The following is a 56,571-nucleotide window of genomic DNA, read 5'->3' as shown; positions in this document are numbered from 1 at the left end:
GGACTGAGGCCATGACAAACCCCACCCCTGCCCTTGCCGGCAACGCCGTGACCCAGCCGGAACGCGACGCCGCCGAGACCCACATCCGCCTGGCGCAGGCGGAAGCCTCCAGGATTCCCGACATTGCGGCGGAACTGCCGCTGCGCCCGGTAGAACACGTGGCCGTGATCGGCGCCGGCACCATGGGCGGCGGCATCGCCATGGCGCTTGCCAATGCCGGCATTCCCGTGACGGTGATCGATGCCGAGCCTGCCGCGCTGGAGCGTGGCCTGCAGCGCGTGCGCGACAACTATGCGGGCAGCGTCGCGCGCGGCCGGCTGCAGCAGGCGCAGATGGACGAGCGGCTTGCGCGGATCCGCGGCTCGGTCGAGCTCGCCGACGTGGCACGAGCCGACCTGATCGTGGAAGCCGTGTTCGAAGACATGGCGCTCAAGCAGGACATCTTCCGCAAGCTCGATGCGCTGGCCAAGCCCGGTGCGATCCTGGCCACCAATACCTCGGGGCTGGATGTGGACGCCATCGCCGCGGTCACGCAGCGGCCGCAGGATGTGGTCGGCGCGCATTTCTTCAGCCCGGCCCATGTCATGCGTTTGCTTGAGGTCGTGCGCGCGCAGCAGACTGCGCCGGACGTGATCGCGACGCTGATGGAGCTGGGACGCCGCCTGGGCAAGGTCTCGGTGCTCGCCCGCGTCTATCCGGGCTTTATCGGCAACGCGCTGTTCCGCAACTACACGCGCGAGGCGCACTTCCTGCTGGAGGAAGGCGCGCTGCCGCATGAAGTCGACCAGGCGCTGACACGCTTCGGCTATGCGATGGGGATCTTCGCCGTGCATGACATGGCCGGCAACGACGTGGGCTACCAGACCCGCAAGGCGCAGCTGGCCACCCGCCCCACCGACCGGCGCTGGAACGACCTGATCCTGAAGCTGACCGAGATGGGACGCCTGGGCCAAAAGTCCGGTGCGGGCTGGTATCGCTACGAACAAGGCAGCCGCACGCCGCAACGCGACCCGGCGGTCGAGCAGTTTATCGTCGACGAATCCGCCAGGCTGGGCATCGCGCGCCAGCCGGTTGACGAGGAAGAGATCCTTAAGCGCTGCCTGTACGGCATGATCAATGAAGGCGCGAAACTGCTCGAACAGGGCGTTGCGCTGCGCGCGAGCGATATCGACATCGTGTACGTGACCGGCTACGGCTTCCCGGCGCACCGCGGCGGACCGATGTACCTGGCGGACCAGCTGGGACTGGCCAGCGTCTGCGCGGATATCGAGCGCTTCCATGCCCGCCATGGCTACTGGTGGACCCCGTCCCCGCTGCTTCAACGCCTGGCGCGCGAAGGCCGTCGCTTCGCTGACCTCGAGCCGGGCCTCGTGCCGGCCTGAGTTTTCCACCCCTCGCCACCCCGACACCGTCCGATGCGTCCGATGGATTGCAGCCCTGCCTGGGCTGCGCCTCGGGCGCGGGTCCGTGCCGCCGGAAAACGCCGTTTCCGGCCATTTTGTTCATGCCGTTGATGCAATGGCACCCCGGTGCAGCGGCGGGATCAGCCGCGCAATCCGTTCATCCTGGAGGAGAAAAGCAATGAAAAAAAGCACCATCGGCATCGCGTGCGCCCTGGCCGGCCTGGCCGGCACGGCGCAAGCTTCGGTCACGCTGTACGGCGTGGTCGATGCCAACATCGAGTACAGCAACAACAACCTCGCGACGGGGCAGCCGGACGGCAAGTCAAAGGTAGCGCTCAGCTCAGGCGGCCTGTCGCCGAGCCGCTGGGGCCTGCGCGGGGTGGAAGACCTGGGCGGCGGCAAGCAGGCGATCTACGCGATGGAAAGCGGCTTCAGCGTCGACACCGGCATTTCCACGCAGGGCGGCCGGCTGTTCGGGCGCCAGGCCTGGGTCGGACTCGCGGCCGGCGGGCACAAGCTGACCTTCGGCCGGCAATACTCGTCGCTGTTCCTGACCATGGCCAACTACTCGCCCACCGCGTATGCGACCCTGTACGAACCGGTGACCACCATCGCCGGCGTCGGGCTGCGCCAGGACAATATGGCGAAGTACCACGGCGACTTCGGCCCGCTGTCCACGGAACTGCACTGGAGTTTTGGCGAGCAGCCGGGCTCGATGACGGGATCCGCGGGCTACGGTGCCGGCGTGGACTACCGCATCGGATCGTTCGGCATTGCGGCGGCCTATGACAATGTGAACAGCGCGAAGGTGGCGGGCGACTACCAGCGGACGCAGAAGGCAGCACTGGGCCTGCGCTACCAGGTCACGCCGCAGTTGCTGGCCCAGGCCGCGTACCGCTACGGCAAGAACGATGTCGCGACGCCCGGCGCCATCGGGCGCGACGACCTCTGGTGGTTCGCCCTCAATTTCCAGGCCACTCCGGCGCTGCAGCTGACCGGCGCGGTCTACTACGACAACCTCAGGTCGGTCTATGGCGCCGCGGGCGATCCGGCCAACCCGTGGCAGGTCACGATGATCGCCGACTACAGCTTGTCCAAGCGCACCGACGTCTACCTCAGCGCAGCCTTCACCAAGAACGCGGCGCTCAACTTCGAGAACTTCAACGGGGCCACGGCGGCCTACCGGATCGCGCCCAGCGAGGACAGCCAGTTCGGCGTCGCCGCCGGCATACGGCACCGCTTCTGAGCGGCGGCGAGGCGCGTCAGTCAGGCCGTGCTGACGCGGCCCGGCATGCGCCGGGCGCGCGGCCTGGCTTCGCCCTCGTCTTCCGTCGCGGCGCGCCGGCCTCGCTTGCCGGCGGTCGCGGGCGCCATGCCGGCGGCCGGTCCGCTGTCGGTTTCGAGGTAGCTCATCGGCAGCGTCGACAGGAACTCCGAGAACCCGGTGGTGCCGACCGGCGCATGTTCCAGCATGGCCGCATGCGCCGCGGCCTCGTCGCCGCTCAGGATGGCATCGGCCAGGCGCTGGTGGTCCGCGAGCGCACGCTGGCGCTGGCCCTGGGTCAGGAAGATCTTCGGCCGGTAGCGCTGCATCAGCCGGCGGATGCCCTGGATCTGCTCGACCAGGTATTCGTTGTGGCTGCCGGCGTAGACCAGGTCATGAAAGCCGGCATTGGCCTCGGCGAATTTCTTGCCGTCTTCCTGGGAGAACGCCTCGGCGCACTGCTGCATGCTGGCCTTGAGCTGGAGGCGTTGCTCGTCGTCCATGCGGCGCGCGGCGAGCTTGGCGGCAACCGCTTCCAGCTCGCCAAGCAGTTCCAGCGTTTCCCGCAACTGTGTGATCGACATGCGCGAGACAAAGACCCCTACGCGCGGGGCGATGCGCACGAGATTCTGCACGGCGAGTTGCTGCAGCGCCTCCCGCACCGGCGTGCGCGATACGCCGAAGCGCTCTGCCAGGCTGCGCTCGTCCAGCGGCGTACCGGGAGGCAACGCACCGCTTTCGATCTCGGCCTCGATGGCCGCCCGGATCTCGGCGGCCATGCTTTGCTTCTGCGGTTGGGTCATGGCGGGTCGTTGGTATTTGTGGCCCGGCAAAGGGCCAGGAAGTTGCGTTGAAGTATACCAAATGGACCCGCTGGCATTCCAGCCACAGCACGGCGCTTTGGGCCGTGATGGCTTCCCCTCACGCCAGTCTCGACACCGGTGCGCGCGGCGCCGCACTCAGAAGTTCGTCTCGATCGCCATCCTGGCGCCGTCCGGCACCTGGTTCGGAATCACCCGGTGGGCAAGGATCGCGTAGTCGCGGGCAGCCGCCACCGACGTCGGACTCACCAGCCGCTTCGGGCCGCCCAGCCAGGCGAAGTGATCCTTGCCGTCGTCGCTGCTGAACCAGGCAAAGTCGCCGATGCGGTCGAGGCCGCGCTTCACCATCTTCAGCAGCGCCAGGGCTTCCTCTGAAACGCCGAGGTGCCGTCCTGTGTCATGGATGACCGTGGCCAGGTTGCGGAGCTTGTCGGTCGAGGTGCCGTCGCCGTTTGCCGGGTCAGGCACCAGTTCGACGACCAGAATCCCTTTGTGCGCGGTGATGCGTGCTTGATGCATGGCTTCTCCCAACGGATGGATGTCCCCTGTCGGCCAGATGCAATCAACAAGCAAGTTTGCTGCCAGGCCGTGCGGGATGTGCAGCGTACCTGCCTCGCATGACATTTCTGGGTGTGCGGCGCGGGCATCGACGCCGGCGGCTAGCCAAGCCACTCGCGGACGCCGGTGTGGCGGAATGGGTGTAGTGTTGGTACCGGCCCTGCACTTCCCGGAGACCGTTGGGCCGCAGGCAACTTTGCCTGCGTTGGATTGCCGACGTCGCCAGCCCAGGACAGGCACGGAACTGGTGCACGCGCTGTTCGGGGTGATGCCTTTCATCCGACCCGGTAGCGCCGGATCACCTCCGGATCGGGATCGATGCCCAGACCCGGCCCGTCTGGCACCCGAATCATCCCGTCCCGCGGCACCACCGCATCGCCGAGCACCCGGGCCTCCATGTCGAAGTAGCGCCATTCGATCATGGCACGCGCATCGCCCAGCGCCGCCGTGGCATGGATGCTGGCCAGCAGCCCGGGGCCGTCGTAGAAGGTGTGGACCATCACCTGCGTGTTGTGCGCCTCGGCCAGCGCGAACACCTTGCGCAGCGGGCTGATGCCGCCCATCTTGGCCGGGCTCGGCTGGATGACGTCGACCGCGCCGGCGCCGAGCATCTGGTGGAAGTCCATCAGCGTCGAGGCGTTCTCGCCCGCCGCCACGGCAATGCCGCATTGCCGGCGCAACGCGGCCAGGCCGGCGTAGTTCTCCGGTGGCCACAGCGGCTCCTCGAGCCAGCGCAGCGACAGCGGCGCCAGTGCGCGCGCCATGTCGATGGCCTCGGCCAGCGACCACGGACAGTTCACATCGAGCGTGATTTCGATATCGGGCCCGGCCGTCTCGCGCGCGGCCTGTACGACAGCGAGGTCGACCTCGTGCAGCTTGATGCTGCGGTAGCCGTCGGCGATCGCGCGCTGCGTGTTGGCCGCGATCGTCTCACGGTCGGCGTAGCGGATCAGGCTGGCATACGCCGTCAGTTGTTCCCGCCGCGTTCCGCCCAGCAGCCGGTACAGCGGCAGGCCGGCGGCCTTGCCGCAGATGTCCCACAGCGCGATATCTAGCGCCGACAGCCCGTACATGATGGCGCCGCTGCGCCCGAAGACGTGGAACCGGCGCTGCAGGTCCAGGCTTAGCGCCTCGGGCTGCGTGGCATCCATGCCGAGGCACGCGGGCGCCAGCAGTTCGTCGAGCGCCGCCTTGACCATCGGGATGCCGATAAAGCCGAAGGTTTCGCCCCAGCCCACGATGCCGTCGTCCGTGGTCACCTTGACCAGCAGCGAATCGGCGGCCTGCAAACCCGCCCCGCCCCACACGCCGGCGGCGGAGACCCCGCCGACCGTGAATGGCACGCGCAGCACGATGGTGTCGATCGACGCAATCCGCATGGCTCGCCTCCCGTGGCCGCTGCAGCCCCCGAGGACCGGCTGCTGCATGGCTGCGTTCACTATAGGCGAGCGCGTGTTCTCCAGCCGCGCCGGACTGGCTGGCTCAACCGCTCGCGCTCAGCCCTGGTCGCCGCCACCGACCGGCAAGACCGTACCGGTGATGTAGGACGCTTCGTCCGATGCCAGGAACAGGATCGCATGCACCTGTTCGTCGATCGTGCCATAGCGGTGCATCAGGCTGCTCTCGCGGGTCTGGTCGACGATGGCCTGGTACCAGCCCGCCTCCTGCTCGCTCTGCGCTTCGGTGTTGCGCGGAATCCTGCGCGGCGGCGCCTCGGTCCCGCCGGTGGCGATGGCGTTGACGCGGATGCCTTCGTGCGCGTGTTCGAAGGCCAGGCTGGCCGTCAGCGCATTGACGCCGCCCTTGGCCGCCGCATAAGGAACGCGGTGAATGCTGCGGGTGGCGATCGACGACACGTTGACGATCACGCCCTGCCGGCGCTCGACCATGCCCGGCAGCACCGCGCGGCAGCACCACAGCGTCGGAAACAGCGAGCGCCGGATCTCGGCTTCGACCTGGTCCTCTTCGTAGAACTGGTAGGGCTTGGCCCAGATCGTGCCGCCGACGTTGTTGACGAGGAAGTCGATGCGGCCGTAGGCGGCTTCGGCGGCCTGCGCCATCTGCGTGGCGCCGGCAAACGTTTCCAGGTCGGCATGCACGGCGATGGCCTTGCCGCCGGCGGCAACGATCCCGGCGGCGACTTCATCGACCAGCGCCGAGCGGTCGACCAGCGCGACCGACGCGCCCTCTGCGGCGGCGGCCAGCGCCACGCCGCGGCCGATGCCCGGCGCGGCGCCGGTGACGATCATTGCCTTCCCGGCGAATCGTGCGGAGCTTCTCATGTTGTTGCCCTCCTTCGTCACGCCGCGTTGCGGGTCGGTGACCAGCTTGCCGTCGTCGTCCCAGCACGGCATCCAGAACTTCACGTCCGGGTGGTAGCACTCGACCCAATCGTCCAAGGAATAAGGCGCCGTCTACAATCCATACTTTTGAGGTATCAAATCAGACGACAACGGTCTTGGACAGCTGAAAAATAGCCATCCATACTCCGATGCAACGTTCAACTGCATCAGGAAGGTATGAAAGTGGCGACACAATCCAGTTCCACGGCCATCGAGTCGATCGAGGCCATCCTGGTCGACCTGCCGACCATCCGCCCGCACCAGCTCGCCATGGCGACCATGCAGCGGCAGACCCTCGTGATCGTGCGCCTGCGCTGCACCGACGGCGTGGAAGGCATCGGCGAGGCCACCACCATCGGCGGCCTGTCCTACGGCGATGAAAGCCCCGAGGGCATCAAGCTGACTATCGACACTTACCTGGCGCCGGCGTTGCTGGGGCAGGATGCCACCAACGTGCACGCCGCCATGGCGCGGCTGAACAAGGTGGCGCGCGGCAACCGCTTCGCCAAGTCGGCACTGGAGACCGCGCTGCTCGACGCGCAGGGCAAGCGCCTGGGCGTGCCGCTGGCGACGCTGCTGGGCGGCGCCGTGCGTGAAACGCTGCCGGTGCTGTGGACGCTGGCCAGCGGCGATACCGCGCGCGACATCGACGAGGCCGAGCGCCTGCTGGCCGAGCGCCGCCACGACACCTTCAAGCTCAAGATCGGCCGGCGCAGCGTGCGCGAGGACGTGGCCCATGTGTCGGCGATCAAGCGCGCGCTGGGCGACCGTGCCCGGGTCACCGTCGACGTCAACCAGGCCTGGAACGAAGCGGATGCCGCCACCGGCATCGCCATGCTGGAAGCCGCCGGCATCGACCTGATCGAGCAGCCCACGCCGCGCGAGCAGCGCGCCGCGCTGGCCCGGCTGGCGGCGCGCTTTATCGTGCCCATCATGGCCGACGAAGCCGTGTGCGGTCCCGAGGACGCGATGGAACTGGCCCGCCTCGGCGCCGCCGACGTGTTCGCGCTGAAGATCGCCAAGTCCGGCGGCATCTTCGGCATGTTGCGCACCGCCGCGGTCGGCGACGCGGCCGGCATCGCGCTGTATGGCGGCACTATGCTGGAAGGCAGCGTCGGCACCATCGCCGCGGCCCACGGCTTCGCCACGTTGCCGCAACTGGCGTGGGGCACCGAGCTGTTCGGCCCGCTGCTGCTGAAGGACGATATCGTGCTGGAGCGGCCGGTGTACCGCGACTTTGCGCTGCACCTGCCGCAAGGGCCCGGGCTGGGGATCGCGCTCGACGAAGACAAGCTGGCGCACTATCGTCGCGCCTGAAATCACCATCAGACTGGAACAAGGAGAACCCGATGCTGTATCTGGTACGAATGGACGTGAACCTGCCGCACGACATGCCCGCCGCGCAGGCCGACGAAATCAAGGCGCGCGAGAAGGCCTACGCGCAGGACCTGCAGCGCCAGGGCAAATGGCTGCACCTTTACCGCGTGGTCGGCGAGTATGCCAACTACAGCGTGTTCGACGTCGAGTCGAACGAGGCGCTGCACAACCTGCTGTCGGCCCTGCCGCTGTTCCCGTACATGAAAATCGCCGTCACGCCGCTGGCGCCGCATCCGTCTTCGATTCGCTGAGAGAGGCCGCCCTAATGAGCATTGCCACCCGTGACGGGCTGCGCCTGCACTACGAACTCCAGGGCCCGGCCGGCGCGCCGGCGCTGGTCATGTCCAACTCGCTCGGCACCAGCCTGTCGATGTGGGACCCGCAGATGCCGGCGCTGCTGGAGCGCTTCCGCGTGCTGCGCTACGACACGCGCGGCCACGGCGCCTCTGCCGTGCCTGACGCGCCGTTCGGCATGGCCGAACTGGGCGCCGACGTGCTGGCCGTGATGGACCATGCCGGCGTCGAACGCGCACATTTCTGCGGCCTGTCGATGGGCGGCATGACCGGCATCTGGCTGGCACGTCATCACCCCGGACGCTTCGGCCGCTTTGTGCTGGCCAACACCGCGGCGCTGATCGGCCCGGCTTCCGGCTGGAACACGCGCATCGAGCGCGTGCGGGCCGAAGGCATGGCGGCCATCGCCGAGGGCGTGCTGGCCCGCTGGTTCACCCCGGCGGCGCTCGCCGGCGATCCGGCGCGCATGGCACCGGTGCTGTCGATGCTCGCCTCGACCGATGCCGACGGCTATGTCGCCAATTGCGCCGCGGTGCGCGATGCCGACCTGCGCGGCCTGCTGCCCGGCATCGATGCGCGGGTGCTGGTGATCGCCGGCGTCCAGGATGCCGCCACCACGCCGGAACAGGGGCGCGAGCTGGCTGAAGGCATTGCCAACGCCGATTACCTCGCGCTCAATGCGGCGCATCTGTCGAACTGGGAATTGCCGGCGGAGTTTTCCGACGCGGTGATCAACTTCGTTTCAGAGGCCTGATACCGGCGCTGCTTGCGCGAGGCTGGTTCACACCACCATCTCGACCCCAGACGCTGGCCGGCGCTCGAGCAATGCCGCCAGCTTCCTCAGAGCCAGCGACAGCTGCGCGTGATTGTCGACGCCGCCCAGCGAGATGCGGATGGCATTGGGCGCATTGGGCCCGTCCCAGAACGCGTCGGAAGGCGTGACCCGCAGGTCTTCCGCCAGCGCGGCCCGGGTGAGCTGCTGCGCCGACCACTGCGCGGGAAGGCGGTGCCAGACGTGGATGGCGCTGGGCGGCAGCTGGCCGATCCCGCTCAGCCATCGGCTTGCCAGCGCGCACCGCGCCAGCGCTTCGGTGCGGATGCCGTCGAGCAGCTGCATGGCCGAGCCGTCATGGATCCATTGCGTGGCCAGCGCCGCGGTCATCGGCGCGGCCATCAGCGCGAAGGCGCGCAGCGAAGCCAGCAGGTCGTCGCCACTCCTGCCCTCCGGCAACAGGACGTACGCGGTGCGCAGGCCCGGCGTGAGCGCCTTGGACAGCGTCGCGACGTAGCAGGTGCGCTCGGGCGCAAAGGTGGCGAGCGGCGGCGGTGCCGACGGCGTCAGCAGCCAGTACGGGTCGTCCTCCAGCAAGGCGATATCGCATCGGTGCGCGGCGCTGGCGATCTCTGCCCGGCGCGAGGCCGGCATGGTGTGCGTGGTCGGATTCTGCGCGGTCGGGTTGAGGTAGGCCAGCGTGGCGCCTGCGGCGCGGGCCGCGGCGAGCGCGTCGGGCAGCATCCCGTCCGCATCGCACGGTGCGACCACCACGCGCCGGCCCAGTTGCGCTGCCGCGGCGCGGATGCCCGGATAGGCCAGCGGCTCGGTCACGATTGCCTCGCCGGGCCGGGTCCAGCTCAGGATCACGGCGGCCAGCGCAGCCTGGGCGCCGGGGCACACCACCAGCCGCGCCGTGTCGACCTGCCCGAAGATCGGCGCAAGCCAGAGCGCCCCGGCCGCCCGGTCCGACGCACTGCCGCCGCCAAGCTGGTAGGTCATCAGCAGGTGCGGGTCGCTGCGCAGCAGGACCTGGTTCAGGCCGCGCCGCAACAGGTCCGGGAAATCCACGCCCGCCGGCGGCGGCGGCACGTTCATGCTCATGTCGACCACGCGCGCGAGTTCCGCACGCGGCGCGGCAATGAAGGTGCCGAGCGCGCCCCTCGCTTCGATCAGCTGTCTTCGCCGCGCCTCGTTATAGGCGCGCGTCACTGTCGTCAGGTCCACGCCGAGAGATTGCGCCAGGCTGCGCTGCGGCGGCACGCGGTCGCCGGCCACGAGGCGGCCCTCGCCGATTGCCCGCTCGATGAAGTCGACGATCTGCAGGTACCGGACCCCACCGGACGCAGTGATCCGCAGATCCCACTGGCCGGTGATCCGGGCAGCGCTTTCGCTATCTTGTATGGATTCTGTCCCCAAAACTTTCCTCGATGTATGGGTCTTGTCTTCGACTAGCATGCCAGACATTGTCGAGGGAATCCATACAAGCCCGCAGCCGCGGGCTGACGCAGCACTTGAATCGGAGCGCGTGGCCGGATGCCTTCGGTAATCCGTAACCAAGGTGTCCGACATGCTCAAACCTACCGCCGGGCTGGCAAACAAAGATCGACAAGGCCCGTTGCCCCACCCTTCCCCCAGCCTCAGCCCATCGCCCGCCCTGCCGCCCCGCATCGGCGCGTTGCTGCTGGCCGCCGGGCTGAGCGCCCTGCTCAGCGGCTGCAACCTCGAACTGCTCAATCCCAAGGGCAGCATCGGCGCACAGGAAAAATCGCTGATCCTGATCGCGTTGTTCGTCATGCTGATGGTCGTCATCCCGGTGATCTTCCTGACGCTGTGGTTTGCCTGGCGCTACCGCGAGAGCAACACGCGCGCGACCTACGCGCCCAAGTGGTCGCACTCGACCAAAATCGAGATCGTGGTGTGGGGCATCCCGTGCGTGATCGTGGCCTGCCTGGCCGTGCTGATCTGGGATTCGACGCACAAGCTCGACCCCTATCGGCCGCTGGAGTCCGAGGTCAGGCCGCTGCAGGTCGACGTCATCGCGCTGAACTGGAAATGGCTGTTCATCTATCCCGAATACGGCGTCGCCTCGGTGAACCAGCTTGCCATCCCGGTCGGCACGCCGGTCAACTTCCGGCTGACCGCGGAATCGATGATGAATGCGTTCTTCATTCCGCAGCTTGGCAGCATGGTCTACACCATGGCCGGCATGCAGACCCGCCTGCACCTGATCGCGGACACACCGGGCGTCTATCTCGGCCAGTCCGCGGCGTACAGTGGCGCGGGCTTCTCGGACATGCATTTCAAGACCCTGGCGACCTCGCGCGAGGACTTCGACGCGTGGATCAGCAAGGCGCGGGCCTCGGCCCGGACGCTTGACGCGAACACCTACAGCACACTGGAGCAGCCCAGCACCAGGGACCCCGTCGCGCTCTACGCATCGGTGACGCCGAAGCTGTTCGACCAGGTGGTTGACAAGTACATGCTGGCCAACGGCGCGATCTGCCGCGCGAACACCCCCGAATCACTGCAGGCCTTCCAACGCGTCCCGTCGGCGCTCCCCGGCCGCATGGAGCAATGACATGCTAGGAAAACTCAATCTCGAGGCCATCCCCTACCACGAGCCGATCATCATGGGGACGCTGGCCGTGGTGCTGGTGCTGGGCGCCGCGCTGCTCGGCGCGATCACCAGGTACGGCAAGTGGAAATACCTGTGGACCGAATGGATCTGCTCGGTCGACCACAAGAAGGTCGGCGTGATGTACATCATCCTGGCCCTTGTCATGCTGCTGCGCGGCTTCGCCGACGCGATCCTGATGCGCACGCAGCAGGCAGTCGCCTACGGCGATGCCGCCGGCTACCTGCCGCCGCACCACTACGACCAGATCTTTACCGCCCACGGCGTGATCATGATCTTCTACGTGGCCACGCCGCTGGTGGTGGGGCTGATGAACGTGATCGTGCCGCTGCAGATCGGCGCGCGCGACGTGGCCTTCCCGTTCGTCAACTCGCTGAGCTTCTGGCTGTCGGCCATGGGCGCGGTGCTGGTGATGCTGTCGATGTTCGTCGGCGACTTCGCCGCGACCGGCTGGGTGGCCTATCCGCCGTTGTCCGAGCTGGGCTACAGCCCGACCGTCGGCGTGGACTACTACATCTGGTCATTGCAGATATCCGGGCTCGGCACCACGCTGACCGGCATCAACTTCATCGTCACCATCCTGCGCATGCGCGCTCCGGGCCTGACCCTGATGAAGATGCCGGTGTTCACCTGGACCGCGCTGATCACCAACATCCTGATCGTCGCCATCTTTCCGGTGCTGACCGCCACGCTGGCCCTGCTCACCGCCGACCGCTACCTCGGCATGCACTTCTTCACCAACGAGCTGGGCGGCAACGCCATGATGTACGTGAACCTGATCTGGATCTGGGGGCACCCCGAGGTCTATGTGCTGATCCTGCCCGCGTTCGGCGCGTTCTCGGAAATCATCGCCACGTTCTCGCGCAAGCCCCTGTTCGGCTACAAGTCGATGGTCTATGCCACCTCGTCGATCGGCGTGCTGTCGTTCTTCGTCTGGCTGCACCACTTCTTCACCATGGGCTCGGGCGCCAACGTCAACGCCTTCTTCGGCATCATGACGTCGATCATCTCGATCCCCACCGGCGTGAAGCTGTTCAACTGGCTGTTCACCATGTACCGCGGCCGGATCCGCTTCCATACCTCGACCATGTGGACCATCGGCTTCATGGTGACGTTCGCGGTCGGCGGCATGACCGGCGTGCTGCTGGCGGTGCCGGGCGCCGACTTCGTGCTGCACAACAGCCTGTTCCTGGTGGCCCACTTCCATAACGTGATCATCGGCGGCGTGCTGTTCGGCTGCCTGGCGGCGATCAGCTTCTGGTTCCCGAAGGTGTTCGGCTTCAAGCTGAACGAGTTCTGGGGCAAGGTGTCGTTCTGGTGCTGGCTGACCGGCTTCTTCCTGGCCTTCATGCCGCTCTACGTGCTGGGCTTCAAGGGCATGACCCGCCGGATGAACCACTACGCCAACGTCGACTGGCATCCCTACCTGGTGGTGGCGATGATCGGCGCCTTCGTCATCGGCGCCGGCATCCTGGCGATGATCGTGCAACTGGCCGTCAGCATCCGCGACCGCAAGCAGAACCAGGACCTGACCGGCGACCCGTGGGACGGCCGCAGCCTGGAATGGTCGACCGCATCGCCGGCGCCGTTCTACAACTTCGCCCTGGTGCCGCACATCACCTCCCTGGAGCAGCACTGGGACGACAAGGAAGCCGGCCGCGCATGGCGCCAGCCGGCCCGCTACGAGGACATCCACATGCCACGCCCCACCGCGGCCGGCTTCCTCGTGTCAGTGTTCGGGCTGGTGTCCTGCTTCGCGCTGGTCTGGCACATGTGGCTGGTCGCCGTGGCCGGGCTGGTTGGCGCGATCGCAACCTTCGTGCGGCGCAGCTACGACCGCGATGTCGACTACTACGTCCCGGCCGCCGAAGTCGAGCGCATCGAGCGCGCCCGCTACGCCCAACTGCAGCAAGCTGCCTGAACCATGAACCCGACGCTATCCCCTACCCTGCACCATCCAGGCCCGCACGCCGCACATCCGGTGCCGCACGCCGCCGACCACGGCCATCACGATGCCGCCGCCCATACCACGCTGGGCTTCTGGCTCTACCTGATGAGCGACTGCCTGATCTTCGCGGTGCTGTTCGCAACCTTCGGCGTGCTGTCGGGCAACACGGCGGGCGGGCCGGGCGGGCAGCAACTGTTCGAGCTGCCGTTCGTGTTCACCGAGACCATGGTGCTGCTGCTCAGCAGCTACACCTTCGGCCTGGCCATGCTGCGGCAGGACGCGAATGCCGCGCCGCGCATGATCCGCTGGCTGGCGGCCACCTTCGTGCTGGGCGCCGTGTTCGTCGCCATGGAGGTCTACGAGTTCGCCCACCTGCTGCACCAGGGCGCCGGGCCCGGCGTAAGCGCCTACCTGTCGGCGTTTTTCACGCTGGTCGGCACCCACGGCCTGCACGTCACCGCGGGCCTGTGCTGGCTGGCGGTGATGATCCACCAGGTCCGGCGTTTCGGCCTCGATGACATCGTGCGCCGCCGGCTGGCGTGCCTGAGCCTGTTCTGGCACTTCCTGGACCTGGTCTGGATCTGCGTCTTTACCTTCGTCTACCTGCGGGAGTTCGCATGAAGCCGTCCCATCTTCACTCCGTCCATCCGGGTGAGCACCCCACCCACGGCAGCGTGCGCAGCTACACCATCGGCCTGCTGCTGTCGGTCGCGCTTACCGTGGCATCGTTTGCCTCGGTGATGACCGGCACGTTGCAAAGCCACGCCGCGATCGCGCTGGTTGTCGGCCTCTGCGTCGCGCAACTGCTGGTGCAGCTGGTGTACTTCCTGCACCTGGGCACCGGTCCCGGCCAGCGCGGCAATACCGCCATCTTCGCCTGTACCGGCTTCCTGATCGTCATCGTCGTCGCCGGCTCGCTGTGGGTGATGCACAACGCCGACCTCAACATGATGCCGACCGACATGTCCATCGAACGGGCACGGGCAAAAGACTAGCGCTACGCGCAAGGAGACCTTCATCATGTATGTCTATGACGAGATCGACCAGAGGCTGGTCGACGAGCGGGTCGTGCAGTTCACCGACCAGACCCGCCGCTTCCTGGACGGCGAGCTCGACGAGGAAGAGTTCCGCGTGCTGCGGCTGCAGAATGGCCTGTATATCCAGCGCCATGCCCCGATGCTGCGCGTGGCCATCCCCTACGGCATGCTGGCGTCAAGGCAGCTGCGCAAGCTGGCCGGGATCGCGCGCCGCTGGGACCGCGGCTACGGGCACTTCAGCACGCGGCAGAACCTGCAGTTCAACTGGCCGCGCCTGGAAGACGCGCCTGCCATCCTGGCGGAACTCGCCACGGTGCAGATGCATGCCATCCAGACCAGCGGCAACTGCATCCGCAACACCACCACCGACCACTTTGCCGGCATCGCGCCCGACGAGCTGGTGAACCCGCTGGTGTGGTGCGAGATCGTGCGGCAATGGTCGATGCTGCACCCCGAGTTCGCCTACCTGCCGCGCAAGTTCAAGATCGCGATCAGCGGCGCCACCACCGACCGGGCCGCGGTCGGCGTCCACGATATCGGACTGCAGGCGGTCGAGGAAGACGGCCAGGTCGGATTTCGCGTGTGGGTCGGGGGCGGCATGGGGCGCACGCCCATGGTCGGCAAGCTGATCAATCCCTTCGTGGCCTGGCAGGACCTGCTGACCTACCTGCAGGCCACGCTGCGCGTCTACAACCTGCATGGCAGGCGCGACAACAAGTACAAGGCGCGCATCAAGATCCTGGTGAAGGATCTCACGCCGGAAGTATTTCGCGAACAGGTCGCGGAGCAGTGGCAGCGCATCCGGGGTGGCCCGGATACCGTCACCGAAGACTTCGTCGCGTCGGTGGCCGCGCGCTTCACGGTGCCGCCTTATGACCCCGCCGCGGCGCAGGATGCCGATGAAAGCGCCGAACTCGCGCGGACCGACCGCGCATTCCGGCTCTGGCTGCGCAGCAACGTCCATCCGCACCGCGTACCGGGCTACGCCGCGGTGACCGCATCGCTCAAGGCAACCGGCCGCGCGCCCGGCGACATTACCGCCGACCAGATGGAGCTGATGGCCGACCTCGCCGAGCGCCACGGCTTTGGCGAGTTGCGGGTCTCGCACGAACAGAACCTGATCCTCGCCGACGTGCGGCGCAGCGGCCTGCCCGCGCTGTGGCGCGCGCTGGATGCGGCCGGCCTCGCCACGCCCAACGTCGGCAGGATCACTAATATCATCGCCTGCCCCGGCGGCGATTTCTGCTCGCTCGCCAACGCCGTGTCGATACCGCTGGCCCAGGCGATCCAGGAACGGTTCGAAGACCTCGACCACGTGCACGACATCGGCGAGCTAGACCTGAACATCTCGGGCTGCATCAACTCCTGCGGGCACCACCATGTCGGCCATATCGGCATCCTCGGTGTCGACAAGGCGGGTGAAGCCTGGTACCAGGTCACCATCGGCGGGCGGCAGAACGGCGCAGACAGCCAGGACAGCCACGGCGCCGGCGGCGGCGCGGCGATCGGCCGCATCATCGGCCCGTCGTTCGCGCAGGAGCAGGTGCCGGACGTGGTCGAGCGGCTGATCGGCACCTACCTCGCGCACCGCGACAGCGAAGCCGAGCGCTTCGTCGATGTGGTCGCGCGGATCGGCCTCGAGCCGTTCCAGGCGGCCGTGTACCCGGACGGCAGCAAGCGCGGCGCGGCGGTGCGTTAGCGATCATGGATCCACGTTGAGGATGACCGATGTTTGCCCGATCTTTGCCGTGCACCTGCGCCAGCCCCGACGACCTGTGGTCTGCCATCGCCGGCCTCTCCGCCGAGCAGCTGCATACGATCATCGATACCGCCAGTGCATCGCCTGAACCGACGATGGACCTCAATGCCTTCAGGCGCCGCATTCTTGGCATGTTCGGCAATGTCGCGGGCTTCGCACCGGCGCCGCCGCCGGAATCGGTTCTGCGCGAACTGTGGGAGAAATACCGGGCCTGAAAGAAGACCGCGCGCCACTCAGTGCCCGACCGCTTATCGCACACTGACTTCACGGAAAGCGCCCTACCGCAGCCTCTTGGCACGTACCCGCTTCGACCGCTCCGGCATAATCACCCGGCGGAATAGCCGCTGGAACCCGCCGCAAAGGCGGGAGGAAAATTTGCCAAAGCAGGAGACGTAGTTGAGCATTTCGAATCGCGCGGCGCGCAGCGCACGACTGGTGACGCTCGCCATCACGAGTGTCGTTTTCGGCCATGCAGCATTGGCGGCCGACGCCTGGCCGACCAGGCCGATCAAGGTCATCGTTCCCTATACCCCCGGCGGGTCCACCGACACGGTATCCCGGGTCGTGTTCGAAAAGGTCTCGCAAAGCCTCGGGCAGCCCATCATCATCGAGAACAAGCCGGGCGCGAACAGCACGCTTGGCGTTGGCGTGGCCGTGCGCTCGGCGGCGGACGGCTATACCTTTGTCTCGGTTCTCGCGGCCTACAGCGCCAACATGTCGCTGTATTCCAAGCTGAGCTACAAGCCTTCGGACCTCGTGCCGGTGGCGGAGATGGCGGAGCTGCCGCTGTTCCTGTTCGCGAGCAAGAAGGTGCCCGCGAAGACTGTTGCCGAACTGATCGACTATGGCAAGAAGCATCCCAACACGCTGACATTCGGCTCGAGCGGCGTGGGTAGCTCGGCGCACCTGACGGGCGAGCGGCTGGCGATGGAGTCCAAGGTCAAGATGACCCACGTGCCGTACAACGGCAGCGCACCGATCCTGCCGGCGCTCGTTTCCGGCGAGGTGTCGGTCGCATTCGATCCGCTGCTGGTGCCGATGCCGCACGTGAAGTCGGGCAAGATCAATGTGCTGGCCGTCGCCTCGGCCAAGCGCTGGCCGGGCGAGCCGAATATCCCGACCATGGAAGAGTCGGGCTTCCCGGGCTTCGTGATGAGTTCCTGGACCGGCCTGCTGGCGCCTGCCGGCACGCCCGCGCCTGTGGTTGACCGCATGGCAAAGGAAATCGCCGCGGCAACGCGCAGCCCCGAAGTGGCCAAGAGGCTGACCGACCTGGGCTTCGTGCCGGTAGGCGGTTCCTCCGAGGAATTCCGCAAGGTGATCGAGCGCGACATCGCTCGCTATGGCCAGATCGTCAAGGCGGGAAAGATTACCCTCGACTGAGGCCGGCGCTGCGGCCGCGACCGGCGGGCACGCCCCGCCGCCGCAGCCGCGCCTGAAACTGCAGGTACCTTTGAAAAAGCTTGCAGGGTTCGCCTGTAGCGGCTCGGTCACCCTCCAGCCGCAACCTGGTTCGACGTTGCCGCCAACACCGCACACCGCGCGCGGGCACGAAAAAAACGAGGGCCGGGCGGATGATTTCTGGTCAGGCGTGGATATTGCTGGCCTATATTTCATCCAGAGATTCTCCTGCTGGTCCGCTTCGTTGCAGCACGACGAATGTGCGTGGCGGCGGGGAATCCGTCTGCGCTGGAGAGTCAGATGAGCGTCGTGCCCGAGCCAAGGATTGCCGGCACCACTTCGGCCCGCAAGAAACGTCCGGGCGTCCCCACGCGCCACGTGTGGACCCGTTACTGGGCCATTGCCCGCCCCTACTGGTTTTCGCGTGAGCGATGGAAGGCGTCCGGCCTGCTGCTCCTGCTGATCCTGCTGCTGCTCGGCCAGACGCAGGCCGAAGTCTGGATCAACGAACAGACCGGCGAATTCACTTCGGCCCTGGCGGCGCAAGATGCCGACCGCTTCTGGGGCTCGATCCAGAAGTGCCTCTATATCCTGCTCGGCGCCGTTCCCATCTATTCCTCCTACTACTTCCTGCGCAACAAGCTGGGCCTGCTGTGGCGACGATGGCTCACCCGTCACTACCTCGACGGGTACTTCAGGGACCGGACCTATTACAAGCTCAACGCCAACGCGGCGATCGACAATCCGGACCAGCGCATCACCGAAGACATCAACACCTTTACCAAGCAATCGCTGTATTTCCTGTCGATCGGCATCGGCGCGCTGCTGCAGCTGATCGCCTTCAGCGCCGTGCTGTGGTCGATTTCCCAGATGCTGGTCTACTTCCTGGTGGTCTACGCCATCGCCGGGAGTTTCGTCTCGATGTACTTCTTCGGGCGCGTGCTGATCGGGTTGAATTTCTTCCAGCTCAAGCGCGAGGCGGATTTCCGCTTCAGCCTGATCCGTGTGCGCGAGAACGCCGAATCGATCGCCTTCTACCGCGGCGAGGCGCTGGAATCGTCGCATGTCAGCGGCCGCTTCGAGCAGGCCTTCCGCAACTTCGACAAGCTCATCAAGTGGCAGCTCAGCCTGAACACGTTCCAGTACGGCTACGGCTTCCTGACCATCCTGCTGCCCAGCGCCATCGTCGCCTCGCACGTGCTGTCCGGTGAAATGGAGGTCGGGCGCGCGATCCAGGCTGCGGGGGCGTTCGCCGCAGTGTTGAATGCGCTGACGGTGATTGTCGACAACTTCGAAGAGCTGGCCCGCTTTGTCGCCGGGCTGGACCGGCTGGATACCTTCGCCAGCACGCTGGCCGACACGCCGGCCAAACCGGACAAACTCGCCGAGCCGGCGCACAAGATCGAGTCCGTGCAGGACTCGCGCCTGTCGCTGCTGCATGTGACGCTGCACACGCCGAACCTGGAACGCACGCTGGTGCGCGACCTGACGGTGTCGGCCGATCCCGGCGAAGGGCTGCTGATCGTCGGCGCCAGCGGCGGCGGCAAGAGCTCGCTGATGCGCGCCATCGCCGGTTTGTGGACCAGCGGCACCGGCTGCATCATGCGCCCCAGGCCGCAGGACATGCTGTTCCTGCCACAGCACCCGTACATGGTGGTCGGCAGCCTGCGCGGCCAGCTGCTCTACCCCAACCACATAGGGCAGCACATCGCCGACGACGAGCTGATCCGGCTGCTCGAGCTGGTGAATCTTGGCGGCATTGTCGACCGCTTCGGCGGCCTCGATACCGAAGTGGACTGGGGCAAGGTGCTGTCGCTGGGCGAACAGCAGCGGCTGACGATCGGGCGCGTGCTGCTGTCGCGGCCCCGCTATGTGATGCTTGACGAGGCCACCAGCGCGCTCGATATCGCCAACGAGGAAGGCATGTACCGGTTGCTGGCCGGCATGGACGCGACGCTGGTCAGCGTCAGCCACCGCCCTTCGCTGCTCAAGTACCACCACCAGGTGCTGGAACTCGATGGCGCCGGCGGCTGGAAAGTGAATCCAAGCCGGGGCTACCGCTTCTGATCCGCTGGCGGATTGCGCAAGTCAGCGATAGACCAGCACGGGGATCCTGCAGTGGGTCAGCACCTTCTGCGTTTCGCTCCCGACCAGCAGCCCCTCCAGCCCGCGCCGTCCGTGCGACGCCATGAAGATCACGTCGCAGCCGTGCTTGGCGGCGGCATCGATGATGCCCTTGTACGGCACCGACGTGCTCATGTCGGTCTGGCAGGTCACGCCCGCCTCGGTGGCCGCCGCGACAACCTCGGCCAGCACCGCGCTGGCCCGCTCGGCCTCATGTTCCTCATACGCCTTTCGCCGCGGATGGCCGGCATCCCCCGAGGACAGGTAGGGATATTCCTCCATGCACGTATACGCCGTCAGCTTCGCGCCGCCCGCCTTGACGAAATTGATCGCGGCCGCCATGGCGACCTTGGAAAGCTCCGAGCCATCGGTGGCCAGCAAGATGTGCTTGAACACGATTCCCTCCATAGGCTGCTGATTTTTGATTGCCGCGGCATGGCGCCGCAACAAGTCCAGTATGGACAAGAAATCGCCTGCCGGCAGATCCCGGCGTTCAGCTCCGGCAGCCTGGACGTCTCCGGGACCGGCCTGGCAGGCTCAATTCTCGATCTTGAAGCCGATGTCCTTGATAAATTGGCCCCAGCGCGCATGATCGGTCCGGATCTGCGCGGCAAATGCTTCCGGCGTGACCGCCTGCGCCGGCAGCACGCCAACGCCGGCCAGCCGCTTCTGGTACGCGGGATCGGCCAGCACCTTGCGCACGGCCTCCGAGACGGCATCGACCGTTGCCTTGGGCATGGCCTTGGGCCCGAACAGCGCAAAATATCCGCTAAGTTGCTCCATTTCCTGGAAACCGAGCTCACGGAATGTTGGAGCGCCGGGCGCCATGTCCGACCGCTCCGGCATGGTGGTCGCCAGCACCTTGGTCTTGCCGGCCTGGTACAGCGGCACGCCGGTGGTCAGGCCGTCGATCATCAGCGGCACCACGCCGCCCACCAGGTCCTGCGTGGCGGGCGCCGAGCCCTTGTACAGCACCGGCTCCAGGTTGGTGCCTGCCAGCCGGTTGAACAGCAGCGGGCCAAAGTGCGACGACGTGCCCGGGCCATAAGAGGCGGAATGGATCGGCTTGCCCTGGTTGGCCTTGGAATAGGCGATCAGTTCCTTCAGCGTGGAATACGGGGCGTCCTTGTTGGCGGCAAGCAGCACCGGGGCGCGGCCGAGTTCGGCCAGCGCAGTCAGGTCGGTCAGCGGATCGTAGGGCACGCGGTTGATATGCGCGCCCGAGGTGGCGGACGATCCCAGCGTCACCAGCAGTGTCTGGCCGTCGTTCCTGGCGCGGATCACGTCCTGCGTGGCGGGAACGGTGGCGCCGCCCGGCTTGTTCTCCACCACCACCGACTGGCCCGTCACGCGGCCAAGATAGTCGGCAAACAGCCGCGCCACCACGTCCGTACCGCCGCCGGGCGGATACGCCACCACCAGCCGGATAGGCCGCGCGGGCCACTGCTGCGCCATGGCGTACGGCGCCACGCCGGCGGTTGCGGCAACGGCTGCGGCAACGGCGGCGGTGCCCAGGAACTGTCGACGGTCCATATCTGAAGTCTCCGCTTTGATGTTGTGGTCCGCGCTGGCGGCGGGTACTTCATATTAGAGAGTGTTGCCGCGCGGGACATGCGGGGTTTTCCAGCATGACGCGGATCCGGATTGCGGCCGGCGGCTGGTCTGTCCCGGCGACTTCTTGCTACGCTGCTAGGTAAGCCGCCGCCCCTGCATGCCCACGCTGGTATGAACATTGCGCGCTATCTGCCCGGCACGGCCAAAGGAGTGATCATGCAAGAGCTGGCCTTCCGCACCCTGCTGTACCGCTACTTTTTCTTCAACTGGCTGTTCCGCGACGCCAGCCAGGGAAGCCGGGCCGAACGGGCCCACGCCTGGCATTTCAACAAGGCGCGTGCGCACTGGCTGCCGACGTATATGCGGCGCTGGCTGTGGTGCGGGGTCTTCTTCTATGCCGCGGGCAGCGTAGTGGAAGGCGTGCTGTGCGCGCCCGTGCTGTCGGCGCTGTTTTACGTGCCGGGCGCGCTCAGCGTGCCGGTCAATGTGGTCATCATGGTGGTCTGGATCGGGCTGAAGAGGCTGCCCGGGCCGCTGTAAAACGAAGACAAAAAAACCGCAGCCATCAGGCTGCGGTTCCTGGTCATGCCGGAGCAGTGCGCCCCGCTCAGACTTCTTCGTACAGCGGCAGCGTCAGGAACTCGGCGAAATCCTCCGATGTCGACATCTGCTCGAAGATCTCGGCAGCGCGGTCATAGGTCTTGGTGTCGCCACCGACCAGTTCCTTCACCTTGGCCAGTTCTTCCGGGATCAGCTTGCGCACCAGCTCGGCCGTGACCTTGGTGCCGTCTTCCAGCTTGCCCTTCGGCGAGCGGATCCACTGCCACACCTGCGAGCGCGAGATCTCGGCGGTGGCGGCGTCTTCCATCAGGTTGTGGATCGGCACGCAGCCGTTGCCGGCCAGCCAGGCGCCCAGGTAGTGGATGCCGACGTTGATGTTCATGCGCAGGCCGTGCTCGGTGATCGGCGTTTCCGGCTTGAAGTCGAGCAGGTCGGCGCCCTTCACCTGCACGTCCGGACGCTGCTTCTCGAACTGGTTCGGCTTGTCGCCCAGCACTGCCACGAATTCCTTCATGGCCGGCTCGACCAGGCCCGGGTGTGCCACCCAGCCGCCGTCGTAGCCGTCGGTGGCATCGCGGCGCTTGTCGCTGATGATGCCTTCCATGGCGATGGCGTTCTTCTCCGGATCGTTCTTGATCGGGATCAGCGCGCTCATGCCGCCGATGGCGGGGGCGCCGCGCGAGTGGCAGGTCTTCAGCAGCAGCAGCGCGTAGGCACGCATGAACGGAGCGGTCATGGTGACCTTGGCGCGGTCGGCCAGGCAGAAGTCCTTGTCGTTCTTGAACTTCTTGATGCACGAGAAGATGTAGTCCCAGCGGCCGGCGTTCAGGCCGGCGCTGTGCTCGCGCAGCTCATACAGGATCTCTTCCATCTCGAACGCGGCGAGGATGGTCTCGATCAGCACGGTGGCCTTGATGGTGCCTTGCGGCAGGCCGATTTCGTTCTGCGCCATCACGAAGATGTCGTTCCACAGGCGCGCTTCCAGATGGCTTTCCATCTTCGGCAGGTAGAAGAACGGGCCGGCGCCGCGCGCGATCTGTTCCTTGGCGTTGTGGAACAGGAACAGCGCGAAGTCGAAGATGCCGCCCGAGACGCGCTTGCCGTCGATGGTGACGTGCTTTTCGTCCAGGTGCCAGCCGCGCGGACGCACCTGCAGCGTGGCGATCTTGTCGTTCAGCTTGTATTGCTTGCCCTTCGATTCCAGGGTCAGCGTGCGGCGCACGGCGGCCTTCAGGTTGACCTGGCCCTGCAGCTGGTTGTGCCAGTTGGGGGTGTTGGAATCCTCGAAGTCGGTCATGTAGCTGTCAGCGCCCGAGTTGAAGGCGTTGATCACCATCTTGGCTTCGACCGGGCCGGTGATTTCCACGCGGCGGCATTCCAGCGCCTTGGGCACCGGCGCAACCTTCCAGTCGCCTTCGCGGATGCTCTTGGTTTCCGGCAGGAAATCAGGGACTTCGCCGGCGTCCAGGCGCTTGGCGCGCTCCACGCGCGCGGCCAGCAGTTCCTGACGGCGCGGCTCGAAGGCGCGGTGCAGCTTGTCTACCAGGGCCAGGGCTTCCGGCGTGAGGATATCTTCGTAGGCCGGCAGGATTTCGCCGGTAATCTTCATGCCCGCGGGCAGCGTGATAGCCATCAGTGTTCTCCTGTTAAACGATAGCGATAGCTTTGGTTGTTGGGCGCCCTGCTATGCCGCCACGCCATGGGCGCGGACGAATTCGAGCAGGTCGTTCATGTCGTGCCCGGTGCCGGAGGGGGCTACGTCGAGCCGCTCCGCCGGGTGGCCGGCACGGTTGATCCAGAAGGTGGTGTAGCCAAACCAGGTGGCGCCGCAGGCGTCCCAGCCGTTGGACGAGACGAACAGCATCTCCTGCGCGTCCAGCCCGAAGGCCAGCGGCCCCAGTGCATAGGCGGCGGGCGCGGTCTTGTACTGGCGCACCGCATCGACCGACAGCACGTGGTCGAACAGGCCATGCATGCCGGCACTCTTGACCGAGATGTCGAGCATCTCGGCATTGCCGTTGGACAGGATGCCCAGCGGCAGCCCCGCCTTGCGCAGGCGCTTGAGCGCACCCAGGTTTTCCGGGAAGGCCGACAGGCAGGCGTATTCCTTGAGCAGCTGGGCTTCCGTCGCTTCATCCAGCGCCAGACCCAGGCGCTCGGCGGCATAGCGCAGCGCGTCCACGGTGATGGCCCAGAACGGCTTGTAGTGCGCGCCGTCGTGCCCGGCCATGGTGCGGATGCGGGTGTAGTCGATCTGGCGGTCGCGCCACAGCAGCGCCAGCGCCTCGCCGCGGCCCGGGAACAGCTGTTCCGCGCGCGCGGTGACGGAATACACGTCGAACAGCGTGCCGTAGGCATCGAAGACGACTGCGCGGATCTTGTTCATGTGAGCGCTGGCAACCTGACTCTGCAAAGTGTGTCGGTGCCGGACCACAACTGCGTGGCCCTGTACACCGATGAATGCATCGCATTGTAGGGAGACGCTGCACTGCGGCAAAGGTGCCCCGGGTCACTTGATCTTTTACTTTTCGGCCACTAATCTTGGCTGACTAAAACGATACTCCGCACTAAATCCTTGCGCATTGGCCGCCGGCAGCACCCTGCAACGCATTGGGCGTGACCGGGCCAGCGCGCGAGTGCGTATTACTCGGGCACTACTCGGCGAACATTTGTGGACCATTTCAAACAGCTGGAGACTTTTGTATCCGTCGCCTCGCGCGGCAGCCTGTCGGCGGCAGCAGCGGCGGAAGGCGTGGCGCCGGCCATCATCGGGCGCCGCATCGATGCGCTGGAAGAGCGGCTGGGCGTCAAGTTGCTGGTACGTACCACGCGCAAGATCAGCCTGACCTTCGAAGGCTCGGCCTTCCTGGAGGACTGCCAGCGCATCCTGAACGACCTGCACAACGCCGAGGCCAGCGTTTCGGCCGGCGGCGTCAAGGCCAGCGGCCACCTGCGCGTGACAGCGCCGGCCGGCTATGGCCGCAAGCACGTGGCGCCGCTGGTGCCGCTGTTCATTGAATCGCACCCTGACGTATCGATCACGCTGGACCTGTCCGACCGCGTGGTCGACCTGGTCAATGAAGGCTTCGACTGCGCGATCCGGCTGGGCGACCTGCCCGACTCCAGCCTCGTTTCAATCCGGCTGGCCGAGACCCGGCGCGTGGTGGTGGCCTCGCCCGACTACCTGGCCCGCGCCGGCCGGCCCGGCACGCCGGACGAACTGCAGCGGCACAACTGCCTGGCCTTCGGCGCCAGCGCCAACGTGCAGCGCGGCTGGGTCTTCACCGAAGACGGGCGCTCGGTGACGGTCAAGGTGGGCGGCACCATGGAATGCACCGACGGCGCGGTGCTGCACGAGTGGTGCCTGCAGGGCAACGGCCTGGCGTGGCGGTCGTGGTGGGAAGTCGGCAACGAAATCGCCAGCGGCCGGCTGGTCACGGTGCTGGACGAGTTCCAGGCGCCGCCGATCGGCATCCATGCGGTGTTCCCGCAGCGCAAGCACCTGCCGCTGCGGGTGCGGCTGTTTATCGATCACCTGAAGAACACCTACGGCAACCCGGCTTACTGGCGACGGGCGGAGCAGGCGGCATCCATGCCGGCGGCAGCGGCGCTGGCAGGCTGACCGGCAGCGCAAGGCTCAGGCTGAGGCGCTTTTGTTGCAATTGATTTTGCACAATGCCGTACTCGGCACCCTGACTACAATGGATTCAGACAGGCGCTTTCACTGCCCCGGCATCGCCCCCCCGGCGCCGGGCGGCCGCCCTGCCCCCTTCCCTATTCCCTAGTCAGAAAAGGAGCCCCGCATGTTCCAACACATCCTGCTACCCACCGACGGCTCGGAACTCTCCAAGAAAGCCATCAACGGCGGGCTGGAACTCGCCAAGGCCATCGGCGCGCGCGTCACGGCCTATGTCTGCCTGGAGGAGTATCCCTACACCCCGTTCAGCGAAATCGTGGTCGAGGCGCCGCAGGCCTTCAAGGACCGCATCGAGAACCAGGCCAAGCTCTACCTGAAGGAAGTCGAGAACCTGGCGAGCGCGGCCGGCGTCGTCTTCGACGCCGACATGTCGACTTTCGCGGTGCCCTACCTCGGCATCATTGACGCGGCCGAGCGCCATGGCTGCGACGTGATCTTCATGGCGTCGCATGGCCGGCGCGGGCTGTCCGGCCTGCTGCTCGGCAGCGAAACGCAGAAGGTGCTGACGCATACCGACATCCCGGTGATCGTGTATCGGTGACCCCCGGCCTGCTTCGGCAGAAGGCACAACGCCCGCACCGGGCTCCCCGGTGCGGGCGTTGTCATGGGTGCGGCCGGTAGCTTACGAAGCCTTGCGGATCCGCTCCTCCATATGCCTGGCGCGGTCATCCGAACCCGGGTGCGACGAGAACATGCTCGACTTGCCGCCATCGAGCCTGGCCAGCTTCTGGAACGCCGTCACCAGTCCGCGCGTGTTGGCCTTGTTTTTGGTCAGCAGGTCGAACGAGTAGTCATCCGCCGCGCTTTCCTGCGACTGCGAGAACTGCGCGTTGACCAGCTTCTCGCCCAGTTCGCCCAGTTGCGACGACGACAGCGCGGCCACCGCGCCGTTGCCGGCCGACGCGGCCGCGCCACGCGCGGCGGTTGCCGTGTAGGCGACCTGCATGGCCTTTTTGGTGTGGCCCAGCGCGACATGGCCCAGCTCGTGGCCCAGCACGCCCCGCACTTCATCGTCGGTCATCATGTCCATCAGGCCGCTGTAGACGCGCACGCAGCCGTTGGCCATGGCCCAGGCGTTGACGTCCTTGGTCATGTACACCTTGGCGTTGACGTTGGGCACGTTGCTGCCGTTCAGGCCGCTCATGATCTTGGCCAGGCGCTTGCCGTAGGTGGTATTGGCGCCGGCGATCCTGTTGGTCTTGTCCGATTCGGCGCAGGCCTGGTCGGACAGGCTCTTGACGTCCGCGTCGCTCAGCGTCGCGGCCTTGGCCAGCGAGGAGCCGGCGGACACCATGCCGTCGATGTTGGTGGGCATGCCGCCGGAACAGCCGGCCAGCAGTGCGGCCGCGACGGCGCAGGTAGCGAGAGAGAATGATGCTTTCATGATGTTGTTCTTGGTGGAGGCTCAGAATGTGCCGACAAAGGCCCGGGCACTTTATGGCATCCACTTGCTGACGGCATCACCCAAATGCAATAAATCGTCAGATATAACAATTTATTGCATTTGGCACTGATTTCCGCCCCGGCACTCCGCGGCGCATCGACCGACCTCGGATGGAATCTTCGCCAAGGTCACCTAAGCTTGTGGGAGGGCGATCAGCGAGTGGAAATTCGCACCAAGTCGCAACGCGTACATTTTCGGTCGGGGGCAGACGGAAGGTGTGATCATGCGACTTTCACTCATAGCCTGCGTCGGCATCCTGGCGCTTTCGGCATGTGCCTCGACCTCCGATGACAGAGGCTCTTTTACGGTGATGACGCCGGCCAGCTTCGATCGCACCTTCACCGCGGCAGCGGGGGCAATGCATGACCAGGGGCTGGCGATCAGTCTCGCGGATCCGGTCAGGGGCGTGGTGGTCGGCAGCCTGGAAAGCCGGACGGTGATGGCGGGTGTGGACCAGCTGCCAGACGGCCACGTGCGGGTGACATTCGACAGCATGGGCGAAAACGATCCAGCGCTGATGGCGCGCATTTCTAGCAGCTACGATCACCGCATGGGGCGTTAAAAAAAAGCGCGCCGTCCCTGAGAGAGAACGGCGCGTCGCCTAAAAAGGAGGACGTGATGATCGCACGCCCCCCGATCCGCCGGACCCACTAGCCGGCGGAGTGACCAGGAGAGTCAGGCCACTTTCTTGTCTTCGAAGAACTGCTCGTCTTCGGTCGAACCCTTCAGCGCGGTAGTCGACGACTGGCCGCCTTCGATGGTCTGGGTCACGGCATCGAAGTAGCCGGTGCCGACTTCGCGCTGGTGCTTGACCGCGGTGAAGCCCTTCTCGGCCGCCTTGAACTCGGCTTCCTGCAGTTCCACGAATGCGCTCATCTGGTTGCGGGCGTAGCCGTAGGCCAGGTTGAACATCGAGTAGTTCAGCGAGTGGAAGCCGGCCAGCGTGATGAACTGGAACTTGTAGCCCATCGCACCCAGTTCCTTCTGGAACTTGGCGATGGTGGCGTCGTCCAGGTTCTTCTTCCAGTTGAACGACGGCGAGCAGTTGTACGCCAGCATCTTGCCCGGGAACCTGGCGTGCACGGCTTCGGCAAACTTCTTGGCGAACTCGAGGTCCGGCTTGCCGGTTTCGCACCACACCAGGTCGGCCACTTCAGCGTACGCCAGCGCGCGCGAGATCGACTGCTCCAGGCCGTTGCGGACGCGGTAGAAGCCTTCCACGGTGCGCTCGCCGGTGCAGAACGGCTTGTCGTTGTCGTCGACGTCGGAGGTCAGCAGGTCGGCGGCTTCTGCGTCGGTACGAGCGATCACCAGGGTCGGCACGCCCGAGACGTCGGCAGCCAGGCGCGCGGCGGTCAGCTTGGCGACGGCTTCGCGGGTCGGCACCAGCACCTTGCCGCCCATGTGGCCGCACTTCTTGACCGAAGCCAGCTGGTCTTCGAAGTGAACGCCGGCGGCGCCCGCTTCGATCATGGCCTTCATCAGTTCGAACGCGTTAAGCACGCCGCCAAAGCCGGCTTCGGCGTCAGCCACGATCGGGGCGAAGAAGTCGGTGTCGCCCTTGCCTTCGCTCCACTGGATCTGGTCGGCGCGCTGGAAGGTGTTGTTGATGCGCTTGACCACCTGCGGCACCGAGTTGGCCGGGTACAGCGACTGGTCGGGGTACATTTCGCCGGCCAGGTTTGCGTCGCCGGCAACCTGCCAGCCCGACAGGTAGATGGCCTTCAGGCCGGCCTTCACTTGCTGCATGGCCTGGTTGCCGGTCAGCGCGCCCAGCGAGTTGACGAACGGCTCGGTGTGCAGCAGGTTCCACAGCTTCTCGGAACCACGGCGGGCCAGGGTATGCTCGACCTGGACCGAACCACGCAGGCGCACAACGTCTTCAGCGGTGAAGTTGCGCTTGATACCTTTCCAGCGGGGATTGGTATCCCAGTCTTTTTGCAGTGCCTGGATCTGTTCTTGGCGGTTCATGGTCACTCTCCTGAAGATGCCTGGATGGCTGAGAATCTCTTGATCACCTGCCTTGGGGCGCCGCCTGTGGGGGCGTTTTTTGCGTCTCAGGTCATGTGTCTTATATAAGAGTGTAGGGAATGCTCCCGCGTTGCAACAACCCTGAACTGAAGTTGCCGCTTAGTTTTTTTCTTCAATAAATTCATATGCTTATGAAATTTATTTCACGATGCGGGACATAATCTTCCATCATGAGAAATGGAGTTGTGCTCCGCAAACCATGTATTTTTGCGGACCGCAACAGCTTTCCACATCGTGAAAAATCGCAGGAATGGCATGCATGCGCGTGATTGGTCGCAAGCGAGCCAAAAGGAAACGGCGCCTCAAGGGCGCCGTTGACCAGATGACTTTGCCTGACCGCTTTCAGGGGCTGGCAGGATCGCGCGCGCGGCGGTAGGCCACCCAGTCGCCGCTGCCAATATGCGGCAACGCGGCCACGGCGGCTTCCGCCACCGGATACAGCAGGCAGGCAACGGGCTTGCCATCCTGCTGCACCGCGCATTCCTCGCGCACGAACAGCGTAGCCTGACCCGGGTACACCTCTTCGATCTCGTCCAGGACCGGCAGCAGTGCATCGGCAATGTCGTAGATATCCCCGACAACCGGCCCGGCCGCCGCATCCAGCACCAGCCCGGGATAGGTGCCGAAGTCATAGAGCCGGCCTGACACCGTCGCCGTGCCCAGCAGCGTGGGCGCGGCAATGCCGTGCCGCCGCGCGGCCGCATTCAGGTCGTTGACCTCGCCGGCGCGCAGCGTGCCGTAGACGAAGACGCGCGGCATGCTCAGCCCTCCAGCTTGTCGTCCGAGACCAGCACGCCGTCGGCGTCGACATAGATCCAGTTGCCCGGACGCACGACCGCACCGGGCATCTGCACCGTGACTTCGCTTTCGCCGGCGTTGCGCTTCTGGCTCTTCTGCGGATGCGCCGCGAGCGCGCGGATGCCGATGTCGCACACATCCAGCTCGGCGCTGTCGCGCACGCAGCCATTGACGACGATGCCGGCCCAGCCATTCTTCTCGGCCAGCAGGCCGAGATTGCCGCCGACCAGCGCGCAGCGCAGCGAGCCGCCGCCGTCGACCACCAGGACCCGGCCCTGGCCGGGCGCTTCCAGCACGGTGCGCACGAGTGCATTGTCTTCGAACACCTTCAGCGTCGCGGCCGGGCCGGCAAAGGCACCCTGCTTGCCCCAGGCGCGGAACACCGGCGCCATCACGCGCAGGGTGCCGGCCGCGAGGCGGTCTTCATGGGCGTCACACAGGTCGGTGGTGACAGGCTTCATCAATGGTCTCCTGATGGATGGTAAGGATCCGTTGCGGCCGCGCCGGGTTCAGTGCTGCCCGCCGGCCAGCGCCTGCGCGCGGATCGCGCTGAGCGTGGTGCGCGGCGTGATCACGTCCGGATCGACGCGGATCTCGATCAGCGTCGACACCGGCGCGTCCAGCGCGGCGCGCAGCGCCGGGGCGAAGGCCTCGGTGGAGGTCACGGTCTCGCCGCGCGCACCATAGGCGCGCGCCAGCGCGGCAAAGTCCGGGTTGTGCAATTCGGTGCCCGATACATGGGTCGGGTATTCGCGTTCCTGGTGCATCCGGATGGTGCCGTACATGCCGTTATTGACGACGATAAACACCACCGGCGCCTGGTACTGCATGGCGGTAGCAAGTTCCTGGCCATTCATCAGGAAGCAGCCGTCGCCGGCCAGCGCCACTACGGTGCGCCGCGGGAAGGCAATCTTGGCGCCGACCGCGGCGGGCACGCCATAGCCCATCGCGCCGCTGGTCGGCGCCAGCTGGCCGCGGCCGCCGTTGCGGAACGGGCGATAACGGAAGTAGCGGTGCAGCCAGCCAGCGTAGTTGCCGGCTCCGTTGGTGACCACCGCATCGTCCGGCAGCATCTGGTCGAGCGTGCGGATGACCTCGGCCATGTCGACGCCCTGCCCCGCATACGCAGGCGGCTGCAGGTAGCGCTCGTAATCGGCATGGGCCGCTTCGGTCCAGGGCTGCCAGCGCGGCGCCGCGGCGGGCTCCAGCGCGGCCAGGCGCGCGGCGATGGCCGGCATCGAGGCGTGGATCATCAGGTCGGCCTGGTAGACGCTGCCCAGTTCCTCGGCACCGGCGTGCACGTGCACCAGCGTTTGCGCGGGCCGCGGCGCGGCGATCAGCGCGTAGCCGCCGGTGGTCATCTCGCCCAGGCGCGGGCCGATGGCCAGCACCAGGTCCGATTGCCGGATGCGCTCGGCCAGCGCCGGGTTGATGCCGATGCCGACATCGCCGGCATAGTTGGGATGGCGGTTGTCGAACAGGTCCTGCCCGCGGAAGGCGCAGCCTACCGGCAGCGCGAAGCGTTCGGCAAAGGCCTGCAGGTCGGCGCAGGCCTGCGGCGTCCAGCCGCTGCCGCCGGCCAGCACGAAGGGCCGCTCGGCGGCTTCAAGCATTTGCTGGAGGCGCGCCATCCCGGGATCGCCCGGCCAGCTCAGCACGCGCTCGTAGCCGCGTAGCTGCGGCACCACGGCCGTCTGCGCCAGCATGTCCTCCGGCAGCGCCAGCACCACCGGGCCGGGCCGGCCCGAGGTGGCGGTCTGGTAGGCGCGCGCGATGTATTCGGGGATGCGCTCGACCCGGTCGATCTGCGCCACCCACTTGGCCATCTCGCCGTACATGCGGCGGTAGTCGATTTCCTGGAAGGCTTCGCGATCCATGAAATCGGTACCGACCTGTCCGATGAACAGGATCATCGGCGTCGAATCCTGGAACGCGGTATGCACGCCGATGCTGGCATTGGTGGCGCCAGGACCGCGCGTGCAGAAAGCCAGCCCGGGACGGCCAGTCAGCTTGCCGTAGGCCTCGGCCATGACCGCGGCGCCGCCTTCCTGCCGGCAGACGATAAAGCGCAGCTGGTCGCGGCGGCGATGGAAGCCGTCGAGCACCGCCAGGTAGCTTTCACCCGGCACGCCGAAGGCCAGCTCGGCGCCATGCGCCAGCAGCGCGTCGACCAGGATATGGCCGCCCAGCATCGGCACCTCGCCGGCTTCGTGCGAATGGGGAGTGTCAGGGTTCGAATGGCCCGGCGTGAAAGTCATGGAAACATCCTCGAGGCAGGCTGGAACAAGGCGAGACGCGCAGAGGGCAGGCAATGGCGGCCGGCGGCGCCGGCCCGGTTCAGGCTGCCGGCGCCGCGGCGCCGCGGCGCGAGCGGTTGCCGTTGCCCACCGTCACCGCGGTAAAGATCGAGATCAGCTGGAAGCCGCCGATCATGAAGAACACCCAGGCCGGCAGCCGCGCATCCATCAGCGCGCCAAAGAACAGCGGCCCGCAGGCCAGCCCGATGTCGAGGCCGGAATAGACCACGCCATAGACACGGCCGGTGGCGCCGGCGGGCGCGGCGGCACGCACCAGCAGGTCGCGCGACGGACCGGCGATGCCGGCGCCAAACCCGATCACCCCCATCAGCACCGGCACCAGCAGCGCGGGGAACAGGTTCAACCCGACCAGGATGGCGAACAGGCCGGAGACGGTAAAGCTGAGGGCGATGAGCCGGTCATGGTTGCTGGTGCGGCTGGCGGCAAAGCCGCCGACCACCATGCCGCCGGCGCTGCACAGCATGTAAATGGTGTATGAAGCCGTGGCCAGCGTGAACGGCATGCCGTACAGGTAGGTCAGCGCGGTCGGCGCAAAGCTCTGGATGCCCGCGGCGGAGAACGTGGTCAGCAGAAAGAACGCCCAGCACACCCATACCTGCGGCAGCCGCAGGAAGCCCAGCAGGCTGCCGCCGGCGGCCCTGGCGGCGGGACGGCCCACGGAGTCGCGCACCTCGCGCGGATCCAGCACATGGCGCAGCACCACCAGCACGGCCAGCACCGCGAAGGCCACGACCGAAGCCGCCGCCAGCGCCACGCGCCAGCTGGCCAGGTTGGCGATGGTGACCAGGAACAGCGGCGCCGCCGCCCAGCCCAGGTTGCCGGAAATGCCGTGGGCCGAGAACGCATGGCCCAGCCGCGGCTGCGATACGTGCTTGTTCAGCAGCGTGAAATCAGCCGGGTGGAACACGCCGTTGCCCAGCCCCGCCACCGCCGCGCCGGCCAGCAGCGCGGCATAGCCGTTGCTGGCCGATAGCAGCAGCGCCGCACTGCCCAGGAAGGCCAGCCCGGCAAACAGCACCGGACGCGCGCCGAAGCGGTCCACCACGAAACCCGAGGCGGTCTGCACTACCGCCGACACGGCGAAGAACACCGTCATCAGCAGGCCGAGCTCCGCATAGCTCAGGCCGAACTCGGCCTTGATCCACGGGAACAGCGGCGCCAGCAGCAAATGATAGAAATGCGAGACCCCATGCGCCAGCCCGACCAGCCCGATCACCTGGGCGTCATGGCGAAGCGGATTGCGGGCGGGATCGATGGCGGCGGTGGACATGGCGCGGGCGGAAGGTGCGGTTGCGGGCTGCGGAGTAGATGCGGCGAGCCAGCAAAAAATGCGGGCCGAAGCCCGCATCATAGAGGAAAACCGCGCCACGCTGCAGCCGGGTGGCGGTACCGCCGCTTGCTGCGATCCTTACATCTGCTTGAACAGGTGCGCGTACTGGCGCGCCACCGGCAGCAGCTCGGGCCGGTCGCGCAGCCGCAGCGACAGCCGCCCCAGCGACTGGTTGACCGCGCTGGCCACGCAGTCGATGTTGACCACCGTGCCGCGGTGGACCTGCCAGAAACGCTCCGGATCCAGTTGCTGGGTCAGTTCGCGCAGGCTGGTGCGGATCAGCGCCTCGCCGGCGCTGGAGACCACGTTGACGTACTTGTCGGTTGCCTCCAGGTAGATCACCTCGTCGACCGGGATGATGCGGACCTCCTGACCGACCAGCGCCTTGATAAAGCGCAGGTACTGGCGCTGCGACGCGCCGCCGGGCGTGGCGTGCTCCAGGGATTCGAGCCGCGCCAGCAGTTGCCCCAGGCGGTCGGTGTCGAGCATGGCGGCGCCCTCATCCGTCTCCTCGTCTGCGTCGTCCTCCGTGTCCGACATCGCCTGCAGGCGTTCCTTGAGGCGGCACACGGTCGCCTCCAACCGCTCGCGCTGCACCGGCTTGAGCACATAGTCGACCGCGGCGCGCTCGAAGGCCTCCAGTGCAAACTGGTCATAGGCGGTGACAAAGACCACCAGCGGCGGGATATCAAACTCGATCAGCTCGCGCGCCACGTCCATGCCGCTCATGCCCGGCATGCGGATGTCCAGGAACACCACGCGCGGCTGGTGCTCGCGCGCGGCGGCCAGCGCGGCCATGCCGTCGTGCACGACCGAGACGATACGGGCCTCGGGCCACAGCGACTTCAGTTCGGATTCCAGCACGCGCGCGAGCAGCGCTTCGTCGTCGGCGATCAGAAGGGTCGGAGTCATGGGGGCGAGGTTGGGGGCAGTGAAAAAATCTGGGCGATGCTGGGGGCGCCGCCCTACGCAGCGCCCCTCGTTGTCTTCGCACCGGCGATCACCAGCAGCGCGTTCAGGTCCGCTGGATCGCCGGCGACACCGGCATGCTCTCCGGCAGCGTGACCGTCTGCGTCAGGGTCGGCGCCTCGACCGGGCGCACCAGCGGCAGCGTCAGCCGCACCACCACGCCGCGCGGCGTGTTTTCTTCCATCTGCATGCTGGCGGCGGCCCCGAAGATCCGTGCCAGCCGCTCGCGCACATGGGTGATGCCCAGCCCCGAGCCCTTGCCCGAGGCCTGGCCAAAGCCCACGCCGGTATCGGCAATGATGACCTGCACCGCATCGTCGCCGGCGGCGCGCGCCGACAGGCGGATATGCCCGCCGATCATGCAAGGCTCGATACCGTGCGTCACCGCGTTTTCCACCAGCGGCTGGATCAGCATCGGCGGAATTTCGACCTTGGCCAGCTCGCGCGGCAGGTCGATGTCATACGACAGCCGCTGGCCGAAGCGCATGCCCTGGATATCCAGGTAGCTGCGCAGCAGCTCGAACTCCTGCCGCAGCGTGCATTGCTCGGCGCGGGTGTGGGCCAGCGACATGCGCAGGAATCCGATCAGGCGCTGCAGCAGCTGGCGCGCGGCGGGCGGGTCGGTGGCGATCAGGCCGTCGAGGTTGGCCAGCGAGTTGAACAGGAAGTGCGGCTCGATCTGCGCCTGCAGCGCCATCAGCTGCGCGCGCACCAGTTGCTTCTCGGCTTCCTCGCGCTGCAGCGCGTCGAGCGCGGCCTGGCGCTCCAGGTAGGCGAGCTTCTCGCGCGACCAGTAAAAATAGATCATCGACGCCGATGCCAGCATGCCCACCACCAGGCACATGCGCAGCATGTCGCCGGTTTCGGCCACCGACTTGGGCGGCAGGTCCAGCGCCACGCGCGTGGCCCAGCCGCCGATCACCACGCCGGTCGGCACCGCGGCGGCGGCCAGCAGCAGGAAAGGCCAGCGCCGCGGCCGGTCGTTCCACCAGATGCCGACGCGGGGGATATCGATCAGCAGCCAGATCGACAGGCCGATCAGCTGGCTGTAGACAAAGTTGTGCCAGAGCGTGCCGCCGGTCTGGAAGCCGTAGTTGAGGCTGACGGCGATGACCGTGTTCATGCACAGCACGAACAGCAGGTCGCGCCCGAGGATGGTAAGCCGCGACGGGGGCGCGGTGGCGACGGTGGAGATGCAGCGGTTCATGGCGGTATGTTAGCGTTGGCTGGTCTCGGCGCAATCCCCCGAGGTGACGCGCGTGCCACACTCACCGGTCAGCGCACGCCACCACTGCCCTGACAGCACATAGCGCGGGAAGGTGATCCATTGCTCGGCGAAGATGCGTCCGGCGATGTCCGCCGGTCCGGCAAACGGCTCCGGCGCGTTGGCCTCGAGCCGGTGCCCGCGCCCTTGCAGCGCCAGCGACATGCCCATGCACACCAGCCCCAGCGCCACCGCGGGCAGGCTCAGCCGCAGAATGCCATAGGCGCCCAGCACCGTGCCCGCCATGAACATCGGCACGGCCACGATATGCAGCAGCAGGTTGCGGGGATGCTGGTGGTTGCGGCCATAGCCGCGCCACTGCCAGCGCAGCAGCGGTTCTTTGCGCATGATCGTCTCTCTCCCTTGCCCTTTTTCTGCCCGCCTACATCGCCCGGCCAGGGGCCGAAGGGGCAGCCGCGCGCAATATCTGTTGCACTGCGGGAAAGCGCCGCGCAAGTTCAATCCGGATGCGGAAGGCCATGCGTGGCACGTGCACGGACTTTACCCTTCACCCGGCTGCGAAGAAAGCCTGTTGCGACGAACGGTGGAAACGGGGCGCGAACGGCACCGTGCGGGGGCGGACGGCGCGCGCGGAAGGCGGCGAGGTGCAGCCAACGCCATCCGGCGCCGGGCAAAGCCCGGCGCCGGGCCGAGATACGGGCGGCGCTCAGGCCGCCAGCGCCTGCCGCTCCTGCTCCGACAGCGCGCTGCTGACGGTGTCGCGCGACAGGTGCGGCGCGAACATATTGATGAAGGCGTGCGCATAGCCGCGCAGGTAGGAACCACGGCGCACGGCCACGCTGGTGGTGTTGGGCGCGAACAGGTGGTCGGCCTTGATGCGCACCAGGCCAGAATCCTTGCGCTCGTCGTACGCCATCGACGCGATGATGCCCACGCCCAGCTCCAGCTCGGCATAGGTCTTGATCACGTCGGCGTCGAGCGCGGTCAGCACGATCTCCGGCTGCAGCCCGGCTTCGGCGAAGGCGCTGTCGATCTTGCGGCGGCCGGTAAAGCCGGCGTCGTAAGTGATGAGCTGGAAACCGGCCACGTCCTCGAGCGTCGGCTCGGGCAGGCGCGTCAGCGGATGGTCGGGCGAAACCACCAGCACGTGCTGCCAGCTGTAAGCCTCGAACGAGGTCAGCCCGGCTTCGGTCGCCAGCGCTTCGGTGGCGATGCCGATATCGGCCTGCCCCGTCAGCAGCAGCTCAACGATATGCGTGGGCGACGCTTCCTGCAGCGCGAGGGTCACGTGCGGATACTCGCGGCGGAAGGCCTGCACCACGCGCGGCAGCGCGTAGCGGGCCTGCGTGTGGGTGGTGGCCACGGTCAGGCGCCCGGTATGGCGGCCGGCGAACTCGTCGCCGGCCTGGCGCAGGTTCTCGGCCTCAAGCAGCAGGCGCTCGACGATGCGCACGATCTCGCGGCCGGGCTCGGTCAGCCCGGTCAGGCGCTTGCCGTAGCGCTCGAAGATCTCCACGCCCAGCTCTTCTTCCAGTTCGCGGATCTGGCGCGACACGCCGGGCTGCGAGGTGTAGAGCGCGTTGGCGACCTCGGTCAGGTTGAACTGGCGGCGCACCGCCTCGCGGATCGATCGGAGTTGCTGGAAGTTCATCGTGCGGCCTCTTGTTTTTTGATGGGGGCAGTGCCGTTGGCCTGCGTAAAGACGCGCAGCTGGCGCGGCCGCACGGCGAGCAGCTCGCCCTCGCGGAAGCCCGCGCGGCGGAAGCGCTCGAGCGGCAGCGCCACCTCGATCACGTCCTGGTTGTCTTCACGCTCGAGTTCGAGCTGGGCCACCGGGCCGAGCGTCAGCGCGCGGCGCAGCGTCACGGCAATGCCGTCGGCGCCGGGCGAATAGCGCTCCAGGTCCAGGTCGTGCGGACGCACATACGCCACCGCATCACCTGCGGTCTCGTGCCCGCTGCCGACCACCGGCAGCACCGCTTCGCCGGTATGCAGCAGGCCGCCGCTCTCGCCCACTTCCAGCCGGCCGTGGAACAGGTTCACATTGCCGAGGAAGCCGAACACGAACGGCGTGGCCGGATGGTTGTAGACCGCCTCGGGCGAGCCATACTGCTCGACGTGGCCGCGGTTCATCAGCACCACCTGGTCGGCCACTTCCAGCGCTTCTTCCTGGTCGTGCGTGACGAACACGCTGGTCACATGCAGTTCATCGTGCAGGCGGCGCAGCCAGCGGCGCAGCTCCTTGCGCACCTTGGCGTCGAGCGCACCGAACGGTTCGTCGAGCAGCAGCACGCGCGGCTCCACCGCCAGCGCGCGCGCCAGCGCGATGCGCTGGCGCTGGCCACCCGACAGCTGCGACGGGTAGCGGTCGGCCAGCCAGTCCAGCTGCACCAGGTCGAGCAGCGAATGCACCTTCTCGCGGATCTGCGCTTCGCTCGGGCGCTCGGCGCGCGGCTTCACGCGCAGGCCGAAGGCCACGTTCTCGAACACGCTCATGTGCTTGAACAGCGCGTAGTGCTGGAATACGAAGCCCACCTGGCGCTGGCGCACATGCTGGTCCGAGGCGTCCCGCCCGGACAGCACGATCTTGCCCGCGTCGGCGCGCTCCAGGCCGGCGATGATGCGCAGCAGCGTGGTCTTGCCGCAACCAGACGGCCCCAGCAGCGCGGTCAGCTCGCCTTCGTCGAAATCGAGCGAGACATTGTCCAGCGCGACGAAATCGCCAAAGCGCTTCTCTACGTTCTTGACCTGGATACTCATGATGCCGTTCCTTACACGGATGCCTGCAGGGGGGTTCCTGCTGTACCAGCTGTACCAATCGGCCGCTCGATCACGGCCTCTTCCGTCTCTTTGCGCGCGCGCCATTCCACCAGCGTCTTGATGCCGAGGGTGACCAGCGCCAGCAGCGTCAGCAGCGAGGCCACCGCGAAGGCCGCCGCGAAGTTGTATTCGTTGTAGAGGATCTCTACGTGCAGCGGCATGGTGTTGGTCAGCCCGCGGATATGGCCCGACACCACCGATACCGCGCCGAACTCGCCCATCGCGCGCGCATTGCAAAGGATCACGCCGTACAGCAGGCCCCAGCGGATATTGGGCAGCGTGATATGGCGGAAGGTCTGCCAGCCCGAGGCGCCCAGCACGATCGCGGCCTCTTCCTCTTCGCTGCCCTGCGCCTGCATCAGCGGGATCAGTTCGCGCGCCACGAAGGGGAAGGTCACGAAGATCGTCGCCAGCACGATGCCGGGCACCGCGAACATGATCTTGATGTCGTGCGCTTCCAGCCACGGGCCGAACCAGCCCTGCGCGCCAAACAGCAGCACATAGACCAGGCCGGAGATCACCGGCGACACCGAGAACGGCAGGTCGATCAGCGTGATCAGCAGGTTCTTGCCGCGGAACTCGAACTTGGCGATGGCCCATGCCGCCGCCACGCCGAACACCACGTTCAGCGGCACCGCGATCGCCGCCACCGTCAGCGTGAGCTGGATCGCGGCCACGGCATCGGGTTCGACCAGCGCTTCAAAGTAGGTCTGCACGCCCTTGCGCAGCGCTTCGTAGAACACCGAAGCCAGCGGCACGAACAGGAACAGCGTGAGGAACAGCACCGCCACCGTGATCAGCGTGTAGCGCACCCATGGCGCCTCGCCGGTGGCATCGAATGCGTGGTGGGCCTTGGCCTGGCGCTGCGCGCCCAGGCGTCCCGAAACTGCGCCCGCCATGTCAGAACTCCTTGCCCGTCGCGGGCGCTTCCGGTGCCAGCGCAGCGCGCGCACCCGACTGGTGGCGGCGCGTCCAGGCCTGCAGCAGGTTGATCAACAGCAGCAGTCCGAACGAGATCACCAGCATCACCACGGCCACCGCGGTGGCGCCGGCGTAGTCGTATTGCTCCAGCTTGGAATAAATCATCAGCGGCGCGATCTCGGACACCATCGGCATGTTGCCGGAGATAAAGACCACCGAGCCGTACTCGCCGGTGGCGCGCGCGAAGGACAGCGCGAACCCGGTCAGCAGCGCCGGCAGGATCGCCGGCAGGATCACGCGCCGGAAGGTCTGCAGCCGGTTGGCGCCCAGGCTGGCGGCGGCCTCTTCCAGTTCCTGCTCCACGTCTTCCAGCACCGGCTGCACCGTGCGCACCACGAACGGCAGGCCGATAAACGTCAGCGCCACCACCACGCCCAGCGGCGTGAACGCGACCTTGATCCCGAGCGGCTCGAGGTAGCGGCCGATCCAGCCGTTGCCGGCAAACAGCGCGGTCAGCGCGATGCCGGCCACCGCGGTCGGCAGCGCAAACGGCAGGTCGACCAGCGCATCGATCAGGCGCTTGCCGAAAAAGCGGTAGCGCACCAGCACCCAGGCGACAATCAGCCCGAACACCGTATTGACAATGGCCGCCACCAGCGATGCGCCGAAGCTCAGCTGCAGCGATGCCACCACGCGCGGCGCCGTGATCGACGTCCAGAACGCGTCCCACGTCATCGTGAACGTCTTCAGGAACGTGGCCGACAGCGGAATCAGGACGATCAGCGTCAGGTAGAACAGCGTGAAGCCCAGCGACAGGCCAAAGCCGGGAAGCACCGTGAAGCGCTGCTTGGCGGGGCGGCGGGGCGCACGCGATGCCGGCGCATCGGGGGCGCCCGGCGTGGGGGCATCCGCCAGGGATAGGGATGGTGGCATGTCGGTCTCGTCTGTGGTGGCCGGCTTGTGGCGCCGGTTCCTTATGACGCCGGCGCATATTGCGCCGGCTTACGAGACAGATTCTGCAGATCCGTTCTTATAAACAGAACGAATCTTTCTGAATTTTCTTAGACGGTTTAGATATATGGAGCGCCCGGCGCCACTTCCACGCCGGCCTCCCATGGCGCAGGCGTCACTTCAATGGCTCCGGCATCACATGCGTCAGCGATACGTTGCACCAGCGTACCCAGCAACGCCAGGCCCTCGTCCCAGTCGCCCAGGCCGGAATCGGAATTGATATGCCCCAGGTTGCCGGCATCGACCAGTTCGCTGCCCCACAGCGTGCCCCAGCTGAAGGCGGTGCGCTGCGGCATCCAGGGATCGTTGCGGCTAGCGACCATGATGGTGGGGAACGGCAGGCGGTAGGTCGGCAGCAGGCTGGCGACGCCGAACTTGTCGGGATCGGCCGGCGCCACCAGCAGCGCGCCGGCGATACCGGCCGGGTCCAGCGACGCCTGCCGCAGGGCCGCCAGGCAGCCAAAGCTGTGCGCCACCAGCAGCGCCCCGCGCGAGGCCACGCCTTCCGAGACGCGCTCGGCCCACAGCGGCAGGCTCGGACGCGACCAGTCATGCTGCTCGACGCGCTGCCAGTCCGGGAAGCGCTGCTCCCAGCGGCTTTGCCAGTGCCCCGGGCCGCTGCCATGCAGGCCCGGCACGGTCAGCACCTGCAGGTGCCGCGGGATTTCCAGGCGCGTACCGTGCGCCGCCGATGATGGCCCTGCCGATGGCCCGATCGCTTGCGTCATACCGGCTCCTTGCTAAGTTGGTGTGCCGCTGCCGATGCCGCTCCTGCGCCCTGCCGCCCGCAGTCCGGCCGCGCTGACCAGCGCGCCGGCGAAAGCGCCCTGCCCCAGGTCGATGCCCGCGGCCTGCAGCCGCTCCACGCTTTCGGCGTCCTGCAGCCGCCGCCCGATCAGCGTGACGCCGGCATTGGCGGCGCTGGCGCGCAGCCCCGACAGCTGGCGGTCGGTCCAGGTGCGGCGCATATCGAGCTTGAGCCAGTCCGGCAACGCATGCGCCATCAGCGCGCCCGCCTCGGCCGGGTCCGACGCCTGCAGGCTGACCGCGAAGCCGTTGCGGCGGTAATTGCCGACCACGTGCAGCAGCAGCGGCAGGTCGTCGTTGGCGCTGGCCGGCACCTGGATCACGAAGCGCTCCAGCGGCAACCCCAGCGACTGCAACGCGCGCCGGAACGCGGCGCCATGGTCGTCGGCAACCGCCGCGAGCAGCCGGTTGTGCACGTTCAGCACCAGCTTGTGCGCGCCGTCGGCGGCAAAGTAGTTGATCGCGTGCAGCAGCCGCGACAGGCGGTCCAGCGACACCAGCGTGGTGTCGTCGGCAGCCATTGCGAACAACTTCCACGCGGCCAGGCCCACGCCATCGTCGGCGTAGGTATGGATCGAGCCTTCGTGCGCGACCACCTCGCGCTCGGCCAGGGTCACCAGCGGCTCGAAGGCGCTGGTCAGCGAGCAATTGAAGAACTGTCCCTGCACCTGCCCGCGCGCGTCGCGCCACAGTTGCCGGTCGGCCAGCGGCTGGCGCGGCAGCGATTCCAGATAGCGTTGCAGCGGATTGGCTGCGCTGGCGGGTTCATGCACGCCTGGCATGGCGATTTCCTTCGGTTGACCGGACCGCGTCGGGTCCCATGGTCGGGTTGTTGATGGCAACGGCGTGCTGCCGCAGCGCACGCCCTGCCTGCTCATGATAGGAGTTCAGCGGGCGGCAGCGAATGAAGATTCCGGGCTGTCGATGTGCGCACCGATGTCGATGCGCTGCGCACGGCGCTTCGTGCCCGCATCGAGGGGCGAAGAGGCCGCTGGCGCTTGCCGCAGCACCCGCTGCAGCACCGCGGCTTCCAGTTGCGCGAAGCCGGCGGCGCCGCGCTCGCGCGGCCGCGCCAGCGCCACGCGCTCGTCCATGGCGATGTGGCCGTCCTCGATCAGCACGATGCGGTCGGCCAGCGCCACGGCCTCGGAGACGTCATGCGTCACCAGCAGCGCCGTGAAGCCAAGCCGCCGCCACAGACCTTCGATCAATCCCTGCATTTCGATGCGCGTCAGCGCATCCAGCGCGCCCAGCGGCTCATCGAGCAGCAGCAACTGCGGGTGATGCACCAGCGCGCGCGCCAGTGCCACGCGCTGCCGTTGCCCGCCGGACAGCCGTGCAGGCCACGCCTGCGCGCGCTCGGCCAGGCCCACCTGCGCCAGCACCTCGGCCGCCTCGCCGCGCCGCGCGCGCGGCAGGCCCAGCGCCACGTTGTCCAGCACGCGCTTCCACGGCAGCAGGCGCGCATCCTGGAACATCACGCGCACGTCGGCGCCGCGCTTGCGGCTGCCCTTGCCCTGCTCCTGCGTGTCACCGTCGATGGCGATGCTGCCGCCGTCGGCGCCTTCCAGCCCCGCCAGCAGCCGCAGCAGCGTGCTCTTGCCGCAGCCGCTGCGCCCGACGATGGCGACGAACTCGCCCGGCGCCACGTCGAGCGCCACATCGTGCAGCACCTCGCGACCGTCATAGCGCTTGACTACCTGGCGCAAGCGTAGCGCGACGCCACCATGGCGGCGGCGCGGCGCCGCTGCCTCGTGCCTGACCGCCTCGCGGCGCGCGAGGCCCGCTTCAAGTTCGGCCAGCGCGGCCTGTTCCACCGGATACATCTGCATGTCGATCTCCTTGCCGAACGTGCGGCGTTGCGTGGTTCAGGCGGCTGCGTAGCCCGGGTGCCAGCGCAGCCAGTAGCGCTCCAGCCCGCGCGACAGCAGGTCGGCCAGCTTGCCCAGCAGCGCGTATAGCAGGATGCCCACCAGCACCACGTCGGTCTGCAGGAACTCGCGCGCGTTCATGGTCATGTAGCCGATGCCGGACTGCGCGGAGATGGTTTCCGCGACGATCAGGATCACCCACATCAGCCCGAGCGAAAAACGCACGCCCACCAGGATCCCGGGCAACGCGCCTGGGAGGATCACTTCACGGTACAGCTGCCAGCCCGACAGCCCGTAGCTGCGCGCCATCTCCACCAGCCCGGTGTCGACCGAGCGGATGCCGTGGTAGGTGTTCAGATACACCGGGAAGAACACGCCCAGCGACACCAGGAACAGCTTGGCGGATTCGTCGATGCCGAACCACAGGATCACCAGCGGGATCAGCGCCAGCGGCGGGATGTTGCGCACCATCTGCAGCGTGCTGTCGAGCAGCGTGGCCGCGCTGCGGAACGCGCCCGTCAGCAGACCGAGCAGCAGGCCAAGCCCGCCGCCGATGGCAAACCCGGCCAGCGCGCGCCAGGTGCTGACACCTACGTGTTTCCACAACTCGCCCGAACGGGCCAGGTCCCAGGCAGCGTGCAGCACGGCCAGCGGGGCCGGCAGCACGCGGTTCGACAGCCAGCCGTTCTGCGAGGCCGCCTGCCACACCACGATCAGCAGCATCGGCACGATCCACGGTGCCACGGCGCGCGCCAGCGCGGCGGGATGCCGGCGCGGCGGCGGAAGATGCGGAGCGCTCATGCCGCCCTCCTTCAACTCTGTGCGGCGCGCGGCACGATGCCGGTCGCCATGACTTCGCCGAACGGGCCCGATAGCACCTTGCCTGGCAACTTCTCGCGCACCGAACGCGGCAGCAGCGGGAACACGAGTTCGGCAAAGCGGTAGGCCTCTTCCAGGTGCGGGTAGCCGGACAGCACGAAAGTGTCGATGCCCAGCTCCGCGTACTCGCGCATGCGCTCGGCGACGGTGTGCGGATCGCCCACCAGCGCGGTGCCGGCGCCGCCGCGCACCAGGCCGACGCCGGCCCACAGGTTGGGGCTGATTTCCAGCGCCTCGCGCGTGCGGCTCGCACCTCCCGCATGCAGCGCGGCCATGCGGCGCTGCCCTTCCGAATCCATCCTGGCGAACACCGCCTGCGCGCGCGCCACGGTCTCGTCGTCGAGGCGGCTGATCAGGTCATCGGCGGCGGCCCACGCGGCGGCATCGGTCTCGCGCACGATCACGTGCAGGCGGATGCCGAACCTGACGGTGCGTCCATGCTTCGCCGCATGCCGGCGCACGTCTTCCAGCTTCTGCGCCACGTCGGCCGGCGGTTCGCCCCAGGTCAGGTAGGTATCGACCTGCTCGCCCGCCAGCGCATGCGCCGGCGCCGACGAACCGCCGAAGTACACCGGCGGATGCGGCCGCTGCAGCGGCGGATAGAGGACGCGCGCGCCCTTCACGCTCAGGTGCTTGCCCTGGTAGTCGATCTGGCCACTGTCATGGCTGGCCGCCAGTACGTCGCGCCAGATCCGCAGGAATTCGGCCGAGGCCTCGTAGCGCTCGCTGTGGTCGAGGAACAGGCCGTCGCCTTCTAGCTCGGCGGTGTCACCGCCGGTGACGAGATTGATCAGCAGCCGGCCGTTGGAAAGCCGGTCGAACGTCGCTGCCATGCGCGCGGCAAGCGTCGGCGCCATCAGGCCCGGCCGCACCGCGACCAGGAATTTCAGGCGCTGCGTCACGGCCGACAGCGCCGATGCTGCCACCCACGGGTCTTCGCAGGAACGCCCGGTGGGAATCAGCACCCCTTCGTAGCCGAGCGTATCGGCGGCCACGGCGACCTGCTTCATGTAGTCGAAGCTGACTTCGCGCGCGCCTTCGGAGGTGCCGAGGTAGCGGCTGTCGCCGTGGGTGGGGATAAACCAGAATACGTGCATGTCGTGCTCCTTGTTGTTATGCGATGCCGTCGCGACGCATCAGCGCTGTGCTTGCTGTTGCGGCCTCTGTTGCGCCTCCTCCCAGCGCGCGTCGGCCACCTTGACCGGCTTGGGAAGCAGCCTGAGCGCGTGAAACGCATCGGCGATGCGCTGCTGCTCGGCCAGCACGTCGGCGCTGACCGGGCGCGCGCCGTAAGAGAAGCGCGAGACCGCCAGTTCCAGCACGTCGGCAGGCAGGCCGACTTCGCCGGTCAGCACCGCGGTCGCGTCCTTCGGGTTCTTTTCTGCCCAGGTGCCCAGCGTGGCGAGTTCATCGAGGATCAGGCGCACGATTTCGGGCTTCGCCTGTGCGTAGGGACGCGACGCCAGGTAGAACTGGTGATTGCTGACCACGTTCTTGCCGTCGGCGCCACGGCCGTCGGCCAGCACGCGCGCGCCCAGCTGCTTTTCGGCGGCGGCGAGGAACGGGTCCCAGATCACCCAGGCATCGACCGAGCCGCGCTCGAAGGCAGCGCGCGCATCGGCGGGCGGCAGGTAGACCGGCTGGATATCGCTGTACTGCAGGCCAGCCTTTTCCAGCTGGCGCACCAGCAGGTAATGCACGTTCGAGCCCTTGTTGAAGGCCACACGCTTGCCGCGCAAATCGGCCACCGAGCGCAGCGTCGACAACTTCGGCACGACGACGGCCTCGGCGGTCGGCGCCGGCGGCTCGTTGCCGACATAGACCAGTTGCGCGCCCGCGGCCTGCGCGAAGATCGGCGGGGCTTCGCCCACGGTGCCGAAGTCGACCGCGCCGACATTGAGGCCTTCCAGCAGTTGCGGGCCGGCCGGGAATTCGGTCCATTTGACGGTGATGCCTTGCGGCGCCAGCCGCTTTTCCAGCGTACCGCGCGCCTTCAGCAGCGTCAGCGTGCCGTATTTCTGGTAGCCGATGCGCAGCACCTTGGCATCGATCTTCGACTGCGCTTCGGCGCGGCCGGGCAGCAGCCCGTAGGCCAGGCCGGTGGCGGCGACCAGCGCGGCAATGAACAGGCGGCGGCGCAACGAGCCGGCCGGCTTGATGGTGGTGGTCATGCGATTTCTCCGTGGCCGGCCAGGGCGCCGGCGAATGTTCTGAAGTCGGACTGCGTGCAAACGCGGGCAGCATCCCGCCCTGCCCGCCCGGGTTGCCGGTGGCATGGCTGGCGGCGTTGCTGCCGCGGCGCCGGACTGGCCGGCGCCAATGCATCAGGAATTCAGATCAGGCGGTACATCGCTCCGCCACCACGGCGGCAGCGGCGGCGCGCTGCACGAAGGCACCGGGCACAATGTCGAGCGCGTCGAGCGGGACCTCGATGCGGGCGTGCGCCAGTGCGTCGCGCACGCGCAGCAGGCCTTCGTCGAGGCGGGCGGACAGCGCGGCGTCGAAGCGCGCCTGGCGCACGCCGCCGCCATCGGAGGAGGCGGAGGAGGCGGAGGTGTCGATCTGCTGGTCCACGGCAAAGATGCCGGGCAGGATCTGGCGCGAGCCCAGCGCGGACAGCACCGGGCGCAGCGCGTAGTCGATCGCCAGCGCATGGGCGAGGCTGCCGCCGGTGGCGATCGGCAGCACGATCTTGTCGCGCAGGCCGGTTTGCGGCAGCAGGTCCAGGAAGGCCTTGAGCAGGCCGCTGTAGGCGGCCTTGTAGACCGGCGTGGCCAGCACCACCACCTGGGCCTCGGCCACCGCGCGGGTGGCGGCGGCAATGGCGTCGTCGTCCACGCGCGCCGCCAGCAGCGGGCCCGCCGGCAGGTCGCGCAGGTCCAGGTGGCGGGTGCGTTCACCGGCAGCTTCCAGCGCGGTGCGCAGGTGCGCCAGCACAAGGCCGGAGCGGGACTGGACTGACGGGCTGCCGGAGAGCGTCAGGATGGACATCGGGGCTTCCTTCTTCTGGTGGGCCGGCTCGGTGCCGGGCCGCCCCACGCGGCCCGGCCCGCCAGCCTCATGGATTATTTCTTGCCGGGTTGATAAACCTGGTCGAACGAGCCGCCGTCGGCGAAGTGGGTCTTCTGGGCCTTCTGCCAGCCGCCGAACACCTCATCGATGGTGAACAGCTTGACCTTGGGGAAGTTGGCCGCGTACTTGGCCGCCACCTTCTGCGAGATCGGGCGGTAGTAGTTCTTCGCGGCGATCTCCTGGCCTTCGTCGGTGTACAGGAACTGCAGGTAGGCCTCGGCGGCCTTGCGCGTGCCCTTCTTGTCGACCACCTTGTCGACCACGGCCACCGGCGGCTCGGCCAGGATCGAGATCGACGGCGCGACGATCTCGAACTTGTCCGGACCCAGCTCCTTGATGGCCAGGATGGCTTCGTTCTCCCAGGCCAGCAGCACGTCGCCCAGGCCGCGCTCGACGAAGGTGGTGGTGGCGCCGCGCGCGCCAGAGTCCAGCACCGGCACATGCTTGAGCAGTTCGCCGACGAACTCGCGCGCCTTGGTCTCATTGCCGCCAGGCTGGCGCAGCGCATAGCCCCACGCGGCCAGGTAGTTCCAGCGTGCGCCGCCCGAGGTCTTCGGGTTCGGCGTGATCACCTGCACGCCGGGCTTGACCAGGTCGCCCCAGTCCTTGATGCCCTTCGGGTTGCCCTTGCGCACCAGGAACACAATGGTCGAGGTGTACGGCGCGGCGTTGTGCGGCAGGCGCTTTTGCCAGTCCGGCTTGATCAGTCCCTTCTCTGCGATGGCGTCAACGTCGTAGCCCAGCGCCAGCGTCACCACGTCAGCATCCAGCCCGTCGATCACCGAACGGGCCTGCTTGCCGGATCCGCCATGCGACTGGCGCACGGTCACGGCATCGCCGCCCTGGGCCTTCCAGGCCTTGGCGAAGGCCGCGTTGACGTCGACATACAGTTCGCGGGTCGGGTCGTAGGAAACATTGAGCAGGTTGGTCGCCGAAGCGGTCTGCGCCGCGCCCAGGGCGCCCAGGACTGCCAGGCCGATGGCCAGTTTGCGGATCATTCGTGTTGCTCCCGTCTGTCGTGAATGGGCGCCAGGCGCCTCTGGTTGCTGTGCCCGCCGCCGGGGGCGGGCTTGTGTCAGGAGCAAGACTACCGACGGGGCTATCTGAACGGAACGAATGGTTTCGCCGATCCTTTACTGTTTTTTGCATAAGATCGGACGGAAATATCGGCATGCCGTCATATGGGGACGACGGGACGCAAGGTGCGCGTGAGGTGGCGTGAGGTGGCGCGAGGTTGCGCAATCCGCACACCCAAAAGAAAACGCCCGCACCGGCAAACCGGTGCGGGCGAAGTTTCCATTCCGGAAACGGGTAGACAAGTCATGAAGAGCGCCCCCGCATCTCCATGACAAGTAAATGGTATCGGCTCGCCGCCGAGTCCGATTTGATCGCGGTCAAGTCCGGGACAACCCGCAGAAATTCGCCATGCAGGCTTCAGCCGCCCTGGCGCGCCAGCAGGTCCGCCATTTCGTCGGCGTGCTCCTCTTCCACCGCCAGGATCTCTTCCATCATGCGGCGCGACGTCGGGTCACGCTCGCCCAGGAACGTGATGATCTCGCGATAGCTGTCGATGGCGATGCGCTCGGCCACCAAATCTTCCTTGATCATCTCGGTCAGGCTGTTGCCCGGGACATACTCGGCGTGCGAGCGGCTGGTCAGGCCGTCCGGCGCGAAGTCGGGCTCGCCGCCCAGCTGGACGATGCGCTCGGCGATCTGGTCGGCATGGCCCTGCTCTTCATTCGAGTGGGCCAGGAATTCTTCGGCGACGCTCTTCGAGTTCGGGCCCTGGGCCATGAAATAGTGGCGGCGATAGCGCAGCACGCAGACGATCTCGGTCGCCAGCGCGTCGTTGAGCAGCTTCAGCACGGCCTCGCGGTCGGCGGTGTAACCGGAGGTCACCGCACCCTCTTCGATATGCTGGCGGGCCCGCGCGCGCAGGGTCTTGACGTCGGTGAGGAAAGGCTTGTCGGTCATGGATTGGCTCCTGTGGGGACAGGCTGCGTGGAGGCGCAGCGCTTTGCAAGGAAACTCAACCCTTTTGCAACGCGAAAAGCATGCCACTTGGAGAATCGCATGCAGCACGGCAACTGACGGAGCGAAGCGCGGGATCGCCGTGAAAAAATTGCACGGCGCGGCACTCCCTTACATGGCAGGGCGCGGCCATGCAAAAAGGCCCTTGCGGGAATCCGCAAGGGCCTGCCTGTGACACCGAAGAGTCTCGAAACCGGGCTTACTGCACGGCCTGCCCGAAGGTGAACTCGCCATCCACATAGTCCACCGGCACCACATCCTTTGCCGCGAACTTGCCTTCCAGGATGGCGCGCGCCACGGGGTTCTCGATCTGCTGCTGGATCGCCCGCTTGAGCGGACGCGCCCCGAACACCGGGTCGTAGCCCGCGCTGGCGATCTTCTCCAGTGCATAGTCGCTGACCTCCAGCGTCATGTCCATGCGGGCCAGGCGGGCCTGCAGGCGCTGCAACTGGATGCGCGCGATCGACTCGATATTCTTCTGGTCGAGCGCGTGGAACACCACCACTTCATCGATCCGGTTCAGGAACTCCGGCCGGAAATGCGTGCGCACTTCCTGCCAGACCGCGCCCTTGATCGCTTCCTGCGGCTCGCCGGCCATCGACTGGATCATCTGCGAACCCAGGTTGGACGTCATCACGATCACCGTGTTCTTGAAGTCCACCGTGCGGCCCTGGCCATCGGTCAGGCGGCCGTCGTCCAGCACCTGCAGCAGCACGTTGAAGACGTCGGGGTGGGCCTTCTCCACTTCATCGAGCAGCACCACGCTGTACGGCTTGCGGCGCACGGCCTCGGTCAGGTAGCCACCTTCCTCGTAGCCCACGTATCCCGGCGGCGCGCCGATCAGGCGGCTGACGCTGTGCTTCTCCATGAATTCGCTCATGTCGATGCGGATCAGATGCTCTTCCGAATCGAACATGAACTCGGCCAGCGCCTTGCACAGCTCGGTCTTGCCGACACCGGTCGGTCCCAGGAACAGGAACGAGCCATAGGGCTTGTTCTCGTCCGCCAGCCCTGCGCGCGAACGGCGGATGGCATCGGACACCAGCCGCACGGCCTCGTCCTGGCCGACCACGCGGTTGTGCAGGCGGTCCTCCATCTTCAGCAGCTTCTCGCGCTCGCCCTGCATCATCTTCGACACCGGGATGCCGGTCGCGCGGCTCACCACTTCGGCGATTTCCTCGGCGCCCACCTGCGTGCGCAGCAGCTTGTTGGGCTGCTTCTGCTCGCTGGCTTCGGCATCGGTGGCGGCCTTGAGCTTGCCTTCCAGTCCCGGCAGCTTGCCGTACTGCAGCTCGGCCACCTTGTCGAGCTTGCCTTCGCGCTGCAGCTTCGCGATCTCGAGCTTGACCTTCTCGATCTCTTCCTTCAGCGCGGCCGTGCCCTGCGCGGCACCCTTCTCGGCCTTCCAGATCTCGTCGAGGTCCGCGTACTCCTTCTCCAGGCGCGCGATCTCCTGCTCGATCAGGTCCAGGCGCTTGAGCGAAGCCTCGTCGGTCTCTTTCTTGACCGCTTCGCGCTCGATCTTGAGCTGGATGGTGCGGCGCTCGAGCTTGTCCATCGCCTCCGGCTTGGAGTCGATTTCCATCTTGATACGCGCGGCGGCCTCGTCGATCAGGTCGATGGCCTTGTCGGGCAGGAAGCGGTCGGTGATATAGCGATGCGACAGCTCCGCCGCGGCGACGATGGCCGGATCGGTGATCTCGACGCCGTGGTGCAGCTCATACTTCTCCTGCAGGCCGCGCAGGATGGCGATGGTCGCTTCCACGGTCGGCTCGTCGACCAGCACTTTCTGGAAGCGGCGCTCCAGCGCGGCATCCTTCTCGATGTACTTGCGGTATTCGTCAAGCGTGGTCGCGCCGATGCAGTGCAGCTCGCCGCGCGCCAGCGCGGGCTTGAGCATGTTGCCCGCGTCGATCGCGCCCTCGGCCTTGCCCGCGCCCACCATGGTATGGATCTCGTCGATGAAGACGATGGTCTGGCCCTCGTCCTTGGCGACGTCGTTCAGCACGGCCTTCAGGCGTTCCTCGAACTCGCCGCGGTACTTGGCGCCGGCCAGCAGCCCGGCCATGTCGAGCACCAGCACGCGCTTGTTCTTCAGGCTCTCGGGCACTTCGCCGTTGACGATGCGCTGCGCCAGCCCTTCCACGATCGCGGTCTTGCCCACGCCCGGCTCGCCGATCAGCACCGGGTTGTTCTTGGTGCGGCGCTGCAGGATCTGGATTGCGCGGCGGATCTCGTCGTCGCGGCCGATCACGGGGTCGAGCTTGCCGATGCGGGCACGTTCGGTCAGGTCGATGGTGTACTTCTTCAGCGCCTCGCGCTGGCCCTCGGCCTCTGCGCTGTTGACCGATTCGCCGCCGCGCACGGCCTGGATGGCCGATTCGAGCGACTTGCGGTTCAGGCCGTTCTCGCGCGCAATGCGCCCGGCGTCACCCTTGTCGTCGGACACGGCCAGCAGGAACAGCTCGCTGGCGATGAACTGGTCGCCGCGCTTGAGCGCTTCTTTCTCGGTGGCATTGAGCAGGTTGACCAGGTCGCGGCCGATCTGGACCTCGTTGGTGCCCTGCACTTGCGGCAGGCGCTTGATGGCGGCGTCCAGCGCCGTCTGCAGGCCCTGCACGTTGACGCCGGCGCGTGCGAGCAGTGCGCGGGCGGCGCCGTCGTCCTGCGACAGCAGCGCGCGCAGCACGTGCTGCGGGTCGATGTATTGGTTGTCGTTGGCCAGGGCCAGGCTTTGCGCTTCAGCGAGCGCTTCCTGGAACCGGGTGGTTAGCTTGTCAAGACGCATAGGATTCCCTCTCTCGGATAGGTCGTGTCCTGATGCGGGGGGCGCTGGCCCCGGCTTCACCGCCGGGGTGCCTGGATGCCCTGCCGGACACTGGATATCCGAAAGATAAGGCTTTGTCGCGACATTTCAAGGACCCGCGGAGATAAGGCTTTGAGTGCAGCAAACGGTACGCGAAGCCGCCACAAACAGGCTATGCCGCCCGGCTCTCGCTGCCCTTGTCCGCCAGGTTGCGCACCAGCACCAGCGATTCGCCCTGCACGACCACCCGGCCATCCGCGCCGGTGACGACGCTCGCCAGGTTGACCAGGTCCTTGCCGGCGCGCAGCCGGACGATGCGCACCTGCGCGGTCAGCGGCTCGTCCAGCCGCGCTGCCGAGGCCAGCCGCAGCGATTGCTTCATCCACCCGGTGCCGCGCCCCGGCAGCCGTGTGCCGAGCAGGTCGGAAAACATGCCGGCCAGCAGCGGCAGCGGCACCACCGCCTCGCCGAAGCCGCGCGCGCGGGCGAAGGCGGCGTCAGCATGGTACGGATTGGCATCGCCGGTCAGGGCAACGTACTCGGCGATATCGGCCGCGGTGAAGGCGCGCGTGGCGCTGGCCGACTGCCCGGGACGCAGGCCGTACAGCGCGGGATCGCCCGCGGCCTCCGGCTGCGCGCCTGGCCATGCCGGCAGCCGGCCCGGTGCAGCCTCCGCCAGCCACGACGATTCACCGGCGGCCGCGACGCGCGGCGCCGCGCCGGGGATGCCCGCGCTGACCGTGGTGCCAAAACCCGCCGGCCGCGCCTGCGGCTGCGGCACCAGCGCAAACGCCACCGCATCGCCGGCGAAGGCCGGCGTCGGGAACATCAGCGTCTGCGCCACCGGCAGCGCAGGTGCGGCCAGCTCCCGCCACGTATGCGCGCACAGCAGCGAAAACAGGAACATGCCGTGCGCCACCGTGGCACCGAAGTGCGTGCCGCGGGCAAAGGCCGGATCGCAGTGGATCGGGTTGTCGTCGCGCGACAGCGCGGCGAAGCGGTCGAAATCGCGTTGCGTCAGCACGCGCGGCATGGCGTCGGTCATCAGTTGGGCACCTCCACGGTCAAGGCGTTGACGGTGATCGCATTGCCGGGTGCGGGCGTGGCGGCGATCGGCGGAACATTGGACGGCAGCAGCGTCGGCGCCGGCGTGTTGACAGTGCCGCCGCGCGGCGTGGTGCGCACCACCTGCGACGGCGGCAGCGGCTTGCCGGTCGTCAGGTTGTCGTACACGGCGTCGAGCGCGCGGTTCAGGTACACATGGAGCGGCACGTAGCGGTTGCTGTAGCCCGCCACCAGCCCGATGAAGGCATCGAAATGCTGGGCATTCTCCACCTCGATGTAAGCCAGCTTGCTGGCCAGCCCCTCCTTCTGCCGGTTCAGCCCCAGGTACGGGCGCGAGGTATGGTTCACCGGCAGCAGGCCGTCGCTGCGGCCGTGCACGATCACCGCCGGCTTGCCGCGCAGGTTGCCGTTGCGCAGCGTCAGCGCCTGGCCAGCCTGCAAGGCGCGCGCCGCGGCGTCGGTCCCGGCCAGCAGCTTGCGCAGGCAATCGGCGCCATCGTAGTTGAGATCGGTGCGGCCGTTCGATGCCGACACGGAGAACAGGTTCAGGTACGGGCCGTGCGTCGGGTCGAGGTCGTTGATCAGCTGCACCGAGGGCGGCTGCGGCGGGATGCCATTGCCGGTGGCGAACATCGACGCCAGCGCTGCCGGGGCGATCGCCGCCGGCTTCAGGTCGGTCAGCGTATTGGCGAAGCTGTATCCGCACAGCTTGTCGGTCACGCTGGCCTGCGCGTAGGCGTTGGCGTAGGTCACGGTGATCGCGGCAGCGGTGTCGAAGGCGGCCAGCGACGGGTGCAGGTCATCGGATTCGGACTCCCAGCCCGCTTCATGCAGCGCCTGCAGCGCGCTGGCGCTTTGCTCGCTGGTATTGGTGCCGGTGACCAGTCCCTTTTCCGCCAGCGTGGTGCAGCGCGCCGCGAAGAACGGCGCCATGGTCGGGTTGTCGTAGAACGGTGACTGCGTCAGCGCAGTGGTGCGCGCGGCGCAGTGCTGCAGCAGGTTTGCCGTGCTGGTGTAGTCATACAGCGTGCGGCCCGAAGACGGCACCTGCACGCCGCCGCGCCGCACCACCACGCCTGTATCCGGTGGCATGTTGAGGTTGGGCTCGCCCACGGCCACGCCATCGATCAGGCCATCGGTGTCCTGCTCGGCAGCGGCCACCGCGGCGCCGCCACCGTTCGACACGCTCGACGCGATCACCAGGATCTTGCCCTTGTCCATGCTGCGCTGGCGCGTGCCGTTGGCGGACACCGCGCCGAAGCGGTCATTGATCGCCCAGATCGCGAACTCCACCGCCTGCAATGTGAACTTGCCCCAGTCCTTCTCCGGATTGCGCTGCGAATGCGCGTGCTTGAACGCGAGCCGGTGCGGGCTGGCGGCGGTGAAATCCGCCAGCGACGTGGCGCCTGCGGGCGCGGCGAACTGCGCATTCTTGCCGGCGGCCGCGCGCGTGGCGCGGGTGCCGTCGATCAGCGGCACGGTATCGGTATCCAGGTCGTGCGGCGCGGCGCCGGTGCCCTTGTCGGTGTAGGCGACCGCGCAGCCGCGCTTCAGCCCCCATTCGCCGGTGGCGATGGCACCGTACACGCCGCGCGAGCCCGACGACGTGGCGGTGATCACGCACGGCCTGGCCGTATCGAAGCCGGCCGGGATCTGCACCAGCATGGTCACGTTCTGCTGGCCCGTGCCGTCGTCCGAATACGCCAGGTATTCCACGCCGGCGATCTTGCCCTCCGAGCCGGTGACATTGCCCTGCGCGTCCACGTTGGGGCCGTACAGCGAGCCATAGCCGCCAGCCGCGGTGGTGTCGACGATGGCTCGGTAGTTGGAGTAGATCGCGTAGCGCCGCAGTTCCGCCGCGGTCGGGGCGGTGGCATTGGCCGGCAGCGGCGCGGTGGCACTGGCAAGTCCGTCCTTGCCCAGCCCCGCGGTCAGCAGGTCGTCGCTGCTGCCGTTGTAGCTGATGATGTTGACCGCGCCGATATATGCGGGCTTGGTGTTGGGGTTGTTGCCGTTGCCATTGTTGTCATCGCCCGAGCCACAGGCAGCGGCCAGCATCGCTGCCGCGACGGCGAACACCGTACCGCGCAAGCTGCCTTGTTGCGGCGGCGGAAACTGCTTGGAATGCATGTCACCCTCCTTCTGTCGCCCGCGTCGGGGCGGTAGAGACGTACGTCAATGAGGAACAGCGGAGACTGCGGACAGCGGGACTGCGGGGACTGCGGGGACTGCAGGAAATGCAGGAAATTCGTATGGCGGGACGCGGCGCGTCAGCCGGCAAACCTGGCGCGCAGCTTGTGCTTCTCCACCTTGCCCGACGGCGTGCGCGGTAACGCGTCGACAAAGCGCACATGGCGCGGCACCTTGTAGCCGGCAAGCTGCGCCTTGCAATGGGCGATGACCTGCTCCGCATCGAGCGAGGCGCCAGCGCGCAGCACCACCAGCGCCATGCCCGTCTCGCCCCAGCGTGCGTCCGGCGCGCCGATCACGGCGGCCTCGGCCACGCCCGGCAGCTGGAACAGTACATTTTCGACTTCGGCGGGATAGACGTTCTCGCCGCCGGAGATGTACATGTCCTTGGCGCGATCGACGATGTAGTAGTCGCCGTCCTCGTCGCGCCAGGCGATGTCGCCGGAATGCAGCCAGCCGTCGCGGATCGCATTGGCAGTCGCTTCCGGCAGGTTCCAGTAGCCGGGCGTGACCCCCGGCCCCTTGATCAGCAGCTCGCCCCGCTCGCCGGGCGCGACATCATTGCCCACGGGGTCGATGATGCGCGTCAGCATCGACCCCACCGGCTTGCCGATGGTGCCGATCTTGCTGCGCGCGGTGTCTTCGTCGCAGACAAAGACCGTGGGCCCGGTTTCGGTCATGCCGAAGCCGAAGCAGATGGTCACGCCCTTGGCCAGGTAGGCTTCCAGCAGCGGCCGCGGCACCGGCGAGCCGCCCGCCGACATGTTGCGCACGCCGGAGAAGTCCGCTTGCGCAAAGCCGGCATGCTGGCTCAGGAACAGGTACACCGCCGGCACCGCGAAGAACATGGTGATGCCCTCGCCCGATTTGCGGTCGAGCCGGTCCAGCACGACCTGCGGCTCGAACTGCCGCATGATGTGCACCGTGCCGCCGGCATGCAGCACCGGGTTGGCATACAGGTTCAGGCCGCCGGTATGAAAGAACGGCAGCACGTTCAGGAACACGTCGTCGCGCGTGATCTTGTTGGCCAGCATGGCGTTGACGGCGTTGAAGAACACCATGCCATAGGTCTGGATCACGCCCTTGGGCTTGCCGGTGGTGCCGGAGGTGTACAGCAGGTGCCATACCTCGGACTCGTCGCGGCACGGCATCTCGATGATGCGCCCCGAGGCCGCGTCGAGCACGGCTTCGTACTCGGTCCAGCCACCGGGTACATCGGCCGCCTCGTCGTCGGCAAGATGCAGCACCGCGCGCAGCGGCAAGGTGCGCGCCAGTTCGGCGGCCACGGCCAGGAAGCCATCGCCGGCGACCAACACCTCGGGCGTGCAGTCCTGCAGGATCGGCAGCAATTCCGCCGCGGGCAGGCGCCAGTTCAGGCACACCATCACCATGCCGGCCTTGGCGCAGCCGTAAAGCATCTCGAAATAGTCGGA

General features: G+C 67.1%; 53 protein-coding genes (2 of these 53 cut by a window edge). 18 read left to right on the top strand and 35 right to left on the bottom strand.

All coding sequences use genetic code 11. From position 1 onward, the window contains the following. From IPF36_RS06355 to IPF36_RS06345, 3 genes are all read left to right on the top strand, one after another. Window positions 1-7, top strand: partial view of a crotonase/enoyl-CoA hydratase family protein gene (locus IPF36_RS06355; RefSeq protein WP_133096398.1) — the end only. The gene continues 800 nt to the left of window position 1, outside the view; only the last 7 of its 807 coding nucleotides appear in the window; the start codon falls outside the window, past its left edge; its stop codon occupies window positions 5-7. 4 nt (window positions 8-11) lie between these two features. Next, window positions 12-1,382: a 3-hydroxyacyl-CoA dehydrogenase gene (locus tag IPF36_RS06350; protein WP_195427595.1), complete on the top strand. Its 1,371-nt coding sequence runs from the start codon at window positions 12-14 to the stop codon at window positions 1,380-1,382. A gap of 199 nt (window positions 1,383-1,581) precedes the next feature. Next, complete coding sequence (locus tag IPF36_RS06345; protein ID WP_195427594.1) at window positions 1,582-2,649, top strand: porin; 1,068 nt, start codon at window positions 1,582-1,584, stop codon at window positions 2,647-2,649. 20 nt (window positions 2,650-2,669) lie between these two features. Here IPF36_RS06345 and IPF36_RS06340 read toward each other — a convergent pair whose 3' ends face one another. From IPF36_RS06340 to IPF36_RS06325, 4 genes are all read right to left on the bottom strand, one after another. Next, complete coding sequence (locus tag IPF36_RS06340; protein ID WP_135705433.1) at window positions 2,670-3,470, bottom strand: GntR family transcriptional regulator; 801 nt, start codon at window positions 3,468-3,470, stop codon at window positions 2,670-2,672. Window positions 3,471-3,626: 156 nt separating this feature from the next. After that, window positions 3,627-4,007, bottom strand: a complete 381-nt coding sequence (locus IPF36_RS06335; RefSeq protein WP_135705434.1) for a hypothetical protein — start codon at window positions 4,005-4,007, stop codon at window positions 3,627-3,629. Window positions 4,008-4,321: 314 nt separating this feature from the next. Beyond that, window positions 4,322-5,425: a mandelate racemase/muconate lactonizing enzyme family protein gene (locus IPF36_RS06330; protein ID WP_195427593.1), complete on the bottom strand. Its 1,104-nt coding sequence runs from the start codon at window positions 5,423-5,425 to the stop codon at window positions 4,322-4,324. 117 nt (window positions 5,426-5,542) lie between these two features. Continuing rightward, window positions 5,543-6,328, bottom strand: coding sequence for a 1,6-dihydroxycyclohexa-2,4-diene-1-carboxylate dehydrogenase (locus IPF36_RS06325; RefSeq protein WP_195427700.1), 786 nt, complete (start codon window positions 6,326-6,328; stop codon window positions 5,543-5,545). 237 nt (window positions 6,329-6,565) lie between these two features. Here IPF36_RS06325 and IPF36_RS06320 point away from each other — a divergent pair, with 237 nt between their 5' ends. The 3 genes from IPF36_RS06320 to pcaD are packed head-to-tail and all read left to right on the top strand — an operon-like array spanning window position 6,566 to window position 8,813. Continuing rightward, window positions 6,566-7,705: a muconate/chloromuconate family cycloisomerase gene (locus IPF36_RS06320; protein ID WP_195427592.1), complete on the top strand. Its 1,140-nt coding sequence runs from the start codon at window positions 6,566-6,568 to the stop codon at window positions 7,703-7,705. Between the two features lie 32 nt (window positions 7,706-7,737). Beyond that, complete coding sequence (gene catC, locus IPF36_RS06315) at window positions 7,738-8,016, top strand: muconolactone Delta-isomerase (RefSeq protein WP_029048466.1); 279 nt, start codon at window positions 7,738-7,740, stop codon at window positions 8,014-8,016. A 14-nt stretch (window positions 8,017-8,030) separates the two neighbouring features. Continuing rightward, window positions 8,031-8,813: a 3-oxoadipate enol-lactonase gene (gene pcaD, locus IPF36_RS06310; protein ID WP_135705437.1), complete on the top strand. Its 783-nt coding sequence runs from the start codon at window positions 8,031-8,033 to the stop codon at window positions 8,811-8,813. Between the two features lie 27 nt (window positions 8,814-8,840). Here pcaD and IPF36_RS06305 read toward each other — a convergent pair whose 3' ends face one another. Next, window positions 8,841-10,250 (bottom strand): PLP-dependent aminotransferase family protein, encoded by a 1,410-nt coding sequence (locus tag IPF36_RS06305; RefSeq protein ID WP_240745879.1) that lies wholly within the window; start codon window positions 10,248-10,250, stop codon window positions 8,841-8,843. Between the two features lie 151 nt (window positions 10,251-10,401). On the opposite strand from IPF36_RS06305, the gene cyoA reads away from it, so the two are divergent. From cyoA to IPF36_RS06265, 8 genes are all read left to right on the top strand, one after another. Beyond that, on the top strand, window positions 10,402-11,412 hold the full coding sequence (gene cyoA / locus IPF36_RS06300; RefSeq protein WP_135705439.1) for a ubiquinol oxidase subunit II: 1,011 nt from the start codon (window positions 10,402-10,404) through the stop codon (window positions 11,410-11,412). 1 nt (window position 11,413) lies between these two features. Beyond that, window positions 11,414-13,390, top strand: coding sequence for a cytochrome o ubiquinol oxidase subunit I (cyoB, locus tag IPF36_RS06295; protein ID WP_135705440.1), 1,977 nt, complete (start codon window positions 11,414-11,416; stop codon window positions 13,388-13,390). Between the two features lie 3 nt (window positions 13,391-13,393). Further along, a complete protein-coding gene (gene cyoC, locus IPF36_RS06290) occupies window positions 13,394-14,038 on the top strand; it encodes a cytochrome o ubiquinol oxidase subunit III (protein WP_133096409.1) in 645 nt (214 codons plus the stop codon). Next, entirely contained in the window at window positions 14,035-14,412 is a 378-nt protein-coding gene (gene cyoD / locus IPF36_RS06285) for a cytochrome o ubiquinol oxidase subunit IV (RefSeq protein ID WP_133096410.1), read from the top strand. Before cyoC ends, cyoD begins: the two co-directional genes overlap by 4 nt. Before the next feature lie 25 nt (window positions 14,413-14,437). After that, window positions 14,438-16,153 carry a nitrite/sulfite reductase gene (locus IPF36_RS06280; RefSeq protein WP_195427591.1) on the top strand — a complete coding sequence of 572 codons (1,716 nt, stop codon included), beginning with the start codon at window positions 14,438-14,440 and terminating at the stop codon, window positions 16,151-16,153. Between the two features lie 29 nt (window positions 16,154-16,182). Further along, window positions 16,183-16,428, top strand: a complete 246-nt coding sequence (locus IPF36_RS06275; protein WP_135705442.1) for a hypothetical protein — start codon at window positions 16,183-16,185, stop codon at window positions 16,426-16,428. A 181-nt stretch (window positions 16,429-16,609) separates the two neighbouring features. Continuing rightward, the gene (locus IPF36_RS06270) at window positions 16,610-17,596 is read left to right on the top strand and encodes a tripartite tricarboxylate transporter substrate binding protein (protein WP_195427590.1); all 987 of its coding nucleotides are present in this window, start codon (window positions 16,610-16,612) and stop codon (window positions 17,594-17,596) included. Between the two features lie 318 nt (window positions 17,597-17,914). Next, window positions 17,915-19,681: an ABC transporter ATP-binding protein/permease gene (locus IPF36_RS06265; RefSeq protein ID WP_133096414.1), complete on the top strand. Its 1,767-nt coding sequence runs from the start codon at window positions 17,915-17,917 to the stop codon at window positions 19,679-19,681. A gap of 21 nt (window positions 19,682-19,702) precedes the next feature. On the opposite strand, the gene IPF36_RS06260 is transcribed toward IPF36_RS06265, so the two are convergent. Both IPF36_RS06260 and IPF36_RS06255 read right to left on the bottom strand, forming a co-directional pair. Then, window positions 19,703-20,134, bottom strand: a complete 432-nt coding sequence (locus tag IPF36_RS06260; RefSeq protein ID WP_133096415.1) for a universal stress protein — start codon at window positions 20,132-20,134, stop codon at window positions 19,703-19,705. Window positions 20,135-20,275: 141 nt separating this feature from the next. After that, window positions 20,276-21,271 (bottom strand): tripartite tricarboxylate transporter substrate binding protein, encoded by a 996-nt coding sequence (locus IPF36_RS06255; RefSeq protein ID WP_133096416.1) that lies wholly within the window; start codon window positions 21,269-21,271, stop codon window positions 20,276-20,278. Between the two features lie 237 nt (window positions 21,272-21,508). On the opposite strand from IPF36_RS06255, the gene IPF36_RS06250 reads away from it, so the two are divergent. Further along, window positions 21,509-21,832 (top strand): hypothetical protein, encoded by a 324-nt coding sequence (locus tag IPF36_RS06250; protein WP_133096417.1) that lies wholly within the window; start codon window positions 21,509-21,511, stop codon window positions 21,830-21,832. Window positions 21,833-21,899: 67 nt separating this feature from the next. Here the strand turns inward: IPF36_RS06250 and aceB are convergent, their stop codons facing one another. Then, complete coding sequence (gene aceB, locus IPF36_RS06245; protein WP_029048444.1) at window positions 21,900-23,486, bottom strand: malate synthase A; 1,587 nt, start codon at window positions 23,484-23,486, stop codon at window positions 21,900-21,902. 51 nt (window positions 23,487-23,537) lie between these two features. Continuing rightward, window positions 23,538-24,239, bottom strand: a complete 702-nt coding sequence (locus IPF36_RS06240) for a haloacid dehalogenase type II (protein ID WP_133096418.1) — start codon at window positions 24,237-24,239, stop codon at window positions 23,538-23,540. A 285-nt stretch (window positions 24,240-24,524) separates the two neighbouring features. Between IPF36_RS06240 and IPF36_RS06235 the strand changes: the two genes are divergently transcribed. Together IPF36_RS06235 and IPF36_RS06230 are read left to right on the top strand one after the other, a co-directional pair. Beyond that, window positions 24,525-25,475, top strand: coding sequence for a LysR family transcriptional regulator (locus IPF36_RS06235; RefSeq protein WP_133096419.1), 951 nt, complete (start codon window positions 24,525-24,527; stop codon window positions 25,473-25,475). Between the two features lie 181 nt (window positions 25,476-25,656). Beyond that, window positions 25,657-26,091 carry a universal stress protein gene (locus IPF36_RS06230; RefSeq protein ID WP_133096420.1) on the top strand — a complete coding sequence of 145 codons (435 nt, stop codon included), beginning with the start codon at window positions 25,657-25,659 and terminating at the stop codon, window positions 26,089-26,091. Window positions 26,092-26,172: 81 nt separating this feature from the next. On the opposite strand, the gene IPF36_RS06225 is transcribed toward IPF36_RS06230, so the two are convergent. Then, complete coding sequence (locus IPF36_RS06225; RefSeq protein WP_195427589.1) at window positions 26,173-26,934, bottom strand: M48 family metalloprotease; 762 nt, start codon at window positions 26,932-26,934, stop codon at window positions 26,173-26,175. Between the two features lie 283 nt (window positions 26,935-27,217). On the opposite strand from IPF36_RS06225, the gene IPF36_RS06220 reads away from it, so the two are divergent. Further along, window positions 27,218-27,556 carry a penicillin-binding protein gene (locus tag IPF36_RS06220; protein ID WP_133096422.1) on the top strand — a complete coding sequence of 113 codons (339 nt, stop codon included), beginning with the start codon at window positions 27,218-27,220 and terminating at the stop codon, window positions 27,554-27,556. Window positions 27,557-27,669: 113 nt separating this feature from the next. Here IPF36_RS06220 and aceA read toward each other — a convergent pair whose 3' ends face one another. The 25 genes from aceA to IPF36_RS06095 form a co-directional block, all read right to left on the bottom strand. Beyond that, on the bottom strand, window positions 27,670-28,965 hold the full coding sequence (gene aceA, locus IPF36_RS06215) for an isocitrate lyase (protein WP_135705447.1): 1,296 nt from the start codon (window positions 28,963-28,965) through the stop codon (window positions 27,670-27,672). A gap of 402 nt (window positions 28,966-29,367) precedes the next feature. Then, on the bottom strand, window positions 29,368-29,784 hold the full coding sequence (locus tag IPF36_RS06210) for a gamma-glutamylcyclotransferase (RefSeq protein WP_133096424.1): 417 nt from the start codon (window positions 29,782-29,784) through the stop codon (window positions 29,368-29,370). Window positions 29,785-29,786: 2 nt separating this feature from the next. Then, a complete protein-coding gene (rraA, locus tag IPF36_RS06205) occupies window positions 29,787-30,284 on the bottom strand; it encodes a ribonuclease E activity regulator RraA (RefSeq protein WP_135705448.1) in 498 nt (165 codons plus the stop codon). 48 nt (window positions 30,285-30,332) lie between these two features. Next, window positions 30,333-32,015 (bottom strand): thiamine pyrophosphate-binding protein, encoded by a 1,683-nt coding sequence (locus IPF36_RS06200; protein WP_135706285.1) that lies wholly within the window; start codon window positions 32,013-32,015, stop codon window positions 30,333-30,335. A 145-nt stretch (window positions 32,016-32,160) separates the two neighbouring features. Further along, the gene (locus tag IPF36_RS06195) at window positions 32,161-33,411 is read right to left on the bottom strand and encodes an MFS transporter (protein ID WP_195427588.1); all 1,251 of its coding nucleotides are present in this window, start codon (window positions 33,409-33,411) and stop codon (window positions 32,161-32,163) included. Between the two features lie 138 nt (window positions 33,412-33,549). Continuing rightward, entirely contained in the window at window positions 33,550-34,383 is an 834-nt protein-coding gene (locus IPF36_RS06190; RefSeq protein ID WP_135705450.1) for a LytTR family DNA-binding domain-containing protein, read from the bottom strand. Between the two features lie 103 nt (window positions 34,384-34,486). Further along, window positions 34,487-35,647 (bottom strand): sensor histidine kinase, encoded by a 1,161-nt coding sequence (locus IPF36_RS06185; protein ID WP_135705451.1) that lies wholly within the window; start codon window positions 35,645-35,647, stop codon window positions 34,487-34,489. Between the two features lie 9 nt (window positions 35,648-35,656). Further along, window positions 35,657-36,052, bottom strand: coding sequence for an Mpo1-like protein (locus tag IPF36_RS06180; protein ID WP_195427587.1), 396 nt, complete (start codon window positions 36,050-36,052; stop codon window positions 35,657-35,659). 319 nt (window positions 36,053-36,371) lie between these two features. After that, window positions 36,372-37,316: a CysB family HTH-type transcriptional regulator gene (locus IPF36_RS06175; RefSeq protein WP_133096430.1), complete on the bottom strand. Its 945-nt coding sequence runs from the start codon at window positions 37,314-37,316 to the stop codon at window positions 36,372-36,374. Next, window positions 37,313-38,425 (bottom strand): sulfate/molybdate ABC transporter ATP-binding protein, encoded by a 1,113-nt coding sequence (locus IPF36_RS06170; RefSeq protein ID WP_195427586.1) that lies wholly within the window; start codon window positions 38,423-38,425, stop codon window positions 37,313-37,315. The genes IPF36_RS06175 and IPF36_RS06170 overlap by 4 nt, the downstream gene beginning before the upstream one ends. Window positions 38,426-38,436: 11 nt before the next feature. After that, a complete protein-coding gene (cysW, locus tag IPF36_RS06165; protein ID WP_135705454.1) occupies window positions 38,437-39,384 on the bottom strand; it encodes a sulfate ABC transporter permease subunit CysW in 948 nt (315 codons plus the stop codon). Window position 39,385: 1 nt separating this feature from the next. After that, window positions 39,386-40,339 (bottom strand): sulfate ABC transporter permease subunit CysT, encoded by a 954-nt coding sequence (gene cysT, locus IPF36_RS06160; protein ID WP_135705455.1) that lies wholly within the window; start codon window positions 40,337-40,339, stop codon window positions 39,386-39,388. A 137-nt stretch (window positions 40,340-40,476) separates the two neighbouring features. Then, entirely contained in the window at window positions 40,477-41,145 is a 669-nt protein-coding gene (locus IPF36_RS06155; RefSeq protein WP_195427585.1) for an alpha/beta hydrolase, read from the bottom strand. Window positions 41,146-41,157: 12 nt separating this feature from the next. Next, entirely contained in the window at window positions 41,158-42,006 is an 849-nt protein-coding gene (locus IPF36_RS06150) for an EAL domain-containing protein (RefSeq protein WP_195427584.1), read from the bottom strand. Window positions 42,007-42,111: 105 nt separating this feature from the next. Further along, window positions 42,112-43,056, bottom strand: coding sequence for an ATP-binding cassette domain-containing protein (locus IPF36_RS06145; RefSeq protein WP_135705458.1), 945 nt, complete (start codon window positions 43,054-43,056; stop codon window positions 42,112-42,114). Between the two features lie 36 nt (window positions 43,057-43,092). Continuing rightward, complete coding sequence (gene ssuC, locus IPF36_RS06140; protein WP_195427583.1) at window positions 43,093-43,896, bottom strand: aliphatic sulfonate ABC transporter permease SsuC; 804 nt, start codon at window positions 43,894-43,896, stop codon at window positions 43,093-43,095. 11 nt (window positions 43,897-43,907) lie between these two features. Next, window positions 43,908-45,071 carry an FMNH2-dependent alkanesulfonate monooxygenase gene (gene ssuD, locus IPF36_RS06135; RefSeq protein WP_135705460.1) on the bottom strand — a complete coding sequence of 388 codons (1,164 nt, stop codon included), beginning with the start codon at window positions 45,069-45,071 and terminating at the stop codon, window positions 43,908-43,910. Window positions 45,072-45,110: 39 nt separating this feature from the next. Continuing rightward, window positions 45,111-46,145, bottom strand: a complete 1,035-nt coding sequence (locus IPF36_RS06130) for a sulfonate ABC transporter substrate-binding protein (RefSeq protein WP_195427582.1) — start codon at window positions 46,143-46,145, stop codon at window positions 45,111-45,113. Window positions 46,146-46,311: 166 nt separating this feature from the next. Continuing rightward, complete coding sequence (gene ssuE / locus IPF36_RS06125; RefSeq protein WP_195427581.1) at window positions 46,312-46,965, bottom strand: NADPH-dependent FMN reductase; 654 nt, start codon at window positions 46,963-46,965, stop codon at window positions 46,312-46,314. 74 nt (window positions 46,966-47,039) lie between these two features. Next, window positions 47,040-48,044, bottom strand: coding sequence for a sulfate ABC transporter substrate-binding protein (locus IPF36_RS06120; RefSeq protein ID WP_133096440.1), 1,005 nt, complete (start codon window positions 48,042-48,044; stop codon window positions 47,040-47,042). A gap of 436 nt (window positions 48,045-48,480) precedes the next feature. Further along, window positions 48,481-49,020 (bottom strand): bacterioferritin, encoded by a 540-nt coding sequence (locus IPF36_RS06115; RefSeq protein ID WP_135705464.1) that lies wholly within the window; start codon window positions 49,018-49,020, stop codon window positions 48,481-48,483. A gap of 256 nt (window positions 49,021-49,276) precedes the next feature. Next, the gene (clpB, locus tag IPF36_RS06110; RefSeq protein WP_133096442.1) at window positions 49,277-51,865 is read right to left on the bottom strand and encodes an ATP-dependent chaperone ClpB; all 2,589 of its coding nucleotides are present in this window, start codon (window positions 51,863-51,865) and stop codon (window positions 49,277-49,279) included. 190 nt (window positions 51,866-52,055) lie between these two features. Continuing rightward, entirely contained in the window at window positions 52,056-52,928 is an 873-nt protein-coding gene (locus IPF36_RS06105) for a MaoC/PaaZ C-terminal domain-containing protein (protein WP_135705465.1), read from the bottom strand. After that, entirely contained in the window at window positions 52,928-55,078 is a 2,151-nt protein-coding gene (locus tag IPF36_RS06100) for a D-(-)-3-hydroxybutyrate oligomer hydrolase (protein WP_195427580.1), read from the bottom strand. The genes IPF36_RS06105 and IPF36_RS06100 overlap by 1 nt, the downstream gene beginning before the upstream one ends. Before the next feature lie 140 nt (window positions 55,079-55,218). Next, a protein-coding gene (locus IPF36_RS06095; protein WP_195427579.1) for a long-chain fatty acid--CoA ligase crosses the window boundary here: on the bottom strand, window positions 55,219-56,571 show its 3' portion. Its footprint extends 192 nt past the window's final position; 1,353 of the gene's 1,545 nt are visible here — the last part of the coding sequence; its start codon lies off the right edge, out of view; its stop codon occupies window positions 55,219-55,221.

This window comes from Cupriavidus sp. IK-TO18, assembly GCF_015549295.1.
GTDB lineage: Bacteria > Pseudomonadota > Gammaproteobacteria > Burkholderiales > Burkholderiaceae > Cupriavidus > Cupriavidus oxalaticus_A.
The sequence above is the reverse complement of the archived record's forward strand: the minus strand, read 5'-3'. Positions and strand labels throughout refer to the sequence as shown.

Excerpts from the sequence above, each read along its gene's own strand:
- IPF36_RS06350 (WP_195427595.1), top strand. The coding sequence starts at position 12 with ATGACAAACCCCACCCCTGCCCTTGCCGGCAACGCCGTGACCCAGCCG.
- IPF36_RS06345 (WP_195427594.1), top strand. The coding sequence starts at position 1,582 with ATGAAAAAAAGCACCATCGGCATCGCGTGCGCCCTGGCCGGCCTGGCC.
- IPF36_RS06340 (WP_135705433.1), bottom strand. The coding sequence starts at position 3,470 with ATGACCCAACCGCAGAAGCAAAGCATGGCCGCCGAGATCCGGGCGGCC.
- IPF36_RS06335 (WP_135705434.1), bottom strand. The coding sequence starts at position 4,007 with ATGCATCAAGCACGCATCACCGCGCACAAAGGGATTCTGGTCGTCGAA.
- IPF36_RS06330 (WP_195427593.1), bottom strand. The coding sequence starts at position 5,425 with ATGCGGATTGCGTCGATCGACACCATCGTGCTGCGCGTGCCATTCACG.
- IPF36_RS06325 (WP_195427700.1), bottom strand. The coding sequence starts at position 6,328 with ATGAGAAGCTCCGCACGATTCGCCGGGAAGGCAATGATCGTCACCGGC.
- IPF36_RS06320 (WP_195427592.1), top strand. The coding sequence starts at position 6,566 with ATGAAAGTGGCGACACAATCCAGTTCCACGGCCATCGAGTCGATCGAG.
- catC (WP_029048466.1), top strand. The coding sequence starts at position 7,738 with ATGCTGTATCTGGTACGAATGGACGTGAACCTGCCGCACGACATGCCC.
- pcaD (WP_135705437.1), top strand. The coding sequence starts at position 8,031 with ATGAGCATTGCCACCCGTGACGGGCTGCGCCTGCACTACGAACTCCAG.
- cyoA (WP_135705439.1), top strand. The coding sequence starts at position 10,402 with ATGCTCAAACCTACCGCCGGGCTGGCAAACAAAGATCGACAAGGCCCG.
- cyoB (WP_135705440.1), top strand. The coding sequence starts at position 11,414 with ATGCTAGGAAAACTCAATCTCGAGGCCATCCCCTACCACGAGCCGATC.
- cyoC (WP_133096409.1), top strand. The coding sequence starts at position 13,394 with ATGAACCCGACGCTATCCCCTACCCTGCACCATCCAGGCCCGCACGCC.
- cyoD (WP_133096410.1), top strand. The coding sequence starts at position 14,035 with ATGAAGCCGTCCCATCTTCACTCCGTCCATCCGGGTGAGCACCCCACC.
- IPF36_RS06280 (WP_195427591.1), top strand. The coding sequence starts at position 14,438 with ATGTATGTCTATGACGAGATCGACCAGAGGCTGGTCGACGAGCGGGTC.
- IPF36_RS06275 (WP_135705442.1), top strand. The coding sequence starts at position 16,183 with ATGTTTGCCCGATCTTTGCCGTGCACCTGCGCCAGCCCCGACGACCTG.
- IPF36_RS06265 (WP_133096414.1), top strand. The coding sequence starts at position 17,915 with ATGAGCGTCGTGCCCGAGCCAAGGATTGCCGGCACCACTTCGGCCCGC.
- IPF36_RS06255 (WP_133096416.1), bottom strand. The coding sequence starts at position 21,271 with ATGGACCGTCGACAGTTCCTGGGCACCGCCGCCGTTGCCGCAGCCGTT.
- IPF36_RS06250 (WP_133096417.1), top strand. The coding sequence starts at position 21,509 with ATGCAAGAGCTGGCCTTCCGCACCCTGCTGTACCGCTACTTTTTCTTC.
- aceB (WP_029048444.1), bottom strand. The coding sequence starts at position 23,486 with ATGGCTATCACGCTGCCCGCGGGCATGAAGATTACCGGCGAAATCCTG.
- IPF36_RS06240 (WP_133096418.1), bottom strand. The coding sequence starts at position 24,239 with ATGAACAAGATCCGCGCAGTCGTCTTCGATGCCTACGGCACGCTGTTC.
- IPF36_RS06230 (WP_133096420.1), top strand. The coding sequence starts at position 25,657 with ATGTTCCAACACATCCTGCTACCCACCGACGGCTCGGAACTCTCCAAG.
- IPF36_RS06225 (WP_195427589.1), bottom strand. The coding sequence starts at position 26,934 with ATGAAAGCATCATTCTCTCTCGCTACCTGCGCCGTCGCGGCCGCACTG.
- IPF36_RS06220 (WP_133096422.1), top strand. The coding sequence starts at position 27,218 with ATGCGACTTTCACTCATAGCCTGCGTCGGCATCCTGGCGCTTTCGGCA.
- aceA (WP_135705447.1), bottom strand. The coding sequence starts at position 28,965 with ATGAACCGCCAAGAACAGATCCAGGCACTGCAAAAAGACTGGGATACC.
- IPF36_RS06210 (WP_133096424.1), bottom strand. The coding sequence starts at position 29,784 with ATGCCGCGCGTCTTCGTCTACGGCACGCTGCGCGCCGGCGAGGTCAAC.
- rraA (WP_135705448.1), bottom strand. The coding sequence starts at position 30,284 with ATGAAGCCTGTCACCACCGACCTGTGTGACGCCCATGAAGACCGCCTC.
- IPF36_RS06200 (WP_135706285.1), bottom strand. The coding sequence starts at position 32,015 with ATGCTGGGCGGCCATATCCTGGTCGACGCGCTGCTGGCGCATGGCGCC.
- IPF36_RS06195 (WP_195427588.1), bottom strand. The coding sequence starts at position 33,411 with ATGTCCACCGCCGCCATCGATCCCGCCCGCAATCCGCTTCGCCATGAC.
- IPF36_RS06190 (WP_135705450.1), bottom strand. The coding sequence starts at position 34,383 with ATGACTCCGACCCTTCTGATCGCCGACGACGAAGCGCTGCTCGCGCGC.
- IPF36_RS06185 (WP_135705451.1), bottom strand. The coding sequence starts at position 35,647 with ATGAACCGCTGCATCTCCACCGTCGCCACCGCGCCCCCGTCGCGGCTT.
- IPF36_RS06180 (WP_195427587.1), bottom strand. The coding sequence starts at position 36,052 with ATGCGCAAAGAACCGCTGCTGCGCTGGCAGTGGCGCGGCTATGGCCGC.
- IPF36_RS06175 (WP_133096430.1), bottom strand. The coding sequence starts at position 37,316 with ATGAACTTCCAGCAACTCCGATCGATCCGCGAGGCGGTGCGCCGCCAG.
- IPF36_RS06170 (WP_195427586.1), bottom strand. The coding sequence starts at position 38,425 with ATGAGTATCCAGGTCAAGAACGTAGAGAAGCGCTTTGGCGATTTCGTC.
- cysW (WP_135705454.1), bottom strand. The coding sequence starts at position 39,384 with ATGGCGGGCGCAGTTTCGGGACGCCTGGGCGCGCAGCGCCAGGCCAAG.
- cysT (WP_135705455.1), bottom strand. The coding sequence starts at position 40,339 with ATGCCACCATCCCTATCCCTGGCGGATGCCCCCACGCCGGGCGCCCCC.
- IPF36_RS06155 (WP_195427585.1), bottom strand. The coding sequence starts at position 41,145 with ATGACGCAAGCGATCGGGCCATCGGCAGGGCCATCATCGGCGGCGCAC.
- IPF36_RS06150 (WP_195427584.1), bottom strand. The coding sequence starts at position 42,006 with ATGCCAGGCGTGCATGAACCCGCCAGCGCAGCCAATCCGCTGCAACGC.
- IPF36_RS06145 (WP_135705458.1), bottom strand. The coding sequence starts at position 43,056 with ATGCAGATGTATCCGGTGGAACAGGCCGCGCTGGCCGAACTTGAAGCG.
- ssuC (WP_195427583.1), bottom strand. The coding sequence starts at position 43,896 with ATGAGCGCTCCGCATCTTCCGCCGCCGCGCCGGCATCCCGCCGCGCTG.
- ssuD (WP_135705460.1), bottom strand. The coding sequence starts at position 45,071 with ATGCACGTATTCTGGTTTATCCCCACCCACGGCGACAGCCGCTACCTC.
- IPF36_RS06130 (WP_195427582.1), bottom strand. The coding sequence starts at position 46,145 with ATGACCACCACCATCAAGCCGGCCGGCTCGTTGCGCCGCCGCCTGTTC.
- ssuE (WP_195427581.1), bottom strand. The coding sequence starts at position 46,965 with ATGTCCATCCTGACGCTCTCCGGCAGCCCGTCAGTCCAGTCCCGCTCC.
- IPF36_RS06120 (WP_133096440.1), bottom strand. The coding sequence starts at position 48,044 with ATGATCCGCAAACTGGCCATCGGCCTGGCAGTCCTGGGCGCCCTGGGC.
- IPF36_RS06115 (WP_135705464.1), bottom strand. The coding sequence starts at position 49,020 with ATGACCGACAAGCCTTTCCTCACCGACGTCAAGACCCTGCGCGCGCGG.
- clpB (WP_133096442.1), bottom strand. The coding sequence starts at position 51,865 with ATGCGTCTTGACAAGCTAACCACCCGGTTCCAGGAAGCGCTCGCTGAA.
- IPF36_RS06105 (WP_135705465.1), bottom strand. The coding sequence starts at position 52,928 with ATGACCGACGCCATGCCGCGCGTGCTGACGCAACGCGATTTCGACCGC.
- IPF36_RS06100 (WP_195427580.1), bottom strand. The coding sequence starts at position 55,078 with ATGCATTCCAAGCAGTTTCCGCCGCCGCAACAAGGCAGCTTGCGCGGT.